Consider the following 57671-nt stretch of genomic DNA (forward strand, 5'->3'; position numbering starts at 1 on the left):
ACCCTGACCGCCCACCGCATCGCCATCGCCCGCCGCATGGTCAACCAGTACCCGTGGCTCTACGAGCGCGCAGGTCCCTTCGCCTGGAGGGAGCGCCAGCCGGCCCGCGGCTGAAACCGGTTTGGCAGGCTGACTCCCCGACATAGGATCGGGAAAGAGCTGGCCTGCCGAATGATGTATAGCCGAAATAATTCATCCGTCGGAGCCTATGCCCACGACGTGCTCGGGCGCCGCTTCCCTGAAGGGAAGTCGGCGCCCTTTTTATTTTTTAACCACACGATGTCTTAGGTCGAGAGGTTTTCCATGGAATTCTTCCGAAAGTCAGAGAAAAACCATCTGGTGGGATGCATCGTGCTCTGACATACTATGGAAATTATCGAAATTTGAAGAACAGGCACCACGAACGCCGGCTTGGCCGGCGGCGCGGGGGCGTGCCGTGGCGGGCGCATCGCGCCGGCCCGCCGGCGCGTCCGTAACGGCATCCGCCAAGGAGAAGGCATGAGCATGGCAGCGGGCAAGACGGCCGTTTCCCGGCCGCGTCGGTTCTGGAGCATCGGGCGCAAGGTGACGGCTGCCTTCGTCGCGGCCATCGTCGGTGGCTTCATCGCCATCATGGGGCTCCAGGCCAAGATGCAGTACGACGACGCGGTGCGCCTGGCCACCCACGACGCACGCGTCAAGACCGACATGCTGGCGAACGCCACCCGCACCAGCTTCGTGGCCGGCGACGGCGCCTCCATCGAGACGGAATACATGCCGCTGGCCGACAGCGCGGAGGTGCAGCTCACCTCGCTGCGGGCGGTGAGCGCGTCCGACCGGCTGGCGGATTTCGCCAACCCGCGCTTCGCCAAGTACGACCTCGGCGCCGACGCCGACCTGATCGAGGCGGTGCTGGCCGGCAAGGGGGCGCAGACCCGGTCGGCCAAGGGGCATATCGTGGTGACGGTGCCGGTGGTGACCGGCAAGAGCAACCGGCTGGTCGGCGCGCTTCAGGTCGCCTGGAGCCTGGAGCAGCAGATCGACGCCATAGCCGCGCAGATGCGCAACCAGATCGCCATCTGCCTGGTCGCGCTGCTCGTGCAGATCGTGATGCTGAACGCCATGCTGGGACGGATCGTCGTGCGGCCGCTGCGCGCCATGTCCGGCGCGATGGCCCGGCTGGCCGGCGGCGACACCGCGGTCGAGGTTCCCGGCAGCGGGCGGCGGGACGAGATCGGCGACATGGCCGGTTCGGTCACCGTCTTCCGCGACAACGCCCGCGCCATCGAGCGGATGCACGCCGCCCAGGCGGAGGCCGACGCCAAGGCCGAGCAGGCCAAGCGGGTTGCCCTGCTCGAACTCGCCGACCGGTTCCAGCGCACGGTGATGCAGATGGTGGACGGGATCGCCGCGTCCGCCTCCGGCATGGCCGACAGCGCCGACCGCATGGCCGCGGTGGTGGGCGAGGCGTCGAGCCAGACCCGCAGCGTCGCCCGCGAATCCGACGACATCCAGGCCAACGTCCGCTCCGCGGCGGCGGCGGCGACCGAACTCGCCGGCTCGATCGGCGGCATCTCCGACCAGGTCGCCCACTCCGCCCGCATCGCCGGCGAGGCGGTGTCGCACACCGACCGCACCAACGCCACCGTCCAGGGGCTGATCGCCAACGCCGAGCGCATCGGCCAGGTGGTGGGGCTGATCCACGCCATCGCCAAGCAGACCAACCTCCTGGCGCTGAACGCGACCATCGAGGCGGCGCGCGCCGGCGAGGCCGGCAAGGGCTTCGCCGTGGTGGCGACCGAGGTGAAGGGGCTGGCCGACCAGACGGCCAAGGCGACCGACGAGATCGCCTCCCAGGTCGCCGCCATGCAGTCCGTCACCCGCGAGGCGGCCTCGGCCATCGGCGCCATCGGCAGCACCATCACCGAGATCGACGGCATCTCCGGCACCATCACCCACTCGGTGCAGGAGCAGAACGCCGCCACCCGCGAGATCGCGCGGGCGGTGGAGATGGCGGCGCAGGGGACCCAGGGCGTGTCGGCGACCATCGCCACCCTGGCCCACACCGCCGAGAGCGCCGGCGCCACCGCGTCCGGCGTGCAGGATGCCGCCCGCGGCCTGTCCGGCCAGACCCGCGCGCTGGCGGCCGAGGTGGACCGCTTCCTCGGCGAGGTGCGGCGGCAGGCGACGGGGGATGTGAAGGCGGCGTAGGTTCCCTGACGGCGGGGCTCACCCCAGCAGCAAAAATCCCGCTCCGGTGCCGATCAGGGCACCCGCCCACAGCAGGTCGAAATTCACCCAGCCGCGGCGCAGGATGCCGAGCCCGACGGTTTCGAACACCGCCAGCCCGATGGCGGCGATCACCGCCATCATCGCCGCCATATGCACGAGGACCACCGCCAGCCCGGCCGCCGCCGATCCCAGTGCCGCGACCGGGCCTGTCATCCCCGCTCCCGGTCCGCACAGCGACAGGGCCATCACCTGCGCCGGCGCCAGCATGCCCAGCAGCAGGGGCAGGATCATCAGCCCGGCCCCGTGGGCCGAGGCCATCAGGAAGGACCAGAGCGTCAGCCCGGCAAAGCCGGTGCGCATGCCGACCCGCAGCCGGTGGCGGTATCCACGCACCAGCCTGTAAAGGCCGAAGCCGATCAGGAGGGCGGGCGTGACCAGCTTCAGCGGGGCCGTCGTGACGACGAACTGGAGGATGGCGAAGCCCGCCACCACGACCAGCACCGAAAGGGCATGGCCGAGCGCGATGGGGGGCAGAGCCCTGATGACGGCGCCCCGCCGCCCCTCCTGCAGGCCGAGAGCCACGGCGAAGAGCCATCCCATCGCCGGGTTCACTCCATGGAAGGCGCCGAGCCCGGCCAGCGCCAGCCATTGCCAAGGGTCATCCATGGAGAGGCGTCCCCGGATGGCGGTCAGGGGTAGCAGTAGGAATCCGAAGAGGCGTCGCCCCCCTCCAGGCGGATCTGGTGGCCGCGGAACCCGTCGTCGAAGCGCAGGAAGAACCGCTCGTCGATGGCCAGGCCGCCATCCGGTCCGGCATCGAGCTTGACCATCCAGCTCTTGATGCCGTCCGGGTAGAACTGGTCGTCCCAGCTCCGGTAGAGCGAGTTGGTGAAATAGACCCGCTTTCCGTCGCGGCTGACCTCGACCATCTGCGGGCCGCCGTTGAGGGCGGCGCCGTCGGCGGGATGGCGGTCACGGCCGACGATCCCGCCGAGCCGCACCGATGCGGTCAGCCGGGGGTGGAAGGGATCGGACACGTCGTACCGCCGCATCTCCCCGGTTCCCCAGCACGACACGTAGAGCCAGCGGTCGTCCAGCGACAGGTCGATGTCGGTGACGAGCGGCGGCACCGCCTTGAAGCCCTTGAGCATCGGCGGCAGCAGGTCCGGGTCGGCCGGCTCGGCCGGGATGTCGATCACCTTCCGCATCGCCCATTGCCCGGCCCCGCTCCCGCCAGCCTCGCGATACCAAAGCCAGATCGACGAGGACAGGTCCGTCAGGTTGACCACGGCGTTCATGAAGCCGTGCGCCCTGGTCGGATCGTGGGCCGGCCGCAGTTCCAGTGCGAGCTGGTATTCCGCGCCGAGGTCGATGGTCTGCCGGTGCCGGCGGCTCCGCAGATCCCAGAAATGGACCTGATGGCCGTATTTCGCGCCGAGCAGCAGGTCCGGGTTCAGCCCGTCCTCGATCATGTCGGGCGTTCCCCATTCGCTGGTGATCAGCGTGTCCTGGCCGAGATGCCACCACACGTCATAGGCCAGGACCTGCGGTCCGCGGTCGATCTCCCACTGGCCGAGCACCTCGAACGTCTCGTGGTCCATCAGGAAGACGCCGCCCGGCCCGCCGCCATCGCCCTTCCCGTTGCCGAGCGCGCTGACATAGATGCCTTCGGGGCCGCAATGCAGCGTGTGCGGCCGCGAGTAGCCGGCGCGCGCCGCGAGGTCGTCCGGCTCGATGACCTTGACGATCCTGGGATTGGCCGGGTCCGGTCTGGTGTCCAGGATGTGGATGCGCGACGACCGCAGGCCGGGCACGATCAGGTAGCGCCGTTCGACATGCGGGTGCGGGGCGTAGGGACAGAGGGCGGAGCTGCAGGCGTTCCAGCCGAAGTGATGCAGCTCGTCGCCGGCGTTGGGCATGTCGACCCGGCGCAGGAGCCGGCCGTAGTCGGCCGAGGAGGGATCGACGTCGACCACCCCCAGCGCATCCGGCCCGGTGCCGACATTGAGCATCGCCACATAGGCCAGCCGTTCCGGCGGAGCCTGCATCGCCATGCGTGGCGACGGATAGAAACTGGGATCAGGAGTCCAGGTTGCCATGGAAAGTCCCCCCAACTCGGCGCGTGCCGAATGTGGAAGGATACCTCAGCCTGGACCGGCTCCCACGGCGGCAATCGGGGTGTATTGTCTATCTGGAGAGGCGACAATCATCCCAATTCCGGGTTCAATCCAATTCCAACCGGGCACCCGGAGGCACCGGGATGGCGGTCCACCACGGAAATGAAAAGTGAAATGGAAAAATCCCGCCTCGGAACGGAGGGCGCCGGCGTCGGTGGGGGACGGGCCTGGTCCTGGGAATCCGCAACCACACCGATTCCAGGATCCTCCCACCCGTCCGTCGCGCCACGGCGGCTCCCTCCTTCTCCCCGGCCCCGGGCGGATTTGCGATCCGTCCGGGGCCGCCGGCACGCATGCGCGGGCACGGGAGGCGGGAAAGGGGATGGACTTCCGCAGGCCGGGCTTTACGAGAACGCCTGCAGGCCGGTCTGCGCCCGCCCCAGGATCAGGGCGTGGACATCGTGGGTGCCCTCGTAGGTGTTCACCGTCTCCAGGTTCACCATGTGGCGGATGACCTGGAATTCCTCGGAGATGCCGTTGCCGCCGTGCATGTCGCGGGCGACGCGGGCGATGTCGAGCGCCTTGCCGCAGTTGTTGCGCTTGATCAGCGAGACGGCCTCCGGCGACCAGCTCCCCTCGTCCATCATGCGGCCGACCCGCAGGGCGGCCTGCAGGCCCAGCGTGATCTCCGTCATCATGTCGGCCAGCTTCTTCTGGACGAGCTGGGTCTGGGCCAGCGGACGGCCGAACTGCTTGCGGTCCAGCGTGTACTGGCGGGCGGCGTGCCAGCAGAACTCGGCCGATCCCATCACGCCCCAGGCGATGCCGTAGCGCGCCTTGTTCAGGCAGCCGAAGGGGCCGCCGAGACCCGACGCTTCCGGCAGCAGGTTCTCCTCGGGCACGAAGGCTTCGTCCAGCACGATCTCGCCGGTGATCGACGACCGCAGCGACAGCTTGCCCTCGATCTTCGGGGTGGTGAAGCCCTTGGTCCCGCGCTCCACCACGAAGCCCTTGATCTTGTTGCCGTGGGCCTCCGACTTCGCCCAGACCACCGCCAGGTCGGCGATGGGGGAGTTGGTGATCCACATCTTGGAGCCCGACAGCAGGTAGCCGCCGTCGACCTTGGTGGCGCGGGTCTTCATGCCGTTGGGGTCGGAGCCGTGGTCGGGCTCGGTCAGGCCGAAGCAGCCGATCAGCTCACCGGTCGCCAGCCGCGGCAGCCACCGCTTCTTCTGCTCCTCGCTGCCGTAGGAGTAGATCGGGTGCATCACCAGCGAGGACTGCACCGACATCGCCGAGCGGTAGCCGCTGTCCACCCGCTCCACCTCGCGGGCGACCAGGCCGTAGGCGACGTGGCTGACGCCCGGTCCGCCATACTCCTCCGGGATGGTCGGGCCCAGCAGGCCCAGCTCGCCCATCTCGTTCATGATCTCGCGGTCGAAGCGCTCCTCGCGGAAGGCCGAGATCACGCGGGGCTGGAGCCGGTCCTGGCAGTAGGCACGGGCGCTGTCGCGCACCAGCTTCTCGTCCTCGGTCAACTGGTCTTCAAGGAGGAAGGGGTCGTCCCACTGCATGCTCTTCACGGGTGCGTCTCCTGGTCGGGTCTGGTGGCCGGGGGCCGTTCCGGGCGCGCGGGCCGCGGGGCTTCCTGTGCCGGTCCACCGATTGAAGCGCACTGTGCCGCGCCGCCGCCATAGCTGCAAACACATATTTTAGATCAGACCCATATGGAAACGATATGGGGTGGTCCAAACTGTCCGGAAATCTTTCGGTTCCACAAAAGTTTTAACGTGAAGGTTACCATTTCCTATGCAATTTTGCCTGTGGCCCAGTGCCGTCACCTACACCAACGGACAGACCGCCCGTGTTTGCTGCATTGCAACCAATAACCGCGTTCGCCGGTTTTCCCCTGTTGTTTGGCCTCGCCATTTTGACGCTGCTGCACGAAGACGTCGCGATTGCGGCGGGTGCCAGCCTGGTCAGCGTCGGTACGGTCAGCATCGGTGTGACGGCTCTGGCGCTGCTTGGTGGAATTATTGCCGGCGACGTTTTCATTTATGTCCTGGGAATGCTGTCATTGCGGATTTCCTGGATAAGGCGGCGGACCGAAGGGCCGCTTCTTGAGCGCTGCCGTACGGCTCTTCAGAACAACTTGCTGCCGACACTGGTGACTTGCCGGATTGTTCCCGGTGTCCTGTTCCCGACCTACTTCGCCTGCGGGGCGATGCGGGTGCCCTTCCTGCGCTTCACCGCCATCACCCTGGTGACCGCCGGGCTGCATGTCGGGCTGCTGCTGACGCTGATGACCTCGTCGCTGGAATCGGCGGCGGTCCAGGTGCAGGTGATCGGGATCGCGGCGGCGGCGGCGCTGATGCTGTCGCGCACCCGGCGGGCGCGGTCGCTGCTGAAGGCCCTGGCGGCACGGGTCGCCGCCGTCGCCGGGCCGCACCTGCCGGACTCCCTGCGCGAGGCGCTGCGCCGCAACCCGACGCCGCGGCCCATCGCCCTGCCCGGCCTGCCGGTGGTTCCGGCCGGCGCTCCCACCATCGGCTGGGCCGAGCGCATCCCGCCGCTGCTGTTCTACATTCCGCTGGTGGTGCAATGGGCGGCGCTGGGCCTGCGCTACCGCAGCCTCAGCCTGCCGACCGCCGCCAACCCTTCGATCGAGGCGGGCGGCCTCCTCGGCGAGTCGAAGATCGCCTGCATGGATCTCATCGGGCCGCAGGCGCGGCAGTGGGCGGCGCGCTCGATGGCGCTGGCCAACCGCCCGTCCCTGACGGCGGAGCGTCTGGCAGCGCTGGCGGAGGGGGCCGGCCTGTCCTTCCCGCTGGTGGCCAAGCCCGACATCGGCTGGCGCGGCATCGGCGTGCGGCTGGTGCGCGACGCCGCGGACCTGCTGTCCTACCTGCGCGACTTCCCGGCCGAGGCGCGGGTGATCCTGCAGGAGCATGTGCCCCACGCCGGCGAAGCCGGGATCTTCTATGTCCGCAAGCCGGGCGAGCGGCACGGGCGCATCTTCTCGATGACCTTCCGCTACTACCCGCATGTGGTGGGCGACGGGCGGTCGAGCCTGCGCGACCTGATCGCCGCCGACCCGCGCGCCTCCTGGAAGGCCGACCTGCACCATGCGGCCCTCGCCGGGCGGCTCGACCAGGTGCCGGCGGCCGGCGAGACGGTGCGTCTGTCGCTGGTCGGCAGCAGCCGGGTCGGCGGTCTCTACAAGGACGCCTGCCCCCACGTCACCGCCACCCTGACCGCCCGCTTCGACGAGATCGCCGACGCCATGCCCGGCTTCCACTTCGGCCGTTTCGACGTGCGGTTCGAGTCGGTCGAGCGGCTGGCGCTGGGCGAGGGCTTCCGCATCATCGAGGTGAACGGCGCCGGGGCCGAGGCCATCCACATGTGGGACCCCGACTTCCGACTGGCCGACGCCTACGCCACCCTGTTCCACCAGCAGGCGCTGATGTTCGAGGTGGCCGACGCCAACCGGGCACGTGGCGCCAAGCCGCTGACCGCCTGGGAGCTGGTGCGCTACCAGCGCCGCCAGCAGAGCCTGCTGCCGCTCTACCCCGCCTCCAACTGATCCGTCCCGTTTCCGGCCGGCCCGGCTTGCTCCGCGGGCTGGCGCCGCTCGTCGCGCACGCCGGCGGTGCAGCCGAAGGCGGCGGCCGGGTTCAGTCGGACGTCCGCGGGAGTGGCCGATCGGGCGCCTGCGTGGACGGCTCCGCGGGCAGGCTGTAGCGGAAGTCGCAGTGGCTGGCGCCCTGCATGATGGTTCGGGTGCGGGTGAAGCTGGCGTCCGGCCGGTAGCCGCACATGAACTCGCCGTCGCGGTTGCAGGACAGGATGTCGCCGATCTCCTCGACGCCCATGGCGCGGTAGGTCTCGGCGTAGCGGCAGCGCGTGACGTTGAAGCCGAGGCGCTCCGGCGTGCTTTCGATCACCTCCAGCCGCAGCGCGTCGCCGGCGGTCCACAGCGCCAGCCGCTCATGGAAGGTGGCGAGGTCCGCCGTCCCGCGGGCGGCGCGGTCCTCCGCGGCCATGGCGGCGCCGGCCTCCCGCGCCATCGTCTCGATGGCGCGGGCCAGCACGGCGCGGGCCCGCTCCCGGCCGATCTCGGGCACCATCTGGTCATAGAGCGCCTTGGCGAAGGCTGCCTCGACGCGCCGGCGCTCCAGGATGGGCATGCTGTGGAGCGATGCGGCGGCAGGCGGGCTGTCGTCGGTTTCGGTCATCGGTCGGCTCCTTGTTCCGGCCGCCGTTGCTGATCTTGCCCGGCGGCGCCCTCCGCCAGCCTAAACCGCCTCGCCGTCCCGGCACATGCGGGACTTTCATGTCAGAGCGGCGTGCCGCCATCGAGGAACGCCTCGATCGCGGCCTCGTGGCCGGCGGTGTCGAAGCCGGCCTGCCGCATCCAGGCGTCGTCGTGGTAGGTGTTGCGGTAGCGCTCGCCGGAATCGCAGATCAGCGTCACCAGGGAGCCGCCGCGGCCCGCCTCGCGCATGCGCCCGGCAAGCCAGCAGAGGCCGAAGAAGTTGGTGCCGGTGGAGCCGCCGACCTTGCGGCCGAGCCGCCGCGACAGCACCCTCATCGCCGCCAGCGAGGCGGCGTCCGGCACCTTGATCATCTGGTCGACGACCTCGGGGATGAAGGACGGCTCGACGCGCGGGCGCCCGATCCCCTCGATCCGCGAGCCGCGCCCGCTGGTGAGGGCGGCGTCGCGCCGGACGAAGCTGTCGTAGAAGACGGAATGCTCGGCGTCCGGCACGCACAGCCGGGTGGGAAGGCCGCGGTAGCGGATGTGCCGCCCGATGGTGGCGGCGGTGCCGCCGGTGCCCGCGCTCATGACGATCCACTCCGGGACGGGATGGCGTTCGCCGCGCATCCGGTCGAAGATCGCCTCGGCGATGTTGCCGGCGCGCCAGTCGGTCGCCCGCTCCGCATAGGTGAACTGGTCGAGATAGACGCCGCCCAGCCGGGAGGCCAGGCCCGCCGCCTCGGCGTAGATGGCCTGCGGCCCGTCGACGAAGTGGCAGCGTCCGCCGTGGAATTCGATCGAGGCGACCTTCTCCGCCGAGGTCCCGCGCGGCATCACCGCGTGGAAGGGCAGGCCGAGCAGCCGGGCGAAATAGGCTTCCGACACCGCGGTCGAGCCCGAAGACGCCTCGATCACCGGCGTTCCCTCGCCGATGCGGCCGTTGCAGATGGCGAACAGCAGCAGCGAGCGTGCGACGCGGTGCTTCAGGCTGCCGGTGGGGTGGGCGGATTCGTCCTTGAGATAGACGTCGATGCCGTCCAGCGCCGGAAGGTCCAGCTTCAGCAGCGGCGTGTCCGGCGCCTGCTCCGCCTCGGCCTGCAGCAGGCCGACCGCCCGCCGCGCCCAGCCGCAGCGGGCGGCGTCGGGCAGCGGGGTCGCGTCGATGCCGGCCGGGACAGCGCAGCCGGCCATGGGCGGGGGCTGCTTGGTCGCGACAGGACCGGTTTCCGCCGGACTGGTCATCATGCTGCTCATCTCCCTGGGCATCCTCGTCCTTCCCCTTTCCGAGAACGGCGGGGGCATATGTGGAAAAAACTTTCCCGGCCGGGGCCGGACAGGCAAAAATCCTCCGCGTCATCCGCCAAGCCCCCGGACCCCCCTGACCATCGACGCCCCATGACCATCGACGCCACCGACCGCAAGATCCTCGCCGCGCTGCAGGCAGACGCCACCCTGTCGCTCGCCGACCTCGGCAGGCAGGTCGGCCTGTCGGCCACCCCCTGCTGGCGCCGTGTCCAGCGCCTCGAACAGGAGGGCTACATCCGGCGGCGGGTCGCCCTGCTGGACCGCGAGAAGCTTAATGTCGACGTGACGGTCTTCGTCGCGGTGCGGACCAGCAACCATTCCGCCGAGTGGCTGGAGGAATTCCGCCGGGTCGTCGCCGATATACCCGAGGTGGTCGACCTCTACCGCCTGAGCGGCGAGATCGACTATCTGCTCCGGGTGGTCATCCCCGACATCAAGGCCTACGACGCCTTCTACCGGAAGCTGATCGGGCGCATCGAGCTTCAGGACGTGTCGTCGATGTTCGCGATGGAGGAAATGAAATCGACAACGGAGGTTCCCCTCTCCTACGTGAAGACGTGATCCGGGGCGCTGTCCGCCGCCGTCCGAAGGTTCGATACTGTCGCACGGCCGCCCTGGGATTTTTTCGCTTTTTCAGCGGAAGCCGCGGCATCGGTCTGGAATGAATTTCCAAATGATCTCCATTCCGAGCGAAAATATTCTTCTCCCGGGTGCCGGCCTCGGCGCCGGCCTCCGGCCCCGCATTTTTCTTCCGACGAATTTCCCGGCCGCCTGCGTATCAGGAGGGTCAAGGTCGGCCGCATGCCGCCGACCGGTATGGACAGGATGTGGGTCGAGGGATGAGCGTTCGTTGGAAGCCGGTGGTGACCGGCGTGGTTCTCGCGGGGCTGATCGGCGGCATCGGCTATGCCGTCCATGACAGGCTGAACGCCCCGGCGGCGACCGCCGGAAGGCCGCCCGGCGCCCCTCCCGGGCCGGGAGCCGCCCGCAGCGCCGTGGTGGCGGTGCAGGCCGGCACGGTGGCGCGCGAGGACGTGCCGGTCTGGTTCGACGGCATCGGCACCGTCCAGGCCTTCAACACCGTCACCGTGCGCGCCCGCGTCGACGGCGAGCTCCAGCGCGTCTCGCTGCAGGAGGGGCAGATCGTCAAGGCCGGCGACGTGCTGGCCATCATCGATTCCCGCGCGCTCCAGGCCCAGCTCGCCCAGGCCGAGGCCAAGAAGGCGCAGGACGAGGCGCAGCTCGCCAACGCCCGCCGCGACCTCGACCGCAACATGAACCTCAAGGAATTCGCGTCGCGCCAGACCGTGGACACCCAGCGCGCCCTGGTCGCCCAGTACGAGGCGCAGATCCGCGCCGACGAGGCGGCGATCGAGGCGGTGCAGGTCCAGCTTACCTACACCACCATCACGGCACCCATCGGCGGCCGCATCGGCCTGCGCAGCGTCGACCAGGGCAATTTCGTGCGGGCCAGCGACCAGACCGGCATCGCCACCATCACCCAGATCCAGCCGATCGCCGTCCTGTTCACCCTGCCGGAGAAGCAGTTGCCGGCCATCCTCGCCGCGCAGGCCAGGGGGTCGGTGACGGTCGAGGCGCAGGACCGCCAGGGCCGCCGCGTGATCGACACCGGCACGCTGTCGGTGGTCGACAACCTGATCGACAGCGGCACCGGCACCATCCGCCTGAAGGCGGAGATGCCCAACGACCCGCAGAAGCTGTGGCCCGGCCAGTTCGTCAATGTCCGGCTGCTCTCCGACATCCGCCGTGACGCCGTCACCGTCCCGGCCACGGTGGTGCAGCGCGGCCCTCAGGGCACCTACGCCTACGTCGTCAAGGACGACCTGACGGTGGAGCAGCGCCCGGTCGCCGTGGCGCTGCAGGAGGAGAACCGCGCCGTCATCGAGCAGGGGCTGACCCCCGGCGAGCGCGTGGTGGTCGACGGGCAGTACCGCCTGCAACCCGGCTCCAAGGTCCGCATCGTCGAGCCGGTGGCCTCCGCCGCCCCGGTCGGCGCCGATCCGGCCGCCTCTCCAGCCGCCATCCCGCCAGCGACCCAACCCGCCGCCCCGCCCGCCGCCCCGCACCGACGCCCGCCCGGCGCCCAGGGCGTGCCGGCCGACGCCGCGCCGGCCGACGCCGCGCGGCAGGGACGGCAGCCCTCATGAACATCTCCGCCCCCTTCATCCTGCGGCCGGTCGCCACCGGCCTGCTGATGCTGGCGATCGTGCTGCTCGGCCTGCTCGGCTATCGGGCGCTGCCGATCTCCTCGCTGCCGTCGGTCGACTTCCCGACGCTGCGCGTCACCACCCAGCTTCCCGGTGCGGCCCCCGACGTCATGGCCTCCTCGGTCACCGCGCCGCTGGAACGGCAGCTCGGGCAGATCGCCGGCATCTCCTCGATGATCTCGACCAGCTCCTTCGGGCTGTCGGTCATCACCATCCAGTTCGACCTCAGCCGCGACATCGACGCGGCCAGCCAGGACGTCCAGTCGGCGATCAGCGCCGCCTCCGGCACCCTGCCGAAGGGGCTGCCGAACCCGCCGGTCTACGACAAGGTCAACCCGGCCGACACCCCGGTCATGGTGCTGGCGCTGAGTTCCGACAGCCTGCGGCTGGAGACCGTCAGCGACGCCGCCGACACGCTGCTGGCCCAGAAGCTGAGCCAGGTCGAGGGCGTCGGCTATGTCGGGATCGAGGGCGGCCTGCGCCCGGCCGTGCGGGTGCAGGTCAACCCGGCCGCGGTGGCCGGGCTGGGGCTGACGCTGGAGGATGTGCGGACCACCATCACCCAGGCCAACGTCAATGCCCCCAAGGGCAGCTTCGACGGTCCCCGCCAGTCCTGGTCGATCGGCGTCAACGACCAGATCTCGACGGCCGCCGCCTACCGCCCGATCATCGTCGCCTACAAGAACGGCGGGCCGGTGCGGCTGTCCGACATCGGCACCGTCGTCGATTCGGTGGAGAACAGCCGCCTCGCCGCCTGGCATGACGGCAAGCCGGCGGTGCTGCTGAACGTGCTGCGCCAGCCCGGCGCCAACATCATCGACACGGTCGACCGCATCCGCCGGCTGCTGCCGTCGCTGGAATCGACGCTGCCGCCGCAGATCCACATGGCGGTGCTGACTGACCGCACCGAGACGATCCGCGCCTCGGTGCTCGACGTGCAGAAGACGCTGGTGCTCACCGCCGGGCTGGTGGTGATGGTGATCTTCCTGTTCCTGCGCAAGGCGTGGGCCACGGTGATCCCGGCGGCGGCGCTGCCGCTGTCGCTGATCGGCACCTTCGGCATCATGTCGCTGTGCGGCTTCAGCCTGGACAACCTGTCGCTGATGGCGCTGACCATCGCCTCCGGCTTCGTCGTCGACGACGCCATCGTGATGATCGAGAACATCGTCCGCTACATCGAGAAGGGCGAGAAGCCGCTGGCGGCGGCGCTGAAGGGGGCGCGGCAGATCGGCTTCACCGTCATCTCGCTGACGCTGTCGCTGATCGCCGTCTTCATCCCGCTGCTGTTCATGGGCGGCGTGGTCGGCCGGCTGTTCCGCGAGTTCGCCATCACGCTGTCGATCGCCGTCCTGGTGTCGGCGGTGATCTCGCTGACGCTGACGCCGATGATGTGCGCCCGCCTGCTGAAGCCGGAGGCGGAGAGCCGGCCGAACGGCCTCTTCCGCTGGACCGAGCGCGGCTTCGACGCGCTGCTGAACAGCTATGCCGCCTCGCTGCGCGTCGTGCTGCGCCACCAGCCGGCGACCCTGATGGTCACCGTCGCCACCCTGGCCGCCACCCTCTACCTCTACGACGTGGTGCCGAAGGGCTTCCTGCCGCAGCAGGACACCGGCGTCATCATCGGCGTGACCGACGCCGCCCCCTCCATCTCGGTCAAGGCGATGGCGGAGCGCCAGCGCGAGGTGGCGGAGATCGTGCGCCGCGACCCCGACGTCGCCGGGGTGGCGAGCTTCGTCGGCACCGGCACGGTGAACCCGACCAACAACGCCGGCAGCCTGACCATCGCGCTCAAGCCGCGCGACCGGCGGAGCTCCTCGGCGGAGGAGATCATCGCCCGCCTGCGCGAGGCCACCTCCGGGCTGAAGGGGGTGTCGCTGTTCATGCAGGCGGTGCAGGACGTCCAGATCGACAGCCGGGTCAGCCGCACCCAGTACCAGTACGTCCTCCAGGACGCCGACCCGCAGGAGCTGGAGGCCTGGACGCCGCGCCTGCTGGCGGCGCTGCGCGCCCGCCCGGAGCTGACCGACGTCGCCACCGACCAGCAGCCGGACGGGCTGCAGGTCTACCTGACCATCGACCGCGACGCGGCGTCCCGCCTGCACGTGCTGCCGCAGGCGATCGACGACACCCTCTACGACGCCTTCGGCCAGCGCCAGGTCTCGACCATCTACACCCAGACCAACCAGTACCGGGTGATCCTGGAGGTCGAGCCGTCCTTCCAGATGGACCCGGAGTCGCTGTCGAAGATCTACGTGAAGAGCAGCGCCGGCGGCGTGGTGCCGCTGGACGCGCTGGTGACGGTGGAGCGCAAGACCGCCCCGCTGGTCATCACCCACCAGGGCCAGTTCCCGTCGGTCACCCTGTCCTTCAACGTCGCCCAGGGCGTGTCGCTCGGCCATGCGGTGGCGGCGATCGGCGAGGCGCGCGAGAGCATCGGCATGCCCGCCACCGCGACCGCCCGCTTCGCCGGGACGGCGGCGGAGTTCCGCTCGTCGCTGGAGACCCAGCCCTGGCTGATCCTGGCTGCGGTGGTGGCCGTCTACATCGTGCTCGGCGTGCTGTACGAGAGCACGATCCACCCCGTCACCATCCTGTCGACCCTGCCGTCGGCCGGCATCGGCGCCCTGCTGGCGCTGATGGCCACCGGGCACGACCTGTCGCTGATCGCGCTGGTCGGCATCGTGCTGCTGATCGGCATCGTCAAGAAGAACGCCATCATGATGATCGACTTCGCCCTGGAGGCGGAGCGGCACCAGGGCATGGCGCCCGAGCGCTCGATCTACGAGGCGTCGCTGCTGCGCTTCCGGCCGATCATGATGACCACCATGGCGGCCCTGCTCGGCGCCCTGCCGCTGGCGCTGGAGCACGGCACGGGGTCGGAGCTGCGCCGGCCGATGGGCATCGCCATCGTCGGCGGCCTGCTGCTGAGCCAGGTGCTGACGCTCTACACCACGCCGGTGGTCTATCTCTACATGGACCGGCTGGGGCGGTTCCTGCGCCCGCAGCGGCGGCGGTCGGCGCCGCTGCCGGACAATGGACTGCCGGACAATGGACTGCCGGACAACGGCCGGTCCCCCGGCCGGGCGGCGGCGGAGTAGCCGGCGATGGCGCTGCCCCTCCCCTCGCTGTCCAACCCCTTCATCCGGCGGCCGGTCGGCACCTCGCTGCTGATGCTCGGCCTGATGATCCTCGGCCTGGTGGCCTACCGCTTCCTTCCGGTGGCGCCGCTGCCGCAGGTCGAGTTCCCGACCATCGTCGTCACCGCCTCCCTGCCCGGCGCCAGCCCGGACACCATGGCGGCGTCGGTGGCCACGCCGCTGGAGCGGCGGTTGTCGCGCATCGCCGGCATCTCGGAGATGACGTCGAACAGCAAGCTCGGCAGCACGTCCGTCGTGGTGCAGTTCGACCTCGACCGCGACGTCGAGACGGCGGCGCGCGATGTCCAGGCCGCGATCAACGCCGCCGGCGGCGACCTGCCGGCCGACCTGCCGAACCCGCCGACCCTGAGGCGCATCAACCCGGCCGACGCGCCGGTGATGACGCTGGCCATGACCTCGACCACGCTCGATCCGGCGGAGCTCTACACGCTGGCCGACACCATCATCGGCCAGCGGCTGAGCCAGATCGAGGGGGTGGCCCAGGTTTCGATCAACGGGGCGGAGAAGACCGCCGTCCGCGTGCGGGTGAACGCCGCGGCGGCCGCCAACATGGGCGTCAGCCTGGAAACCATCCGCAGCGCCATCTCCCAGGCCAACGCCAACGGTCCCAAGGGCAGCTTCGACGGCGCCGCGCAGTCCTGGTCGATCGGCGCCAGCGACCAGCTCTTCGGCGCCGACGCCTACCGCCGGCTGATCGTCACCGAGAAGAACGGCGCCACCATCCGGCTCGGCGACGTCGCCGAGGTGGTGGAGGCCCCGGAGAACAGCCGCACCGCCGCCTGGCAGGACGGCCAGCGCGCCGTCCTCATCAACATCCAGAAGCAGCCCGGCTCCAACGTGGTGGAGACGGTGGACCGCATCCGCGCCGAGCTGCCGACGCTGCGCGGCTGGATGCCGCCGGGGGTGCAGCTCTCCGTGCGCACCGACCGCACCCCGACCATCCGCGCCTCCATCGACGACGTGCAGAAGACGCTCGCCATCACCGTGGCACTGGTCGTGATGGTGATGGCGCTGTTCCTGCGCCGGCTGTGGGCCACCCTGATCCCGGCGGCCTCGGTGCCACTGTCGCTGGCCGGCACCTTCGCCGTGATGTGGACGGTCGGCTACAGCCTGGACAACTTCTCGCTGATGGCCCTGACCATCTCGGTCGGCTTCGTGGTCGACGACGCCATCGTCGTCATCGAGAACATCGTCCGCCACATCGAGCGCGGGGCGACGCCGTTCGAGGCGGCGGTGAAGGGGACGCGGCAGGTCGCCTTCACCGTGGTGTCGATCAGCCTGTCGCTGGTCGCCGTCTTCATCCCGATCCTGTTCATGGGCGGCATCCAGGGCCGGCTGTTCCGCGAGTTCGCGGTGGTGCTGGCGGTGGCCATCGCCGTCTCGGCCGCGGTGTCGCTGACGCTGACGCCGATGATGTGCGCCCACCTGCTGGAGCCGGAGGGGGAGCGCAAGCTCCCCGGCCGGGCCGCCCGGGCGCTGCAGTGGCTCGGCGACCGGCTGTTCGGGCTCTATGCCGACGGGCTGGACTGGGTGCTGGCCCACCGCCGGACCATGCTGGCGGTGACCGTGGCGATCGCCGGCGGCACCGTCTGGCTCTACGGGCAGGTGCCGAAGGGCTTCGTGCCGCAGCAGGACACCGGGCTGCTGATGGGGTTCAGCGACCCGCCGCCCGACATCTCCTTCCGGGCGATGGTGACGCGCCAGCGTGCGCTGCAGGACGCGGTCGCCGGCGACCCGTCGGTGGAGAGCGTCGGCGGCACCATCGGCGGCGGCGGGCCGGGCGGCAGCTATTCCGGCCAGATCTACATCGCGCTGAAGCCGCGGTCGGAGCGGCCGGACCTGCAGACCGTCACCCAGCAGCTCCGCCAGCGCGCCGCCCGCGTGCCGGGGGTGCAGCTCTACCTGATGCCGGTGCAGGACATCCGCTCCGGCGGCTTCCAGGGCCGCAGCCAGTACCGCTACTCGCTCCAGGACAGCGACATCGGCGCGCTCAACGAGTGGGCGCCGAAGCTGGTCGACAAGATGCGCACCCTGCCGGAGCTGGTCGACGTCGCCAACGACCGCCAGAACGGCGGCATCCAGGCCAACGTGATCGTCGACCGCGACGCCGCCTCGCGCCTGGGGGTGTCGCTGAGCGGGCTGGAATCGACGCTGTACGACGCCTTCGGCCAGCGGCAGGTCTCGACCATGTACCTGATGCAGAACCAGCACAAGGTGGTGCTGGAGGTCGACCCGAAGGAGGCGCTCGGCCCCGACGACCTCAAGCGCATCCATGTGCCGGGGCGCGACGGCATGGTGCCGCTGTCGGCGGTGTCCCAGGTCGTCATCGGCAACCAGGCATCCAGCATCCAGCACCAGAGCGGCTTTCCGGTCGCCAACCTGACCTTCGACCTCGCCCCCGGCGTCTCGCTGTCGCAGGCGACCGAGGTGATCCAGCGGGCGTCCGAGGACATCGGCATGCCGGCCAGCATCCGCGCCGGCTTCCAGGGCGACGCGAAGGCCTTCCAGGACTCCTCGTCCAGCCAGCCGCTGCTGATCCTGGCGGCGCTGATCACCATCTACATCGTGCTCGGCGTGCTGTACGAGAGCCTGATCCACCCGCTGACCATCCTGTCGACCCTGCCGTCGGCCGGGCTCGGCGCGCTGATCGCGCTGGTCGTCACCGGCTACGACCTGTCGGTCGTGGCGCTGATCGGCATCATCCTGCTGATCGGCATCGTCAAGAAGAACGCCATCATGATGATCGACTTCGCCCTGGAGGCGGAGCGGACGCGCGGCCTGCCGCCGCTGGAGGCGATCCGCGAGGCCGGGCTGGTGCGCTTCCGCCCGATCATGATGACGACGATGGCGGCGGTGCTGGGAGCGGTGCCGCTGGCCGTCGACTATGGCACCGGCGGCGAGATCCGCCGGCCCCTCGGCATCGCCATCATCGGCGGCCTGCTGGTCAGCCAGATGCTGACGCTCTACACCACGCCGGTGGTCTACCTGACGCTGGAGCGGCTGGCCGTGCGGCGCCGGCGGCGCCACGCCCTGACCGCCCCCGGCACCGCCCCCGGCAGCGCCCCCGGCGCCACTCCGGCGGAATAGCGGGAGGCGGCGATGGACGGCGGAACCCTCGCGGCCGGGCGGCTGTGGCACCGGTGGCACTGGCGGCCCCGGGGGCTGTTGGGCATAGTTCTGGTCCACGGCGGGCATGGGGCGTTTTTGAGCGGGGACGGCGACAGCGACGGCGAGCTGATGGCGCGGGTGGCCGGCGGCGACGCCGCCGCCTTCGACCGGCTGGCCGCCCGCCACATGCGGCGCGCCGTGGCGCTGGCGCAGCGGATGACCGGCAACCCCTCCGACGCCGACGAGATCGCGCAGGAGGCGTTCCTCAGGGTCTGGCAGCATGCCGGCCGCTGGGACGCGGCGCGGGCGGCCTTCACCACCTGGCTCTACCGCATCGTGATGAACCTTGCCATCGACCGCGGCCGCCGGCCGGGCTGGTCGCCGCTGGAGGCGGCCGGCGACCCGGTGGACGAGAGCGCCGACCCGCTCGCCCGCATCGCCGAGCGCGAGACCGCCGCGCGGGTCAACCAGGCGCTCGCCGCCCTGCCCGACCGCCAGCGCGCCGCCGTGGTGCTGTTCCACCAGGAGGGGCTGAGCCTGCGCCAGGCCTCCGAGATCCTGGCGATGAGCGAGAGCGCCTTCGCCTCGCTGCTGGCGCGGGCGCGGGGGGCGCTGAAGACGGCGCTGGCCGCCGAGAAGACCGCGTGAGGGGGGGATCATGACCGACGAGGACTTCCTTCGTCACCTTGACGAGCATGGCGCGGAGCCGGAACGCTGGCCGCCGGAGCTGCGGGCCGCCGCGGATGCGGTGCTGGCCCGCTCCCCCGCCCTGCGGGCGGCGCGGGAGGAGGCGCTGTCCTTCGACCGGCTGCTCGCCGGCCCCCCCCCGCCGACGGTGGAGGAGGCGCGCGTCGCCCGGCTTCTGGCGGCGGTGGGGACCGCCGCCCGCCGCACGCCGCAGGACACGCTGGTGATGCTTCTTCTCGGGCGGATGCCGCGGCGGCTGGCGGCCGGGCTGGGTGCCGCGCTGCTGGCGCTGGGCTGGCTCGCCGGCAGCATGGCGGTTCCGGCACCCGCGCCGCGCGGCCAGGAGGTGGCGCTGCTGGGCGACGAGGTCGCCACCCTGTTCGACGGAGAGTCCCGATGAGCGGCCTCACCCTGCAGGGCCTGATGGCGCGTCCGGGGCTGCGCACGCTGGCGCTGGCCTCGCTGGCGCTCAACCTGTTCCTGGCGGCGATGCTGGTCGGCATGGTCCGCCATCCGCCGCCGCCACCCTACCAGCCGATGCCCGACCGCTTCGTCGAGCGGGTGGCCGCCGACCTGTCGGAAGCCGACGCGCAGCGGCTGCGCGCCGCCTTCGAGCCGTTGCGCCCGCGCTATGCCGAGCTGAGCCGGGAGTACCGCGAGGCCGGGCAGCGGGTCCGTGAGCTGCTGCAGTCCGACCGCTACGCGCCCGAAGCGCTGCGTGACGCGACCGACTCAGCCCGCGCCAAGCGCCGCCAGATCGGCGACCTGACCGAGGAAACCGTCCTGTCGGTCCTTCCCGGCCTCTCCCCCGCCGGCCGCCTGCGGCTGGTCGGCGGCCGCGGCCCGTGAGACTTGTCCTTTATGCCTAAAAAATAGGCAAACCTACTCATCCACAGGCCGGATGCGCCATCCGGAAGGGTGTCGGCGACTCTGTTCGGGGATTGCGCACAAATCTATCCACAGATTCTGTGGAGAAGAAAACCGGACGGATTTTTATCCACACAAATTCACATTCTATCATCCCCAGCTTTTATAGCTCCGCCGCCCGAGGATCCTTGTATCCACCGCCGTTCCGGCATATCCAAATCACATGGATCGGCAAGATTGGTGGGGAGATCGTCATGATCGGAGATCCGTTTCATCCCAAAAAGGCGACGATCTCTTTGCGCGTTGATCGCAGAATCAAAGACGTCGCCAAGAATTACGCTCGCCAGCGGCAGACGCCCCTGGCAGAAGTCATGCGCGAGCTCTTGGCCCGCTATGTCGCCGAGTGCGCGCGGGAGAATGCACAGGCGTCGCCGGACCTGTTCAAGGACCGCCCGGCGCAATATGTGGATTTCGCAAAGCTGGAGAACCTGATCGGCCGCCGGGACTGACGAGCAGGCGGCTTGAGCAGCGGGTGGTGGCCCCATACATCGCTTGTGGGTCCGGTTTGCGGATCCGCATTGCCAGGGGAAGTCCCGATGCCGACAGCCGCCCACTCATCCACAGCAGCGTCCTCCACAGGTGCCGACAGCCTGCATGTCGCCTGTCCGCACTGCGACACCCTGAACCGCGTGCCCGTGGCGCGGCTGGGCGGCGGCAAGTGCGGGCGTTGCGGCCAGCCGCTGTTCGAAGGCAAGCCGGTGGCGCTCGACGGCCGCCGCTTTGCCGCCCACGCCGAGCGCGGCGACCTGCCGCTGCTGATCGATTTCTGGGCCGAATGGTGCGGCCCCTGCCGCATGATGGCGCCGGTCTTCACCCAGGCCGCCGGCCAGCTCGAACCGCAGGTCCGCCTCGCCAAGGTCGACACCGAGGCCGCCCCCGACCTCGCCGCCCGCTTCGGCATCCGCAGCATCCCGTCCCTGGTCCTCGTCCACCACGGCCGTGAGATCGCCCGCACCGCCGGTGCCATGCCGTTGCCGGCGCTGGTGGGATGGGTGCGGCAGTCGCTGGGGCGCTGACGCTCCCCAACTCCTCGCTTTGCCCCCTCCCCCGCCCATCGGGGGAGGGTTGGGGGGTGGGCAACCCCCGCGCCCGCCTCGCGTCAGGCTGCCCGCACCGTCGCGATGAAGGTGCCGACCTCGCGGCGCAGGCGCTCGGCCTCGGCGGCCAACTCCTCGGACGTGCCGTGGACCTTGCCGGCGGCGTCGCCGGTTTCGTGCACGGCGGTGCTGACGCCGGCGATGTTGCTCGACACCTCCTCCGTCCCCTGGGCTGCCTGGGTCACGCTGGCGGCGATGTCGCGGGTGGCGGCGGCCTGTTCCTCGATGGCGGCGGCGATGGCGGTGGCGATCTCGCTCATGCGCGCGATGGTCTGGCCGATGCTGCCGATGGCCTGCTGGGCGCCGCCGGTGGCCTGCTGGATCTCCTGGACCTTGGCCTGGATGTCGCCGGTGGCCTTGGCGGTCTGGGTGGCCAGCGCCTTCACCTCGCTCGCCACCACGGCGAAGCCCTTGCCGGCCTCGCCGGCACGGGCCGCCTCGATGGTGGCATTCAGCGCCAGCAGGTTGGTCTGGGCGGCGATGCCGCTGATCAGCTCCACCACCTGGCCGATCTGTTCGGCGGCGGTGACGAGGTCGCGCATGGTGCGGTCGGCATCCCCGGCATTGGCCACCGCCTCGGTGGCGATGCGGGTCGAGTTTTCCACCTGGTGCCCGATCTCGGCGATCGAGGCCGACAGCTCCTCGGTCGCCGTGGCGACCGTCTGCACGTTGGCCGAGGCCTGTTCGGACGCCGAGGCGACCAGCAGCGACCGCTCGCTGGCCTCCTGGGCGGTGGCGGTGAGCGCGGTCGCGGCGTCGCGCATGCCGGTGGCGGCGCTGGCGACGGACTCGACGATGCCCTTCACCGTGCTCTCGAAGGTGTCGGCCATCCTTATCATGGTTTCCCGGCGCTGCTCGGCCGCCTTGCGCTCGGTCTCCTCCTGCACCCGGCGCAGGCGCTCCATCTCCAGCGCGTTGGTCTTGAAGATCTGGAGCGCGCGGGCCAGCGCGCCGATCTCGTCCCGGCGCAGGTCGTGGCTGACCGCCACCGTCAGGTCGCCCTGGGCCAGTTGCCCCATCGCCCGCGTGATGGTGTCCAGGGGCCGGGTGATGGCGCGGGAGATCGCCCAGGCCAGCAGCAGGCCGAGCAGCAGCGCCACCGCGGCCACCGCGGCACCGCGGCGTTCGGCGTCCTTCGCCGCGTCGGCGGCGACCCGCTCCATCCGCATCAGGAAGTCGGCGGAGTTGTCGGCGATCAGGCCGATCTTGTCGCTGATCTCCTTGCCGGCCTTGCCCAGCGTCTGCTGGTTCAGCGATTTCAGCTCGTCGCCCAGCGTCGCGATGCGGTCGATGCCGGCGCCGTAGCCGGGCAGCTTGGCGATCGCGCCGTCCAGCCTGTCCTTGACCGGGCCGTCCTCCAGGCTGTCGCGCAGGGAGGCCGCCTTGGCCTGGACGTCGGCCAGATCCTTGCGGATGCGCACCAGATCCTCGGCCTTGGTCTCGGCCACGAAGCGGGCGACCAGGACGCGCACCAGCAGGAACCGCTCGCTGATGTCGGCGGCCTGCACCGTGCGGTCCAGGTTGCCGCTCTTGCGCTCCGCCTGGACGTTTTCGCTCAGCGTGCGCCGGATGTCGGCGCCCAGCGTATTGACCACCGCGGCGACGGTCGCGTCGCGTTCGGTGCGGGCGGCGACCAGGCGGTCGAAGCCGCCGGTCAGCGTCTGCTGCAGGCCGCGGATCTCCTCGGCCGCCTGGCGGTCGGCGGTGCCGGTCATGCGCGCGACCGCGGCATCCAGCTTCTGCCGGAAATCGTCGATGTCACTGCGGAAGCGGTCCGCGATCTGCGGCGCGCCGCTGGCGAGGAACTCCTCCGCCGCCGCCAGCGCGTCCGCCATCCGGGTGTCGGCCTCCGCCACCGCCATCGCCACCGTCGCCTGTCCCGAATAGCGGCGCATGGCATCGTCGCTCGATCGCAGGCCGGTCCAGGACACCGCCCCCAGCCCGACCAGCAGCGCCAGCGTGACGCCGAACCCGGTATAGACCTTGGTGGCCGTCCGCAAATCCGCGAAGGTACCGATCCGGGCGGGCTGCTTCTGCTGGTGGCGTGTCATGGCTGGGGTTCCCGACGGCTGGGCGAAATGACGGCTGGACGAAATGGCCGATCATCCTATCGATCGTGCCGGGTCGTTCATTGTTGAAAAATGGTGGCATACGGCAAGTTGCCGCCCATTGTTTTTCTACCCTACGAAATCGCCAGTCAATCGGGGGTGACCCCCGCCCCGGTGTTCCCTTCTGCAAAAGCTGTTGATTCCGTTTTTGGTTTTGCGATGTGCGATGCATTTTGACGCACCGCACATCGCCGTCAGCCATAGAACTGTCCGCCATTCACCTCGATGACCTGCCCGGTGACATAGCCGGCCAGCCGGCCGGAGGCGAGGAACAGGTAGGCGCCGACGCAGTCGCCGGCCGTGCCCAGCCGCTTCAGCGGGATGCGCGCCGCGGTCTGCGCCAGCTTCTCCGGCGTCGAATAGCGCTCGTGGAAGTCGGTGGCGACCGTTCCGGGGGAGACGGCGTTGACCCGGATGCCGTGCGGCGCCAGCTCGGTGGCCAGCGAGCGGGCGAGGCTGGCCTGGAAGGCCTTGGCGGCGCTGTAGAGCGACGATCCGGGGCTGCCGCCGGTCCGGCCGGAAATGGAGCCGGTGTTGATGATCGACCCCTTCGTGGCGGTCAGCGCCGGAAGTGCTGCGCGGCTCGCCACCACCGACGATGCGGCGTTCAGGTCGAACTGGCGCTGGAGGAAGTCGTCGTCGATGTCGGCCAGCGTCACCCGGCCCAGCATGGTGCCGGCATTGTTGATCAGCACGTCCAGCCCGCCGAGCCGCTCCACCGCCTGCTCCACCACGGCGCGGACCTGCGCCCGGTCGGCGAAGTCGCCGGCCAGAGGAACGACGCCCACGGCCGTCCCCCGGCCCGTCCCTTGGCCCGCCCCCTGCTCCATCGCCGCCGCGGCCGCCTCCACCGCCGCCGGGTCGCGGCCGTGGATGGCGACGCGGGCGCCGAGCTGTGCGAAGGCCGCCGCCACCGCAGCACCGATCCCGCGGCTGCTGCCGGTCACCAGCACCCGCTTGCCGGCGAACTCGCGCCCGAGCAGGTCGGCCGGCCAGTCCGGCGTTTGGCTGGAGGGGGCGCCGCTTCCGGCCGTTGCGAGGGTATCGGTCATGGCGTTCTCCCTGGTCCCGGTGCCTTGGATCTTCGGAATCGAAAACCCGGCTGACTGTTCGTGTTCCGATCCGATGATAGGACCGCGGCTTTCGAGCCGTCAACGCGGGGGCGCCGCCCGCGAGGCCGGTCCCCCGCCGCCGCCTTCGGGCAGCGCCCTTGACGCCGCGCGCCCGTGGGGGTCATGTGCCGGCGCGGTTTTCTTCGGGAGGGCAACGGTTCGATGAGCAAGGCGCTTCCCATCCTCGAACGCGCCGTCGCGGCCCATCAGGCCGGCCGCCTGGGCCAAGCGCGCACGCTGTACCAGCAGGCGCTGAAGCTGGACCCGCGCCATTACGACGGGCGCTATCTGCTGGCGATGCTGGAGTGCCAGGACGGGCGCGCCGCTGCCGTGCTGTCCACCCTACGGCGGCTGGCCGCCGAGCAGCCGGGGCGGATGGACGTGCTCTACACCTACGGCCGCGCCCTGCACGAGGCCGGGGACCACGGAGCGGCGCTGGGCGCCTACGGTGCGGTGATGGCGCGCTATCCCTCGAATGCCGATGCCTTCCTGGAGGCTGCGCGCTCCTGCATGGCCCTGCGCGACTGGGGCCGTGCCGCGGCAGTCTGCGACTGGGGAGTGGCGGTACATCCCGCTCATCCCCTGCTGTGGGCGGCGTCCGCCGCCGCCGCCGGGGCGGCGAAGCGCGACGCCGACGCGGTGGCGGCGATGGAGCGTGCGGACCGGCTGCAACCCGGCGATGCGGACATCCTCTACGGGCTCGGCCGGGCGCTGCGGCTGGTCAACCGCACCGGCGACGCCGCGGGGGCGTTGGGCCGGGCGCTGGCGCTCCGGCCCGGCATGGAGAAGGCGCGCATGCTGCTGGCCAGGCTGCTGCCCGTGATCTACGACAGCGCGGGGGAGGTGGCGCTCTGGCGCGGGCGCATCGAAGAGGCGCTGCGCGCCCTTCCGGCCGGGCCGCCGCCCGAACCCGCCGCCGCCTTCGACGCCGTGGCCGACACCGCGAACTTCTACCTCGCCTACCAGGGGCTCGACGACCGGGAACCGGCCTGCCTCTGGGGTGCCTTCGTCCAGCGCGTCGTCGCCGCCCGCTTTCCCGACCTCGTGCAACCGCCCCGCCGCGGCGGCCGGAAGGGCGTGCCGCCGGGGCGGCGCATCCGCGTCGGCTTCCGTTCCGCCTTCCTGCGCGACCACACGGTGCTTCACCTGTTCCGCGGCTGGATGACCGGGCTCGACCGCGCCCGTTTCGAGGTCTTCGCCTATGGCGAGGGCGAAGGGGATGCCGAAACCGGCCGCCTCGCCGCGGCGGTGGAGCATTTCCGCAGCCTGCCGCCGGACATCGAAAAGGCGGCGCGGCGGATCCGCGCCGACGGGCTCGACGTGCTGGTCCATCTCGACGTCGGCATGGAGCCGCTCGGCCAGATCTACGGCTCGATGCGGCTGGCGCCGGTCCAGGCGGCCGCCTGGGGCCACCCGGTCACCACCGGGCTCGGCCAGATCGACTGGTTCCTGTCCGCCGACTCCATGGAACCGGCCGGGGCCGACGCGCACTATGGCGAGAGGCTGCTGCGCCTGCCCGGCCTGTCGGTGTCTTTCGATCCGCCGGAGCTGCCGGCGCGGCCGGCCGACCGCTCCACGCTGGGGGGCGGCAGCGGCCTGTCGCCCGAGCATGTCCTGTTCTTCTGCGGCCAGTCCCTGTTCAAGCTGCTGCCGCAGCACGACCATGTCTGGGCGGAGATAGCGGCACGGGCGCCGGCGGCGCGCTTCCTGTTCCTGGAGACCTCGGCGCCGGAGGTGGTGGCGGTGCTGCGCCGCCGGTTCGACCGCGCCTTCGCGGCGTACGGCCTGACGGCCGCCGACCATGTCGTCTGGGTGCCGCCGGTCGACCGCTCCGGCTATCTGGCGCTGAACATGGCGAGCGACCTGTTCCTCGACAGCCTGGACTGGTCGGGTGGCCGGACGGCCCTGGAGGCCGTTGCCTGCGGCTTGCTGCCGCTCACCTGCCCCGGCCCCTTCATGCGCGCTCGCCACACCGCCGGCATCCTGGCGGAACTCGGCCTGCCGGAGCTGGTCGCCGCCGACAAGCCGGCGCTGGTGGAACTGGCGGTGTCCCTGGCCGGCGACCGCGCCCGGCGGGAGGCGCTGCGGCAGCGCATGATCGCCAACCGCGCCGCCCTCTTCGCCGACCGGCGCTGGCAGGCGGCGCTGGAGGCGTGGATCACGGCGGAGGCGGCCCGCGCCGCCTGACTCACCCGGCCGTCTCGCTATTCGCCGGGCATCAGGGCGGAGACCGGCGGCCAATCCAGCGCCGGGTGGCCGGCCAACCGGTCGAGCAGGCGGTCGAGCAGGTCCCAGATCGCCGCGTCGTGGACGCGGTGGTGGGTCAGCAGGCCGATGGGTTCGGTCCCGTCCCGCGGCCCCTCGCGCCGCTGCCGCAGCTCGCGGGCGAGGGCGGCCAGCAGATCCTCCAGCGGGACGGCGGAGCGGCTGCCGCGCCAGTCGATCAGGTCGAGATGGGTGTTGATCCAGGCGATGCCGCCCCCCCCGGACGGCGGCGCGCCGAAGGCGGAGACGGCGCGGTAGCCGGCGCCGGCCAGCAGCTCCGGCATGTCGGGGGCCATGCGGTTCCACGGCGGCACGAACAGGGGAAGCAGCCGGCCGCCGAACAGCGCCCGCAGCCGGTCGAGGCCGCGCGCCGCCTCGGCCTGCCGCACGGCGCCGGGCCGCTGCGGGCCGAATTCGCACTTCTTGCCGGCAGGGCCGGCATGATCGGCGTGCGCCCAGCCATGGACCAGGGGAAACGCATGCGCCTGCCCGGCCAGCGCGTCGGCGAGCGAGGAGGCGGCATCGGCCGGGATGACGGCGAGGCCCAGCGGCACGTCCGCCCCGGCGCAGCGCCGCAGCAGCCGTTCCAGCTCCGGGCTTGCCGCCACCGCGTCGTCGTCGCGCAGCCACATCCGGCAGCGGCGGCCCTCGGCGCTCCAGCGCGCCAACTCCTCCTCCACCGCGGTCCACCCGGTCATGATCGGCGCTCCGCCAGCATGTCCTCGACGATTTCGACGCTGCGTGCAGCACCCGCCAGCGACGACGGGGCGAGCGGGGCCACCCGTGTCCCAAGGACGGCGCCCAGCGACCGGGCGAGGCTGTCCGGCGTCAGGTCGGCCTCGCGCAGCATGGCGATGCCGGGGCGGCGGGCCAGGAGGGTGGCGCGGATGGTCTGCTCGACCTCCCGGCCGTCCTCGAAGGGGCAGAAGACGCTGGGGACGCCCGCGGTCAGGCAGTCCAGCGCCGTGTTGTAGCCGCAGCGCCCGACCGCGGCGGCGGCGCGTCCCAGCAGGGCACGGAAGTCGGGGCGGACCGGCTCGACCAGCAGCCGCTCCGGCGGGGCCAGCGCCCGCAGCCGGTCGGCCAGCGCCTCATCCCCCCTGGCGACCAGCAGGCGCCAGCGCAGCGGCGGCAGGGAGCCGGGTTCCAAATCGCCGGCGGCCCAGAGGGCGGCGCAGAGGGCGGCGCAGCGGGCGGCGGCCTCGAAGACCGCACGGCCGACCGGTCCACCGCCGGCGGTCACCAGGATCTCGCCCTGCCCGTCGGTTCCGGCGGCGGCCGCTGGCGGCGGCGGCACCACGAAGCCGGTGTAGCGCAGCAGCGGCATCATCGCCGCCGTCAGCGGCCAGCTCTCCTCCAGCGGCACCACGGCGGGATCGGAATGGACCAGTACCCCGTCGTAGAGGCGGAGCAGCCGCCGTTCCGTCTCCGCCACCCGCGCCGGCTTGGACGGCGGCGCCAGGATGTCGCGGACCGAGGCGAGCACCAGCGGCGGCCGGCCGGCGGCGCGTGCGCGCTCCAGCAGCGCGTCGAACTCGGCGGTCAGCGCCCGGCGGCCGAAGGGGAACAGCTCGGTCACCAGCACGTCGGGGCGCAGCGCGTCGAACAGGGCGCCGAGCATCGCCGCCCGCGCCGCGAACAGCCCGGCGGTGGCCGGGGCGCCGTCGGCGGCCAGCAGCGTCGAGAAATCGGCGCCGTCGCTGGCGAGCGGCGGCAACTGGTGCAGGGTCGTCCCGCCCGTTCCCTGGCCATCGCCCAGATGCGGGGCGGGGCGGCCGCCGCTGACGACATCCACCGCCCAGCCGGCACCGGCGAAGGAGTCCGCCAGCGCCAGGGCGCGGCTGAGATGGCCGGTGCCCAGCAGGTGGGTGACGACGATCATCAGGCGCTTCGGCCTCAGCGGCACGGCAGGCGCTCCCCGTCCGGGCCGCCGGCCGGGCGCAGGGTCCCGTCGTCGGCGAGCGTCATGGCGTAGAGCCGGTCCCGCTTGACCAGGAGCGGCGGCGGGCCGCGGAAGTCCCAGCCCCAGGCCAGCGCCAGCGCCACCCGGATCACGCCGATGTGGGTGACCACCAGATGCGCGGGCGCGCCCTCCCCCGCCCGCTCCGCCAGCCAGCCGCCCAGCCGGCCGCGCACGTCGGCCGGGCTCTCGCCGCCGGGCGGGCGGAAGTCCCAGCCCCACTCCTCCAAATCGCGGTAGCCGCTGGCCGGGTCGGCCCGCAGGTCGACGCCGCGCCGGCCCTCCCAGTCGCCCCAGTCCATCTCGACCAGCCGTGCGTCGGTGCGGATTGGGCGCCCGGCGGCCAGAAGCCCTGCGGTTTCCACCGCGCGCGACAGCGGGCTGGCATGCAGAACGGCGTCGCGCCAGCCGTCGGGCAGGACGCGCCGGCCGACACGCTCGCGACCCTCCTCGTCCAGCGGGATGTCCGTGCGGCCCTGGATGCGTCCCTCGCGGTTCCACACCGTGACGCCGTGCCGGAGGAAGGCCAGCCGGATCATGCCGCCGCCCGTCCGCACAGGTCGCCGAGCAGGCCCGCCAGCCGCCCGGCCGCCGCATCCAGCCCGTGATGCGCCTCGACATGGGCACGGGCGCCGCGGCCGAGCGCCGCCAGCGCCGCCGGGTCGTCCAGCAGCCCGGCCAGCCCCGCGGCGAAATCCGCCGCCGCCGGCCCGGTCAGCCGCCCGCCGATGCCGTCGCGCACCACCGTGCCGGTCCCGGCATTGTCGACCGCGACCACCGGGACGGCATGGGCCTGCGCCTCCAGATAGACCATCCCGAAGGCCTCGTTCAGGCCGGGCCATGCCAGGAGGTCGGCCTCGCGGTAGCGGGCGGCCAGCGCCTCCGGCGCGCAGGCGCCATGACGCCGCACCCGGTCGCCGAAGCGGGCGAACAACGCTTCCACCTCCGCCGCCGCCGCACCGTCGCCGACGATGTCGAGCCGCCAGGGCCGGCCGGCCACCAGCGCCAGCGCGTCGGCCAGCAGCCGGTAGGAGGCCAGCTTGTCGCCCGGCCGCATCATGGCGACGGTCAGCAGGCGCGGCGGCGCGCCGGGAGGCGGCCGAAGCCCCGGCGGCGGTGCCGGCGGCAGGTCGAGGAAGGGGGGCAGCATCGCCACCCGCTGGCCGGGCGGTCCGTAGGCCTCCACCGCCTCGCGGTCGCGCGCGCTGACGCAGAGCACGAGGTCGGCCGCCGCCACCGCCTCCTCCGCCGCCGCGGCGAAGCCGGCCCACGGGCCGGACAGGCGCTTGCGGGCCCGCGTCGCCTCGGCCACCACATAGGGAATGCCGAGGCTGCGCGCCACCGCCGGGCCGATCAGGTCGGGCGCCTTGTAATAGACATGGTAGCTCAGCCACAGGTCCGGCCGCCGCCGCGGCTCGGCATGGTAGAGCGCCAGCAGCCGCTCCCGCTCCGCCGCCGCCGCCGCGCGCAGGCGTGCCTGCGCCCCGGCGTCGCCGGCCCCGTCATAGACGCGCAGGCCGCTCGCCACCTCCGCCTGCCGGCCCCCCCGCTCCAGGGCGCGCAGGATCAGCCGCGCCATCTGCCGGTCGCCGGAGGGAACGGGATGGTCGACCGGCTTCAATGGCGCATAGAAGGCCACCCGCATCCCATCTGCTGGGCCACCTGCCTGTCCGGTGCTCTGCCCGGTCACGCCACCTCCTCCTCCAGCCGGCGGACCAGGCGGTCGATGCCGGCGGTCATGCCGAACTCGGCGCACAGGCGGCGGCGGGCCGCTTCGCCCAGTTGCAGGCGCAGCGCCGGGTCGGCGATCAGGCGGGACAGCGCGTCGGCGATGCCGGGTGGCGTGCCGTCGGCGAGCAGGCCGTGGACGCCGTCGTCGATGAATTCGGGGATCGCCGACACCGGGGTCGACAGGATCGCCAGCTCCTGGCTCGCCGCCTCCATCAGCACGTTGGGCAGGCCGTCGCGGTCGCCGTCGCCGGCCACCACGCTGGTCAGCGCGAACAGGTCGGCCTGCCGCAGCGCCCCGATCACCGTTGCCTGGTCCTGCGCGCCGCGCCAGTCGATCCGGCCGGCCAGCCCCAGCCGTTCGGCCTGCGCCCGCAGCGCCGGCTTCAGGTCGCCGGACCCGATATGCACCAGCCGCCAATGGAGGCCGGGCGGCAGCAGCGCCAGGGCGTCCAGCAGCCGGTCGTATCCCTTCTTCTCCACCAGCCGGCCCACCGACAGGATCTCCACCGCCCGGTCGGGCGCGGAGCCGTCGCGCGCCGCGCCGCCGGCCCGGTCCGGCGGCGGCGGGAAGCGGGAGAGGTCGAGGCCGTGATAGACCAGGTCGATCCGGCCCGGCTCCGCGGCCAGCCCCCGCAGGTGGGCGGCCCCCACCGCGGTGCAGGTGGCGCCGAACCGCGCCTCGGCCAGCTTCTCGCGCTTCTCCCAGTCCGGGGTGGTCCAGATGTCCTTGGCGTGGGCGGAGAAGCCCCAGCCGATGCCGCGGATGGCGGCGGCGTAGCGGGCGACCGAGGCCGGGGTGTGCAGGAAATGGGCGTAGAGGAAGGGGACGTCGCGTGGCAGCTCCGCCGCCAGCACCAGCGCCTGCCCGAACCGGCGCCCGCGGTTGGCCGTCGGATCGCGGGCCAAATCGCGCAGCCACGCCGCGACCGCCCGCGCCAGCCGCAGCGGACGGCGGGCGGCCAGGGTCCCCAGCGCCCGCAGGACCCGCCCCGGCTCGTCGTGCAGATATTCCGGCAGGTAGTGGACCGGGGCGGTGATGCGCTCGTGCAGCGCGTGGCGGCGCGTGTCGGTGGGGTGGCGCAGCGACCAGATCGCCAGATCGATCCCGCGCTCCTGGAAGGCCAGCAGCTCCTGGGCGATGAAGGTTTCCGACAGGCGCGGATACCCCTTCACCACCACGGCGACCCGCGGCCTTCCGCCGGCCGCCGCCGGACCGGAGGTGGGAGACGGCCGGGCGCCGGAGCGTGCCGCGGAACTGGACAAAACGGCTTCGGGCAAGGCGGCTTCGGGCAAAACGACTTCGGACAAGGCGGATGGCGGCAATGCGGATTGGGACGGGGTGGGCTCGGGTGGAACCGTCATCACGCCCGCTTGCCCATCGCCGCCCGTGACAGGCGCGCGGCGGCGCGGCGGAGCGGCGTGACCGCCCGTCGCTGTCCGGGAGGCTGCCCGGCGCATTGGCCGTCGGACTGTTCGCTGGACTGTTCGCCGGACCGCTCCCAGTCGAGCAGCTCGCAGGTCAGTTCGGCGATGCGCTCCAGCCCGTCGAGCAGTCCGGGCAGCGGGCTCGCCGACGGCGGCGCCTGGCTGGCCAGCGCGTGGATCGCCTCCCCCATCACCCGCGGGTCGCCGCCGTCGCGGTCGTGGTCGAGGGTGCGCAGCAGGCCCAGCGCCTCCGCCGCCTCGGCGCGGATGCGCTGCTCCAGCCGTGGACGGGTGCGCGGGGCCAGCACCGACGGCTTGTCGAAGGACAGGATCTCGCAGAAGGTGTTGTAGCCGCCCATCGCCACCACCCCGACCGCGCCGGCATAGAGCTCCTCCATGCGGGAATGGAAGTCGAGAGCCTCCACCCGGCCCTTCAGGCGGCGGATGCGCCGCGCGAACTCGCGCTTGCGGACATCGTCGAGGAAGGGGCCGTAGACGATCAGGGCGCGCGGGGCCAGGGTGGGGTCGGCCTCGTAGGCGGCGATGGTCCAGTCCACCAGCGCCGCGCCGTCGCCGCCGCCGCCGGGCGTCACCAGCACATAGGGCCCGGCCTGCCGCCGCCCGCCGCCTTCGGCGCCCTCGCGCCGGAGATAGCCGGTGTAGCGCACCCGTGCGGCGATGTCCTCCGGCAGGTCCAGCCCGTCGAGCGGACGGTAGACCTCCGACAGGCCGTAGACCCAAAGCTGGTCGTAATAGCGGGCGACGGCGGCCAGCGCCTCCTTGCGCTCCCACTCCGGCTGCAGCACCTCGGGCGCGTCGAGCACGTCGCGCAGCCCGAGGACGACACGGGTGCCGCCGGCGGCCCTCATCTCCTCAAGGGCCGGCAGGAACTCGCCATGCAGGCCGGTCGGCTCCTTGTCGACGATGGCCAGAGTCGGGCGGAAGGCGCGCGCGGTCGCCCGGATGATCTCCGCCCGGATCGCCGTGGTCTCCTCGATCGGCAGGCCGAGGTTGCGGGCGGTGTAGCCGCCGTCCTGCAGCTTCACCACGCCGGGCAGCCGGACATGGTCGACCCGCTCCGGAAAATCGAAGCGCCCGGCCACCGGGGACCCGGTGATGATCAGCGCCGAGGCGCCGGGGAAGGTCGACACCAGTGCCTGGGCGATCGTGCGCGACCGCCGCAGGTGGCCCAGCCCGAAGGTGTCGTGGCTGTAGAGGAGGATTCGCGGCGGTGTCCGGTCGCGATTGGGGGACCGAAGGCCGGCCAGGGGCTGGTGCATGCTCGGACACTCCGCTTCAGCAAGGAGTCGGAACCGAAAAGCCTTCGCAGATCAAATTGCTGTGCTCTTTGTCGGTGCTTGGTGGAGGACCGGACCGGTCCCGGTGGTTGCGCGTCGTGGTCCAGGCGCCCGCGGTGGCGCTTCAGCCTGGATAACACGCCTCACATGGATCGCGCCATACATCACGCCGAAGGCCGGCCGGGTCAAGGCAACCCACCTATGTGCCGCCGCACCTGCACCGGCACTTGCGCCGGCATGGCCGGCGCGCGGCGGTCCGCCCTGCGGCGCGTCAGTCGTCATGGTAGGGGTCGAGCGCGTCACGCAGGCCGTCGCCGAGGAAATTGAAGGACAAGACTACCAGGATCACCGGCACCATCGGCAATGACACCCAAGGATAGGTTTCCACCGCCATCAGGTTCTGGGCGTCGTTCAGCATCACCCCCCAGCTCGTCGCCGGCGGCCGCAGGCCGAGGCCGAGGAAGGACAGCGCCGTCTCGCCCAGGATCATCGAGGGGATCGACAGGGTGGCGCTGGCCAGCAGGTGGCTGGCGAAGTTGGGCAGCAGGTGGCGGCGGATGATCCGCGCCGGCGACGCGCCCATCAGCTCCGCCGCCATGACGAAATCCTCCTCGCGCAGCGCCAGGAAACGGGAGCGCACGGCGCGGGCCAGCGACGGCCAGTCGAGCAGGCCGAGGATGACGGAGATGCACAGGAACACCGTCACCGGGCTCCATTGCGCCGGCACGGCCGCCGACAGGGCCAGCCACAGCGGCAGCTCCGGCAGCGACTTCAGGATCTCCGACAGGCGCTGCACGCCGGCGTCGATCCAGCCGCCGAAATAGCCGGCCATTCCGCCCAGCGTGATGCCGATGGCGAAGGACACGGCGATGCCGAGCAGACCGACGGTCAGCGAAAGCTGCGCCCCGATGGCAAGCCTGGAGAGCATGTCGCGGCCCAGCCGGTCGGTGCCCAGCAGGTGCAGCGAGGCTCCCGGCGGCGGGCAGACCAGCCGGACCTCCGCGTCCACCAGCCCCAGAAAGCGGTAGGGCGCGCCGGGGCACAGGAAGCGCAGCGGCATCGGCCGGCTCTCGTCCACCTCGTAGCGCCAGCGATAGTCCTTCAGGTCGGGGTGCCCGCTGGTCGGATAGACGAAGGGGCCGACGAAGCTTCCCTCGTGGAACAGGTGGACGGCCTGCGGCGGGGCGTAGAGATGCTCGACGTCGCGCTGGTTGGCGCCGTAGGGAACCAGGAAGTCGACGAAGGGCAGGCTGAGGTAGGACAGCCCCAGGAACAGCGCCGACAGCACCGCCAGCCGGTGGCGCAGGAAACGCCGCAGCATCAGCCGCCGGTTCGAGGCCACGGGGTCGAAGCGGGTCGCCGCGCCGGCGCCCTCCGGGTCGGGATAGGGCCTGGTGTCGACGTAATGCTCGGGACTCTCGCTCACGACCGCCTCCCCTTGCCGAGCCGGATGCGCGGGTCCAGAAGCGCGAGCGCGATGTCGGAGATCAGCATGCCGACCAGCACCAGCAGCGAGATGAACATCAGGATGAAGCCCGACAGGAAGATGTCCTGCGCCCGCAGCGCCTCCAGCAGCGCCGGGCCGATGGTCGGCAGGCTGAGCACGACCGAGATCAGCACCGATCCCGACACCAGCGAGGGCAGCAGCGAGCCGATGTCCGAGACGAAGGGGTTGAGCGCCATGCGCAGCGGATAGCGGACGACCCGGCGGACCGGCGGCACGCCCTTGGCCTTGGCGGTGACGACGTAGGGCTTGCCCAGCTCGTCCAGCAGGTTGGCCCGCAGCCGCCGCACCATCGCCGCCGTGCCCGACAGGCCGATGACGATGGTCGGCACGATCAGGTGCTGCAGCACCGAGCCGACCTTGGCCCAGCTCAGCGGCTGGTCCTCGTATCGGGCGTCGACCAGCCCGCCGATCGGCAGGCCCAGCCATTTCTGGCCATAATAGAGCAGGATCAGCGCCAGCAGGAAGTTGGGCGTCGCCAGCCCGATGTAGCCGATGGCGGCGGCCAGGTAGTCGACCCAGCTATTGGCGCGGATCGCCGCCAGCGCCCCCAGCGGAAAGGACATCAGGTAGACGAACAGGACGGCGGCGACGTTGAGGATGACGGTGAACCACAGCGTCTCGCCGATCACCTCGGAGACCGGCTTGTTGAACTCGAAGGACCAGCCGAGGTCGCCCTGCAGCAGGCCGTTGAAGCCGTTCGGCCCGGGCCAGACGCCGATCCAGATCAGGTACTGCTCGGCGATCGGCCGGTCGAGCGCATATTCGTGGCGCAGGAACTCCGCCTTCGCCAAGCCGGCCTCCTGCCCGGTGGCCCGCAGCTCGGCGATCTGGTTGGACAGGTAGTCGCCGGGCGGCAGGTTGATGACGACGAAGATCAGCATCGAGACCACGGCCAGCGTCGGGATCATCACCAGCAGGCGGCGAAGGATGAATCGCAGCATGGGGGCGTCAATCCTCCCGGCGGTGGATGCCGACGGGGTCCGGATCGGCCGGCCGGGCATCGGCGAAGAAGAACTCGTCGGGCCGGTAGACGCCGAGATAGGCGCCGGGATCCCACAGCCACAGACCCTTTTCCGGAACGTTCCGCAGCCGGTTCGACACGGCGATCGGCTGCGGCGTCTCCGACACCACGCCGATGGCGAAGACCTGGTCGGCCTGGATGTCCAGCATCCGCGTCCACAGGGCGCGGCGCTCCGCCTTGTCGGTGGTCAGGCGCCAGCGATGGGCCAGATCCATCAGCTCCGCCGCCACGGGCAGGTCGACCGCTTCGCCGGCACCGCCGGAGGTCTGGTAGTACTGGCCCCATTTCGGCCAACTGAAATTCTCCTGGGTCATCGGCGCCAGTTCCTCCGGGCTGCTGTCGGCGTCCGGAACGCCGTTGTCCCAGCCGCCCCACACCGCCATCATCGTCTGCCCGGCATAGACGCGGTTGCGCAGCACGTCGCGGTCGACGGTGCGCACCAGCAGCCTGACCCCGATGTCGCGCCAGGTCTCGGCGATGATCTGCAGGGCGTCGGTGATCTCGGGCTTCTCGCCGGACGTCTCGACGATCACCTCCAGCGGCCGCCCGTCGGGCAGTTGCCGGTAGAGCGCGCCGCGCGGCCGTTCCAGCCCGATCTCGTCCAGCAGTGCGGCCGCCCGCTGCGGGTCGTAGCCCGTCCATTCGCCGGTGCGCTGCGGGTCGTAGAGCGGGCTGTCCGGCAGGACGCCGACGCCGCTCTCGCGTGCCAGCCCGAAGAACAGCGAGCGGTTGATGATCCGCCGGTCGACGGTCAGCGACAGGGCGCGGCGGAAGCGGACGTCGCGCAGCAGCGCGCGCCAGACCGGGTCGTTGTAGTTCAGGTTGGGATAGAGCGCGATCTCCGCCCCCTTGCCCTCCGGCCACAGCAGGGTGCGGTAGTTGCCGCCCCTCTCCCCCGCCACCAGCACCGGCACCTGGGAGAAGGTCAGCCCCTCGGCCTGGAGGTCGGCCTTGCCGGTGGCGACCTGCGCCGGGATCAGCCCGGCCCCCATCACCGAGACGTCCAGCCCGTCGGTGTAGGGAAGCTGCATGCCGTGGCTGTCGAAGCGGTGATAGTAGGGGTTGCGCTGGAACAGCAGGTGGTTGCCGGTTCCCTTGGACAGCACCATCCAGGGCTGCAGCGTCGGCTCGTCCGGATTCTCCATCCGGAACATGTCGTCGAGCAGGTTGTGCAGCGCCGCCCAGTTCCGCACCTTGTACCTGGCCAGCAGCGGCGCCAGCGTCGTCTCCGGGGTGTAGCGGGCGTGGAACTGCTTCAGGTAATGGGCCGGGCGGTAGATGAAGGGCGGCCGGGCGGCGGCCAGCGTCGGCAGGAAATAGGGGTTCGGCTCCTCCCAGCGGAAGCGGGCGGTGACCGCGTCGGGGAAGCTGACCTCCGGCGGCTTGCCGTTCACCAGCATGAAGCGCGGCGGGCCGGACGGCGACAGCATCGGGTTGTTGGCGATGTCCTCCCACCAGTAGCGGATGTCGTCGCTGGTGAAGGGGGCGCCGTCGGACCAGCGGTGGCCGGCGCGCAGCGTCAGCGTGAAGTCGCGCCCCTCCTCGACCGCCACCGACTTTGCGATGTCGGGCACCAGCTCGCGCTTGTCGTTGTAGCCGACCAGGCGGGCATAGCCGTAGAGCACGGCGATCCGGCTGTTGCGCCGCTGGGTGATGAAGGTGCGGATCCAGCCGCCGGACCGTCCGGCCTCGCGCTCCTTGGCTTCGAGGTCGACGACCAGCGGTTCATCCGGCATGCGCTGGCGGACCGGCGGCAGCAGGCCGTAGGTCACCTCGTCGCGCAGCAGCGCCGGCTCCTGTGGCGTGAAGGCGGCGGCCGGGCCTGCCGGGACCGACAATAGGAGCAGCGCCGCGAGGAGGGCTTTGGGATGGCTCATGCCGCCCGCCTTTCGGCGTGCCGCCGGACGAAATGGCCGGGGGACCATTCGACCAGCGACGGTGGCCTGCCGTCGGCGTCCGGGCGGAAGGGCTCGGGCCACAGGTCGGGTTTGCCGGCGCCGAGCGCCACGGTGGCGACGTCGATCGGCCGGTGGACGTCGGGCTCCGGCGAGGCGGCGATCAGCGCGCGGGTATAGGGATGCAGCGGGGCGGAGAACAGGGCGGCCGGCGGCGCCTCCTCCACGATGCGTCCGGCCCGCATCACCGCGACACGGTCGGCCAGCCGCGCCACCACCGCGAGGTTGTGCGAGATGAACATCAGGCTGAGGCCGAGCCTCTCCTTGATCGCCTCCAGCAGGTCCAGCACCTGCGCCTGGACCGACACGTCGAGTGCCGAGGTCGGTTCGTCGCAGATCAGCAGCCGGGGATCGAGCGCCAGGGCGCGGGCGATGCCGATGCGCTGGCGCTGGCCGCCGGAGAAGGCGTGCGGGTAGCGGCTGGTCCAGGACGGGTCCAGCCCGACCTGCGCCATCAGCGCCCGCACCCGGGCGCGCCGCTCGGCCCGGTCGCAGACGTCATGGATCGCCAGCGGCTCGGCGATGATCTCGCCGACGCTCATCCGCGGGCTCAGCGAGGCGTAGGGGTCCTGGAACACCATCTGCGCCAGGCGGCGATAGGCGGTGAGTTCCGGGCCGGACGCCGCGAGCAGGTCGAGCGGCGGGGTGCCCGCCTGCGGCCGGAACAGCAGGGTGCCGCCGGGATCGGGGCGGTCGGCCAGCATGGCCAGCCGCGCCAGCGTCGTCTTGCCGGATCCGGACTCGCCGACGATGGCCAGCGTCTCGCCGCGGCGGATCGACAGGTCGACGCCGTCGAGCGCCCGCACCCGCGTCGACCCCCGCTCGAAGGTCTTGCTGACGCCGCGGAATTGGAGGATGGCGTCCTCCTCCTCCGCCGCTGCCGCTTCCGCCGCCGCTGCCGCCGCTTCGGGAGCGGCGGCGAAGGCCGCGGGGATGCCGGGGGCGGCGGCGATCAGCTTGCGGGTGTAGCCGTGCAGCGGCCGGCCCAGCACATCGGCGGTGCAGCCCGATTCCATCACGCGTCCGGCGCGCATCACCACCACGGCGTCGGCCATGTTGGCGACGACGCCGAGGTCATGGGTGACCAGCAGCACCGCCATGCCGGTTTCGCCCTGCAATTCCTTGATCAGCGCCAGGACCTGCGCCTGGAGGGTGACGTCGAGCGCGGTCGTCGGTTCGTCGGCGATCAGCAGGCGCGGGCGTGCGACCATCGCCATGGCGATCATCGCACGCTGGCGGAGGCCGCCCGAAAGCTGGAAGGGATAGGAGCGGAAGGCGCGCACCGGATCGGGGAAGCCCACCCGCTCGAACATCGCCAGGCAGCGGGTGCGGGCGACGGTGCGGTCGCAGTGGCCGTGCAGCCGCAGGACCTCCATGGTCTGGTCGCCGATGGTGTGGAGCGGCGACAGCGCGCTCATCGGCTCCTGGAAGATCATCGAGATCCGGCTGCCGCGGATGGCGCGCAACCCGGCCCGCGACAGCCGCAGCAGGTCGACGGGGCCGCCGTCGCCGCCGTTCCCGTCCCGGTCCCCGAACAGGATGGAGCCGCCGCACACCTCGGCACCGCGGGGCAGGATGCCGAGGATGCTGCGGCAGGTCAGCGTCTTGCCCGAGCCGGACTCTCCGACCAGCGCGACGCTCTGGCCCGCGCGCACGCCGAACCCGACGCCGTCCACCACCGGCCGCGGCATGGTCGAGCGGCGGAACCGGATCGACAGGTTCTCCACCTTCAGCATCGTGCGTCGCCCCGCCCCATCGCCCTTCCTCTCTCGCCGGTTCCCGTGACCGCATGCCCGGTGGCGGGGTGAGCCGCGGCCGGATAATGGCCGGTCTTCATGACGTTTCGATGTGCTTGCGCCCCGCCCCCGGCCCGGCCGTGCCGGTGCGCCTCATGGCGGCGCCTCGCTGGTCAGCCGCTTGCCGACCTGCTGGATGACCCGCATCGGCAGGTCGGGGACGGACGGCATCAGGTGCTGGATCGTCGCGCCGTCGATCCGCAGCAGGCGGAGATGCGTCCGCGCCCGGATGGTTGAGAAGCGGCGCACGCCGGCCAGCAGTTCCAGCTCGCCGAACACCTCGGGCGGCTTGATGAAGGCGATGTGCAGCGGCGGCTGGCCGTCCGGCATCAGCCGCACCTGCTCCGCCTCGCCGTCGGCCAGGACGAAGACGAATTCCGACGGCTCGCCGCTGCGGTAGATGAAGTCGCCTTCGGCGACGTTGCGCCAGTCCGCACCCGCCAGCAGGCGGCGCAGCACCCTCTCCGGCAGGTCGGAGAAGACCGACGAGCGCGACAGCAGGCGCAGCGCCGGCTCGTCGGTGTCTCCGGCCTCGCCCGCCACGGTGTCCTCGTCGGGTGCGGCGCCCTGCTGGCCGCGGCGCACCAGACGGCCCTCCTCCAGGTCGTAGATCGCATCGTAGGCGGGATTGTCGCCGATCCGCTCTTCCAGGACGATCAGGGTCATCGTCGGCAACAGCTCCTTCATCCGCAGGAAGATGCGCATCCGCTCCTCCGGATCGTAACTGTTCAGCGCCTGATAGATCACGAAAATGTCCGGCTTCTTCATCAGCCCGCGGATGAGCTGGATCCGCTGGCGGACGCTGATCGGCAGCAGCGAGCCGCCGATGCCGACCTCGCCCAGCGCCACCAGGATCAGCACGAAGGCGCGGGCGTCGGTGCGCTCCAGCGCCTCGTCCACCAGGGCGCGCAGTTGGGTGATTGCGCGGGGATCCTCGCTGGTGATGCGGCCGAACAGCAGGTTGTCCATCACGTTCAGCCGCGGATGGTACAGGTCCGGCTCGAACACCGCGACCTTGTCGCGCAGCTCCTGCGGCAGTTCGTCGAGCAGCCGGCGGCGGATCGTCATGATCGCCTCGCGCTCGGCCGGCTGGACGAAATCGGCACCGTCGCGCTTGGGCACGATCATCAGGAACATGGTGGCGAACAGCAGCGTGTCGGCCTCCTGGTGCCGGCGCTGCGGCCGTTCGCTGCGGCGCTTCAGGCGGGTCACCGCTTCCACCAGTTCCTCGAACAGGGCGTCGTCCATGTGCGGATAGCGCATGATCATGACGTCGCCGTCGGCGCTGCCGCGGTAGACCGACACCACCCGCATGGCGAAGCGCCGCCCGATGCGCACGGCGGCGTCCCACAGGCCGTGCGCCTCCATCAGCGCCCGGATGGCCGGGTCGGTGACCATGCGGGCGACCGTCAGCCGCTTGCCGTCCGGCAGCCCGAACAGCATGTTCTCGGCCAGGCTGGCGTAGGGGTTGAAGCGGTCGCGGTCGAAGCGGGCCAGCAGGTGTTCCAGCCCGCGTTCCGCGATCGCGTCCCGCAGCCAGTGGCGGGCGCGCAGCAGCGGCTCGGCGACGAAGGGGTAGTCGTCGGGGTCGAAGACCTCGCGCAGGCCGCGCTGGTAGACCTGCGCCTCGCCGCCGGTGGCGGCGAGGCACTGCATGAACCAGGGGCGCAGGCTCTTCCAGTCGGATGCGCCGATCATGGCGAAATCGGTCCAGATCCCGTCCATGCTGTCGGTGGAGTTGCCCGATGCCTCGGCCTCGATGATCTCGCGGCGGCGGGCCGGCGACATGGTGGCGGGATCGTCGGGCGGCGGGCGGTGACGCAGCCCGTAGGTTATGTTCTGCATCATGCTGCCGTTGAACATGCGCGGCTCCGGGCTGGCATAGGCCATCCGCTTGCCCAGCAGTTCCAGCGGCACCTCGTCGAGCGGCAGGCTGCCGATCTGGATGCGGCCGGAGGTCGGCGGCGACAGTCGCACCAGCAGTTCGGCCAGACGGCGCAACGCCAGGGCGTTGGTGCCGGCGATGCCGACCATGGCGCCCGCCGGCACCTCCAGCGACAGGCGGTTCAGCATGCGGTCGCCGTACTCGTTGGCCCAGGACACCGCCTCCAGCCGCAGGGGAGCGCGCAGGTCGGTCGGCGTCTGCGGTGTCGCCGGGTGCCAGTCGAACAGGAAGGGCGGCGAGAACTGGTCGGAAATCTGTTCGTACTTGATCTGCGCGTCGATCATGTTCTGGTAGTAGTCGAGCAGCTCCTTCCAGGGTGCCGTCAGATCCTTGAAAGCGGACAGCGCCGCCACCAGGGCGCCGATCGTCAGATCACCCTGCAGCACCAGGTATCCGCCGATCGAGAACAGGAAGAACGGTGTGATCTGGTTGATGAAGTTATTGAGGAACTTTACGAAATACTTTCTCTTGTAGATCTCCAGGCGAATCCAGTAGATGCTGCCGAGGAACTGTGTAAACTCCGCCATCGAATAGCGGACAGTGCCGTTGACGCGGATTTCGCGGACGTTCTCCACGCTTTCGCCGATGCGCTCCGAAAGCTGCCGGACCTTCTTGACCCGCTCCTTGCCGAGCTGCTTCACCTTGATCTGGAGTTTCGGGATGATGTAGGCCTGGACCGGGATCAGCGCGACCGAAACCAGGCCGATGGTCGGCTGCTGGATGAACAGGAACAGCAGGATCGTCAGCATCGTGCCGCCCTGGTAGAGCGGTTGCGCGAAGGAGTCGCCGATGAAGCCGGCCAAAGGCTCGGTCTCGGCGGTGATGGTGGAGATCAGCTCGCCCTGGCTGACCTTGGAGAAGTGGGGCAGCGGGAAGCGCAGCATGCGCTCCAGCAGGATGTAGCGCAGGCGCCGCACCTGCCGTTCGCCGACCACCCCCTTGTAGGTGTTGATGCGCATCTTGAAGGCGCCGTTGGCCAGCACCAGAGCCAGAAAGCCGACGCACAGGACCAGGAGATACGACACCGGCCCCAGGCTGAAGCCGAGGATGTCGCGTTCCGGCTGCGGGTCGGAGATCGCCCGGTTGATGATGATCTTCGGCAGTTCCAGCGAGGCGTAGAGCACGGGGAAGGAGGCGATGGTCAGCAGGGCCAGCACGATCTGCTGGCGGCCGCTATGCTCCCAGATGAAATGAAAGATGTTCCGGTTCATCAACGGCCTTCAGCGTCGCGGCGCCTGTGGCCGCTTCGGTTGCGCGCATCCCCCGCGCCGGCCGGCGCGGGCCGGCCCTTGCGGGCTGGAGGAAGATTGGCTTGAGCGGCACTTTTTCCAGTCGGCAATCCGGCCGTCCCCCATCCCGCTGTCCCTATCGCGCTGCCCCTCTCCCGCCAACCTCAGCCGTCCACCCGCCAGGCATGGTAGGTCCACCGCCCGCGGACCGGCAGGTCGACGGCCGTCCAGCCGGGCTGGTCCAGCGGCCGGTCGGACAGGACGATGCCGCCCGGACGCATCATCGCGCCGATCAGCGGGGCCAGCCAGGCGGCCTGGCGCGCGTCGTGGCCGCCGTCGGTGCTGCCGAAATCGGCATGGGCCAGCCGGGCGCAGCGGCCGAAACGGCCGGCAGCCGCCGGCAGGGTCTGCTGGAAGTCGCCGACGAACAGGCGGTCCTCCTCGGGCGTCAGCTCCGGCGGCACCCGCACCCACATGTCGAAGACCAGGATGTCCCACGGCGGGAACAGCCGGCGCAGGTGATCGAAGGTGCGCCCCTTGCCCAGCCCGATCTCCAGCACCATCCCCTCCTGCCCGGAGACGGCACCCTCCGCCCAGCCCAACGCATCGCGCTGCATGGTCAGCCGGTCGATCATGCGCTCCAGTAGCGAACGCCCGTCCAGCGGCGCGCCAGCGGTGGTCATCGGCCCCTCCCCTCCCGTTCTCGCAAACTCCAGCCCCAGTTTGGAATCTGCCGCCGCCGCCGTCGAGACGAATCACGGCATGCGGCCAGGGCGATCGCATATGGCGATAATCGCCCTCTCCCGCCTCTCGCACAAACTTCGTTTGTGCCGACGGCGTCAGGCGGATCAAGGATCCGCTGAGAGCCCGGGGAGAGGGAGCCATATGCGATAGCCGTGGGGCATGGGCTTGGGCGGGCGCTCAGTTGATCGCCGGCGCCGGCACGTCGAGCAGGAAGTCGCCGCCCTCGTCATAGCCGGCGGCCTTGATCACGCCATATTGCGGGGTTTGCGGCGCCTCGGCCGTCACGTCGTCGCGGACCTGTCCATAGAGGGAGAAGCCGTTGCTGTCCCGGGGCAGCATGCTCACCCGCTTGACCAGCGCCGAGGCGAAGGGGGAGTTCACGTCGCCGTCGGCCACCGGCTCGTCGCCGCCCGACGAGAGTGCCATCACGGACCGCCGCTGCCGGATATCCTCCTGGCTGCCCAGCCGGCCGGCGTCGATCTTCTGCTCCTTGGTGAAGGCGCCCGAGTAGCAACTGTCGGACACCACCATCACATGCTTGGCCGGCATGCGGCTGAGGAAGCGGCCGAGGTCGTTGTTCGACACCCAGTTGCGGGCGCTGGTCGTTTCCGCATCGGCCGGCAGCCAGTAGCCGGTGCCGGTCTCCGCCAGCTCATAGCCGTGGCCGGCATAATAGACCATCACCTGGTCCTGCTCCTTCACTTCGCGGCCGAGCCGGCGCAGCGCGTCGCCGATCTCCGCCTTGGTCGGATTGCGCAGCACGCGGGTCTCGTACCCCAGGCGTTGCGCCAGCGCCTGCCCCACCGCGCGGGTGTCGGCGTCCGGCGTCGCGAGCGCCGGGATGGCGCTGTCGCGGTAGCTGTCCACCGCGATCATCAGCGCGATCTTGCGCGGCTTGGCGGGTGCCGACGGCTCGGCGGCGGCGTCGGGATCGACCTTGATGAGCTTCTCGGTGGTCTTGCCCTCCTCGTCGGTCAGGGTCAGCCTGGCCTCGGTCGCTCCGGGCTCGACCGGAATGCTGGTGCGGAACTGCCCCTGGTCGTCGATGAAGACCCAACGCCCGTTCACCCGCGCTTCCGCGAGGTTGGAGCTGTCGGCGACGATGCCGCGCAGCGTCATGGTGCCGCCGCGGGTGCGCGCGCCTTGTGCCTGGCGCAGGCTGGGCACCGACGGCATGGCCCCCGGCCGGCCGAACATGTCCGCCGCCGCCGGGTCGGCGACGAGCTGGCGGATCGCCGGCGCCAGGGTGCGGGTCCGGACCTCGCGCTCCACCCGCTGGACCATGGCGAGATAGGTGCGCGCGACCGATGGCGGCAGCGTCGCCTGGACCACCGTGGCGCGCACCTCGGCATAGCCGCCGGGCTGGCCGGCAGCGGTGTTCTGCAGGATGCCGCCGACGCGGGCCGCGACCGGATCGCTGCTGGAGGTCAACCCGGCGATCAGCGTCGGGACCGGAACGCCAACCAGCACGGCGCGCTGTTCGGCCAGCGACAGGCCACCGGTCGCCAGCGCCGTCACCGCCTGCGCCATGCCGCCGTTGCCGGCGGCTTGGATCAGCGAGCCGGCGGCGGCCTGCACCTGGGGCGAGGCGAGGAGCTGCGGTCCCGGCTGCCACAGGGTGGCGCCCGTGGCATGGGCTTCGGCCGCCGCGCCGCTGTAGCTGACAGAACGGCCGGACGGCAGCGCCACCGTCACCGGTCCCGGAGATGGTGGTCCCGGAGATGGCGGCGGAGATGGCGGCGGCGAGGGCGGCGCCCCGGGTGGCCTGCGGTCGCCCTGTTCCAACCCGGCCAGGAAGGCGGAAGCCGATCGCCCATCGCCTGCCGTGCCGTCGACCGGCCTAGCCGGCCTGGCCGGCCCGCTCGCCGAATCCACCCCCATACCCGGCACGGATGCGGCGGGACCAGCGGCCGTGACCTGCGCCACCGTCTGCAGGGCCGCCTGGACGGTCCGGTTGTCGGCGATGCCGGTGACCGGACTGCCGGTACCGGTCTGCGACGGGCTTGAAGGCACCGTCGTGCCCGTGCCGCCCGTGCCGCCGGTGTCGCCGACGACCGGCGGAGGCGGGGGCGGCGGTGGAGATGGTGGCACGGGAGGAGACGGCGGTGCCGGCGGCGGGGTGGGAGGAGACGGTGGCGGTGGCGGCGAAACGGGAGGTGACACCGGTGGCGACACCGGCGTGGTGATGACCGGCGGCGTTACCGGCGGGGATGGCTGCGGCGCTGGAGGTGGCGGCGGGGCGCTGGCGACGGTCACGGTGCCGACCCGGCGCGTGCCGACGGCATTCGGGCCGGTGCCGGCCTCGCCCCGCAGGATCACCGGGCCGGCACTGGCATCGAACGTGATCGCGCCATCGGCGTCGAGGCCGATGCCGGCGACCTCTTTGGCACTGGTCGAATGCCCCGCCCTGCCGAAGAGGGAGATCCCGCCGACTCCCCTGAACGAGGCGCTGCCGAGGATGTGGAGACCCCAGGCTTCGTCGGCATCGGCGCTGCCGGCATCGCCCTCGATCCTGATGGCGTCGGCAGCGCCGGAGCGCGCCACGATGGACGGCGCACCCGCCCCCGTCGCCTCGATCAGGACGCCCGCGGTGACGCCGGCCCGGGCAACCGACCTGCCGCGGATCGCCACCCGGCCGTCCCCGGCATCGATGCCGGTGAGGCCGCTGAGCGAAACCCCGTATGCCTGCCCGCCATACAGGGTCCGCGCCGCCATCCGGGCGCCGAACCCTCCATGCTCTTCATACTCCACCCCTTCGCCGGTGATGGCGATGGCGCCGCCTCCCGAAGACAGGCCGCTGTCCTCCAGGGTCACGCCGGCCGTCAGGATGTCGCCGCCCTTGGCCGGCATGGCCAGCGGATCGGTCCCGCCACCCAGCGTGATGGCCCCGCCGCCGGTTTCGATCCCGCTCCCGGCCATCAGGATGGCGCCGCCCTTCTCCCCGCCGTTGCTGTTGCTGTTGAGCAGGACGGACGCGCCGGTCGTGGTCACTTGGCTGGCCTGAAGCTCGATGTCCTCCCTGGCCCGGAGCGTCACCGCCCCGGCGGCGGCGATGGCCGCATCGCTGATCGACAGGCTGCGCCTCGCGTCGATGGCAAGGCCGCCGGTGCCGGCGCCCAGGTCCGTGGACGAGACGACGATGTCGGATTCGTCGTTCGCCTGTCCGGCCAGCCGGATCGAGGCGGTGCCGCGGCCGGTGATCGCCGAACGGATGAACACGTCGTCGAGGAACATGCCGTCGACCCGGATCGCCTCCCCGCCGCCGAAGCTGCCGAAGCCGAAGCCGCGTCCGGCGCCGGTGAGCGTCACCGCGCCGTCGGTGGAGTCGATCGTCGATCCCTCCACCACGATGCCGCCGGCGGCACCGACCTCCCTGGGGTTGCCGCCCCGCCCGCTCAGCGTGATCGGTCCACCGGTTGTCTTCAGCGTGCTGTGGGTCAGGACGATGCCGTGATTGCCGTCGCCGAAGTTCTCGCCGCCCTTGCCGTTGATGGTGATGGCGCCGGCCCCGCTGTCGAGGGTTGCATGCCTGATCTCCACGCCGGCCCTGTCCGCCTGGACGGCGGCGCCGTCATAGCTGCCGACCGCCGCCATCGTCTCGGGCGCGCTGCCGCCGCCGACGATGATCCGGCCGCCGTTGGTGTCGATCTCGGTCTTGCGGCCGGGCGAGCCGGTGATCCGCACGAACCCGTCGACGATGAAGTCCGGGTTGATGGGGGCAGCCGCCGCATCCAGCGTCAGGTCGAGCGCACCCGCGGTCGAGATGATGCTGTTGTTGACATAGATGCTGTGGTCGGCCGTCAGCGTCAGTGACGCCCCGCCACCGGCCGTCTTGTGGATGGCCTCGCTGACGATGATGTCGCCGCTGCCCTCGTCGGCCGAGACGGTCTGGATGGTGACGTTGGTCCCGAGGTTCAGCGCCGACTCGATCGTCGCCGGGGCGATGAAGGTGGGCGACGGGGGGGAGGGACCGGACTCTCCGCCGCCGGGATCCTCTTCTCCGGGACCCGTGCCGATGATGACCTCGGACGGGTCGAGCAGCCAGGACCCCGCCTTCCCCGCCGGGGCGCCGGCATCGACCCTTCCCCGCACCTGCAGCGACAGCTTGCCCGAGGTTTCGACGAAGCCGCCGTCTCCTCCCGCCGTGGCCCCGCGGGCCGAGATGGTGCCGTCGAAGCGCGTCCGCTCGTCCGCCCACACCACCACCTTGCCGCCCTTGCCGCTGCCGGTGGCGTCGGCCTTGATGGCGGCACCGTCGGCCACCACCGTCACCGCCGAGGGCGGCACCGGCTTGCGGGCCGGGCGGATGCCGTAGCCCGCCAGCGCCGCCGCCGCCGCCCTGCCCCCCTGCACGTCGCCGCCGACCAGCACCTCGCCGCCCCCGGCCATCCCCGAGGCGTTGATCCTGGCGGTGGCGGCCAGCGCCGTGCGGGCGCCGGACACGGTCACCGATCCGCCGGTCTGTCCCGGCCCGCTCCCGGCGGCATCGAGCGTGCCGGAGACCTCCACCTCGCCGCCGTCGCCCAGCAGCACGATGTCGCCGCCCTGCTGTTCGACACGTCGGGCCTGGACGGTGCCGGACATGTTGACGACACGGTCGACGAGGCCCTTGGCCGCCGCCGCCGTCACCTGCACCCGGCCGCCGTCGGCGAAGATCCTGCCCTTGTTCTCGACCAGCGCCTTGACGCGCTTGCCGTCGGCCCCGACCGGTGTCGCGTCGGTCTTGGCGTCGACGGCGAGATTGATCTTCTGGTCGCCGAACAGGTCGACGACGAAACGCCGCCCGGAGGCGAGCGACACCTCGCCCAGGCGGGCGGTGATGGTGCCGCGGTTGGACACGCCGGGGGCCACCAGCGCCGCCAGCCCGGCCTGCGCGACGGTGATGGCACCTTCGTTCTCCACCGTGGCGGTGGCACCCGCCTTCCCTTCGAAGCGGTAGCGGCCGGCCATGAAGTCGTCGTTGCGGATGTCGTGCGTGGTGGCGATCAGCCCGCCGACGTCGACCCGTGCGTTCGGGCCGAACAGGATGCCGTTCGGGTTGACCAGCCACACCTGGCCGTTGGCGGTCAGCCGTCCCAGGATGGCCGAGGGATCGGGGCCGACGACGCGGTTGAGGGTGACGGCACCGGCATCCGGCTGCCGGAAGTCGGTGTGCTCGCCCTCGCCGATGCCGAAGCTCCGCCAGTCGATCACCGCCTTCGACGTCGTCTGGATGATGTCGAGCCTGCCGGGCGCCCCCGGCCGGATGGTGGCGCTGCCCTCGGTGACCGATCCGCCCGCCGGGTTGGCCAGGGCCGGAGCGGAAGGGCCGGCGACGAGGATGAACAGTCCGGCGGCTCCGGCCAGTGCCGTGCTGCGACGCAACCCGATCCGGTGCCGCGCCGCCGACCGGTCCGGCGGCAGCCTGCAAGGTTCACCCGACTTCCCCATTCCCCCACCGACCTCTGCGAACGTCCCCGGCGCTGTGCGGCATCGCCCATCGGCAATGCCCATGCATACTAAACATTCTAGCGGCCAGCCTTCCGGCCGCAAATCCGAAAGTGGTGTCGGCCTGTTTCGGTTTGGTCATGGTGCTGAAACGCGGGCGGCGGACGCCGGAAGCGTTACCGGTAACGCCTGGGCGGGATTTGCGTTACCGGTAACGCTTCTTCCGGTACAGAAATTCGTGTATTTCCATCGTTCAGGTGCCGCCTTTGCCCTTTCGAGCGGCCCGCCGATCCGCTAATAAGGGGGCGTTACGCGATGCAGGGGGAACAGATGGCCGATCCGACCGCCGTCGCCACCAGGAAATCCAAAGCCAAGCCTTCTGGTAAACCAGCCGGTGCCGGCTCCGGCCAGAAGGCCGGCGCGCCGGTAAAGGAAGTGCTGCGCAAGCCGGCCCGCTGGGTCGTCTACAGCGCGCCGAAGGGCGGCACCGGCAAGACCACGAGCTGCAAGAACACGGCGGTCGCCGCGGCCAAGGACGGCATGCGCGTCGCCACCCTCGACTTCGATCCGCAGCGCACGCTCGGCCAGTGGCACGAGCTGCGCCGGCCGCACGACGTCGCCAACATCGATCATTACGAGGGGACGCTGGAGGCCATCGACGAGGCGCTGGCCCAGATCGATCCCGACCGTTACGACGTCGTCTTCATCGACACGCCCCCGTCGGTCGAGCTCTACCCGGAGGCCACGAAGATCCTTCTGCGCCGCGCCGATCTGGTGCTGGTGCCGACCGGCGTCGGCCGCTTCGACAAGATGAGCGTCATCCCCTGGATGGAGTTCCTGCGCGACTACGGCCGCCCGGCGGCCTTCCTGCTCAACCGAGTCAAGCGGCGCTCGGTCAGCCTGCGCGAGGCGAAGCTGGAGCTGGGGCGGGTCGGCCGCCTTGTCCCGCACGAGGTTCCCGACATCGAGGACATGCACCGGGTCGACGACATCGGCTGCTCGATCGTCGATGTCGGGTCGGTGAACGGCGCCGACGAATGCCTCGGTGCCTGGTACTTCATCCGGCACGAGCTGGGGATCTGAGCATGGTCAACGTCAAGTCCTTCATGAAGAAGGCCGCCGAGCAGGGCAAGGCCGCGCCGGCCGCCCCCCGCGGCCCGGCGGCCTCCCCCGCCTCGGCCATGGTGGCACCCTCCAAGGCCGACCGCCGGGCGTCGGACATCAGCGATGCCATCGTGCCCTGCCACACCAGGCAGGAGTTCGCCCAGGAGATCCGCTACCACTGGAACCGGAGCCGCAAGGAATTCCTGTCGATCGGCCGCTACCTGAACCGGGCGAAGGAAATCCTGCCGCATGGCGACTTCGAATCGATGATCCAGAGCGACATGCCCTTCTCCGTCGAGACCGCCTTCCGATTCCGCGCGGTGGCCGAGGCGGTCGACACCGGCCGGCTGTCGCTGGAGGTGCTGCCGGGGGCGGAGAGCGTCGCCTACCAGATCGTGACCATGTCGCCGGAAGAGCTGGAGCGCGCGAAGGCCGAGGGACTCATCCGGCCCGACGTGACGCGCCGCCAGTTGATCGAGTTCAAGCGCTCGCTGCGTCCGCCGAAGGACGTCACGCCGAACGACCGCCGCCGCCAGCTTCTGGACGAATATGCCAGGCTGGCGTCGCGGATCGCCGCCATCCGCGAGGAACTGCGGCGTGACCACGGCCTCGATCCGGAGCGTGCAGGCGGGCAGGGCGGCATCACCATCGACGTCGAGGCGGAGGACATCCCCGCCGGGACGGACGGTGACGCCCTGGCGGGCCGGTAACGCTAAGCAGATTTTCCGAACTCCGCCCACACATGGGTGGGCTCGGAAAACCTGCAAAACCATGGAGTCCACAGGTTTCTTCAGGCCGGGCCTGCGGCCCGATCTGGAGAAACCTGCTTGGTCAGTGGCCGTGCGACAGGTGGGAGCCCGGAACGATCCCGCTGTTGTTGCGCGGTGGCGGGGCGCCGCTGCCGATCAGGTCGGTCAGGGCGTTGAAGTCGCGCCGCAGGTTGGCGAAGAAGTCGAAGTCACCGTTGCCGCCGCCAGCGCGCGCCGCCGAACTGCGGGTGACATGGGATTCGCTGCGGCTGGAGGCGCGAAGGTGGCGTGCCGGCGGGCGTGGCTTGCGGGCAGGGGTCGCAGCCGGGCCGGGCAGGGCGGCCGGTGCGGCGAGGGCGGCGGTTTCCGGCGAGGCGGCAAACGCGTCGGCACACAGGCCGCGGTCGGTCGCCCTCTCCAACCGTTCGGGTGCCAGCAGCCAGCAATCCACCGCGCCCGGCTGCGGCGCTGTCTGTGATGGCGGCGCTGGCAAGGCGGCGGTCGCGGTGGCCGGTGTGGTGGCAGGCGCCGTGACAGGCGCCGTGACAGGCGCCGTCGTGGGGGCGGAAGACGCCGCGGCCGGCGGCGTGTCGGGCGCCGAGGGGAGGGGCTCCGCCGTGGCCGGGCGGCTGAGGGCAAGGCAGAGGATCGCCGCTGCCGCCGTCATCGTTGCGATCGACGCGGCAGCCCTGCCTCCGGTCCCTGCCACCCCGATCCGTAATCCGATCCGGCCGTTCCCCGGCATCGCCCATCCCTATCGTTGCCGTCCTGAAACACGTTCAACAGATAAACGCTCCAGGCGGCGGCTTCGTCCACGCGAATTGGGGAAAGCCGGCCTTAAGGTGCGGTACCCCGTCGGGATGGGAAAGCGGTTGCCACCGCCATGGAGCGGGACCGGCCGCGGCGATCTGCCTATGCCGACACGAACGACATCCGTGCGAGCGGCGGGGGAGGGCGATGATATCGCCTGGCCGATGCCCCTGCGCGCAGGCTCGCGGCCTTGCCAGACGGGCGGCTTGATGGGACAGTTCGGCACCCCGGTTTGACCACACCACGAGCGGACGGCGACAGCCGGAGGATATGGCGGACTTCAACTGGAACGACCTGCGCTTCTTCCTGGCCGTGGCCCGCGCCGGCACCCTGACCACCGCCGCGCAGCGGCTGCGCGCCGACCACAGCACGGTCAGCCGCCGCATCACCGCGCTGGAGGACGCGCTGCGCGTCACCCTGTTCGAGCGCCGCCCGAGCGGCTTCACCCTGACCGCCCAGGGCGAGCGGCTGAAGCAGACGGCCGAGGTGATGGAGAGTGCCGCCTTCCTGGCCCAGGGCATGGTGGCCGACGGTGACCTGTCCTTGGCCGGCGCCGTGCGGATCGGCGCGCCGGACGGGTTCGGAAGCTGCTTCCTGGCGCCGCGCATCGGCACGCTGTGCGAGCGCCATCCGGAACTGGAGGTGCAGCTCGTCGCCATGCCGCGCGTCTTCAGCCTGTCCAAGCGCGAGGCCGACATCGCCATCAGCCTGTCCTGCCCGCAGGAAGGACGGCTCTATGCCCGCAAGCTGACCGACTACCGGCTGGGGCTTTACGCCGCCGCGGCCTACCTGGAGGGCCACCCGCCGATCCGCTCGCGAGCCGACCTCGGCGGCCATTCCTTCATCGGCTACATCGACGACCTGATCTTCGCCCCCGAACTCGACTATGTCGAAACCATCGGCGAGGCGGCGCCGCGCATCAAGAGCAGCAGCCTGGTCGCGCAGCTCAAGGCGACGCTGGCCGGGGCCGGCCTGTGCATGCTGCCGGCCTTCATCGCCGCCGGGGAACCCGACCTCGTCCCGGTGCTGGCGCACGAGGTCGCGATCACCCGGTCCTTCTGGCTGATCGTGCACGAGGATCTGCGGCCGCTGGCCCGCATCTCGATGACCGCCGACTTCATCGCCGAGGCGGTGCGGCGGGAGCAGTCGCTGTTCCTGCCCCCACCGCCGGTTCCCTCGGCCTGAGCCACGGCCCCGGCGCTCCCGCCGAGGCCGTGCAGTTCATCAGCCGGCCGCTCGGGCCGCAGGCCGCACGGCGTCGGCAAGGATACCGGTGGCCATCATCTCGCGCGCCTGCGGCAAGAGCTTGCAACAGAGCCGCACGCCCGGTTCGCAAGCGTTCCTCCCCGAACAGGGTTGCTACACCACGCTCGGGGGCACGGCGACGATGGAGCGCATCACTTGGGCGCTTCGATGTGGATGGTGGGATCGAAGCGGTAGCGCATCATGCTGGTGGAGATCAGGCGACCGGTTTCCAAGGCAGTCTGGCCGGCGACCGGCAGGCGCGACACCGGATCGAAATAGGCGGTGATCTGCGTCTTGTAGCTTTGCGTGTTCTGGACAAAGCGGAAGGTGAGGTAGGTCTTGTCGTCAAAGGATTGCAGCCCAAGACATTCGAAATCCGAGGCGTTGTCCGCATAGAAGAAGCCGCTTTCGGTCAGCCTGGCGCGCGATGCGGCAACGTCGGCGGCTGCCATCGGTACCCATTGGCCCTTGTCGTCGATCCATCCCGCCTCGCCGACAATGACGAAATCCGGCTGGGTGAGAAGATTGACTCCGGTCATCCGCACCGACCCGTGGCTGTCGAACTGCGTGACCACGCGGGATTTCCGCACGCGATCGGCCTTGCGGTCTTCAATGACGACGTCACCCGTTATTTCGTAGGCGCCAGCCCGGGTTTGCGCGGCATTCAGGTCTTCGAACTCCTCCTGGCATCCGGCACTGGCCGGTGACGTCGACAGCCCGATCATGCATAAGTTCAGGCCGACGGCCAGGACGGTTCCGATAACGGGTGTGGGAATTTGCATCAGGTCCTCGCAGGGATTGGTGAGTTGCACTGGTCGGGTTCTTGGTCGGCAGACGGTAAGACGCCGGGGATACAGGGCATCAGTGCCCGGACAGGATCGGCAGGATGGATGCTGCCAGCAGCACCGCCATGCCGATGTTGAACCTCCGCCGTTTGCGCGGATTCGTCAGAAAGCGGCGCAACGAGGTTCCTGCCGCTGCCCAGACGGCGACGCAGGGACCGTTGACGAGGGCAAACAACACCGTCAGGACGCCTATGTTGACTGCGTAGTCGGCCTGCGGTGCATAGGTGGCGACGGCGCCGATCGCCATGATCCAGGCTTTCGGATTCACCCATTGGAACGCGGCCGCCTGCATGACGCTGAGCGGCCGGGTGGTGCCGGCGGTGCCGTCGTCCGGTGCGCCCGTCCCGGCAATCCTCCACGCCAGATACAGAAGGTAGGCGGCCCCCAGAAAGCGCAGGATGCTGTGAAGCACCGGAACGATCTGGAACACCGCACCCAAGCCGAGGCCCACCGCCAGCACCATCAGGGTGAAGCCGAGGGTGATGCCCAGGATGTGCGGCAGGCTCGGCCGGAAGCCGAAGTTGACGCCGGAGGCCAGCAGCATGGTGTTGTTCGGGCCCGGTGTGATCGAGGTCACGAACGCGTAGCCTATGAAGGTGATGAGCAGGTCGGCCGTCATTGCGCCATCTCCACCCCATCCTCGTCCAAGGCGATCTCGACCCCTTCCCGATGCAGCTCCGCCATGACGGCTGACGGGCTCAGCACAGCCTCGCCCAGGTGGGGACCGGGCGACACGCCGCCAGCCAGCAGATTTTCGATCTGCAACAGGGCGCCCAGCGCGGTGAGGTGGGTTTGTCCGGCTGGATCTTTGACCAATGCCCGGCGGATCACACGCTTGCCGCTTGGATTCAGGCCGGCAATCGAGAGGCTCAGGCGGTGGGCGTCACCACCGCCGGGATTGTAAAGAACACTGCGGCGCCAACTGTCGAAACGGGGGCGCGCCATCGCCGCCCACAAACCGCTGCGGACCAGGCCATGCAACATGGCTGTTGCCGGACGGCTGTCGAAGCCGATGCGGGTGTCGACACGCCCGGCCCTGAGCAGAGACGGCAGCGACGCCTGGTCGGGCGTATCGATGCGGTAGACGCGGTGCCAGCCTGCGTCGCCGAAACTCACCAGCTTGCCGTCCGAAAAGGGCCGGCGGCGATGCCACTTGCCCCATTCATGCGTCCAGAAGGGCATTTCCAGGCGGTCGATATAGGCGGTGGAGTCGGGACCGGCTCGATCGGCCATGGCATAAAGGATGTTGAGTTCGACGCTCTCGACGGCGCGCAGAGGCGCTGCGGCCCAGCGCGCGATCAGCGCCGCCACCGACGCCATCCAGGAGGAGGCGAACACCATCGGGGTGGGGGGCCGTTCCCGGCCGGCGACCGCCACCAGCGTCTGTTTCAGCCGCTCGGTCCAGCGCGTGATGTCGAGATAGGCATATCCACCCCGCCACGCAGCCTCCAACAACTGGTCGTGGCTGTCATTGGTGAGACCGACAACCAGGCTGTGCGCCGGCATCGCCGGCAGCGACGGCTCATCGGCATCGAACGCGACCGCACTGGCCCCAAGCGGCATGGCGACTGCGCGAGCAGCCTCCAGCCGCCGCCCACCGATGACGATGTCGAGCTGTGGATTGCGCCGGCGCAGCAACTCGGCAACCTGCTGGCCGACGACGCCGCTGCCGCCGGCAAGGAATACGATGCGAGGGTGGGTCACGGACCACCTTTCATTTATTGGTCACGCGACCAACTAACATATCTTGGTCGCTTGAACAAGATGCTGCGCCGGCTTTAGGATGGCTGCCGAGAAAGGAGTCCCATGGCGACCAAACACGAGATCAGGCAAGCGCGGGTCCAAGCCATTCTTGAAGCCGGCGAGCAGGTCCTCCTGCACAAAGGGATGGCGGGTTTCGGCCTGCGGCCGGTGGCCGCGGCGGCGGGCCTTGGGCTGAGCCATGTGCAGTATTATTTCCGCACGCCCAGCGACCTCCTGCAGGCGCTGGTGGAGCATTACCTGACGGGCTGGGATGAGCGATTGTCCCAGTGCAGCGACGATCTGGACATGGTGGTGGATGCGATCGTCGCCGGCATCACCGACACCCCGTCCTGCAGCCTGATCGCGGAATTGTGGGCGGTGGCAGGCCGGGATCGGGTGGCCAACGCGGCACTGGGCACCTTCTATGACGGGTATGTCGCGCGCTTGGCCGTGGTGATGGGGAAAGCCGACCCGCGCCTGTCCCCATCACAAGCCCACACCCGCGCCCGCTTGGTCACGGCCATGCTGGAGGGCTTGTGGGTGTTGGGGCGCAGCGGCGGCGCCTCGGCCCTGCCGTCCCGGGATCACATCCTCCTGGCCGTACACGCGGTTGCGGCGGCTCCGATCGGGTGAGGCCGGCGCAAGGCAGCCGCTGAGCCGGAGCGCGCAGCACCGCTCCATCGCAAGAACGGCCTTGACCGGTTGTGCACGATTATGCACGATCTTGCGTAGTCAGGCATCCTGCGGAGAGCCCCCATGGACGACTGCGATGCGGCGTTCCGATTGCCGCAGCAACGTCAGAAGTTGATCCTCGACCGTCTCGCCCAGGAAGGACAGGTGCTCGCCGCCCGCCTTGCCGAGGAGTTCCAGACCTCCGAGGACACGATCCGCCGCGATTTGCGGGATTTGGCGGCGGCCGGCCTCTGCAAACGGGTTTATGGCGGCGCCATCCGGTTGTCGCCGGCCTCGACCTCGGCACGCGTCCGGCACGAGGCCATGACGTCCCGAACCCACCGGCTGGGAAGGCGGTTGGCCGGCCTGATCGTGCCCGGCCAGTTCGTGTTCATGGATGCGGGAACCACCGTGCTGGCCGCCGCCACGGCACTGCCCGACGGCTTGGCGATCACGGTGGCGACCCATGATCCACGGATTGCCACGGCTCTCCTGGGCCGGGAGGGTATCGACCTGATCCTCCTCGGTGGCAGGGTCGATCCTCTGTCGGGGGCGGCGCTTGGCCTGCACGCTCTGCGCACGGCCATGGAGATGCGTCCTGACCTGCTGCTCCTCGGCACATGCGCGCTCAATGCCGCGGTCGGCATCGGCTGCTTCGGCGTGGACGACGCCGAGATGAAGCGGACCCTCGTGCGCAGCGCCGGCGCGGTCGCGACCGCCGTCGCCAACGAAAAACTGGGCACGGCGGCGCCCTACCTCGTCGCCGCCTCGGACGCCCTGTCCGATCTGGTGGTGGAAGCCGACGCACCGCGGGCCGCACTGGCCGGACTGCAGGCGCTGGGCGTGCGCATCCACCCGGCCGACGACATCACAGAGGACGGAAAGCAATGAGCACCCCCCATGCTGTTCGTATCGCCCATGTCGCCCTGTGGACCAGGGATCTGGAGAGGGCCGCAGGATTTTGGCAGGCCCAGTTCGGCGCCGTGATCGGTCCGGTGTATGCCAGCGCCCGCCGGCCCGGCTTCACCTCCCGCTTCGCCACGCTGCCGGACGGACCCAGCCTTGAACTGATGTCCGCACCCTGGATCGGTCCCGGCGACGGACCGGCGGAGCGGTCCGGCTGGGCCCATGTCGCCCTGTCGCTCGGATCGGCGGACGCCGTGCGGAACGCCGCCAGCAGGCTGGGGGAGCTCGGACTTCTCGTCTCGGCCCCCCGGACGACAGGAGACGGCTTCTACGAGGCGGTGATCCAGGATCACGACGGCAACCTGATCGAGATCACCGCATGACGGGCGGGGGACGATAGGCGCCCTCCTACCGCCGGTGTGCCACATGCAGGCCCTTGCCCACGGGCACCAGTGTCGCGGCCACGCCTGGGATCGCTTCGGCCGCTGCGATGTAATTGGCGATCTCCCCCGGATGGGACAACGCGTTGTCGGCAAGGAGCAGGCAATCCTGCTCCAGCTTGGGCAGCAACAGCCGCAGTTGCTCCGGCGCGCTCAGGCGATCCGCATCGAAGAAGACGCAATCGAAAGGGCCGGGGAGGCTTGCCACGATGTCCGTCGCATCGCCCTGCACCAGGCGCACGCGGTCGGCAAGTCCGCCGCGTTGCAGATTGGCACGGGCTTGGTCGAGCTTGACGGGATCACGCTCGATGCTGGTCAACGGCTCCTCGGCACCGATGGCGGCCAAGGCGGCTGCCAACCAGAGCGTGCTGACGCCGTTCGACGTTCCGATTTCCAGCATCCGCCGCCGCCGCCCGCTGCGCACCAGCACATACAGCAGCTCTGCCGTCTCGCGGTCCAGGTTCAGCATCTTGCCGGCGCGTTCGCCCACGCGGGCGTCGTTTTCCCGTCCATGAGCCTCCAGCTCACGCAGCAGATC

Annotated in this window: 44 protein-coding genes (1 of these 44 running past the window's edge); 19 read left to right on the plus strand and 25 right to left on the minus strand. The window is 70.7% G+C overall.

The features are described from left to right. The first annotated feature begins 3 nt into the window (after nucleotides 1-3). Together J2850_RS32255 and J2850_RS24100 are read left to right on the plus strand one after the other, a co-directional pair. A complete protein-coding gene (locus J2850_RS32255; RefSeq protein ID WP_343206894.1) occupies nucleotides 4-114 on the plus strand; it encodes a DUF6867 family protein in 111 nt (36 codons plus the stop codon). Between the two features lie 384 nt (nucleotides 115-498). After that, nucleotides 499-2190: a methyl-accepting chemotaxis protein gene (locus tag J2850_RS24100; RefSeq protein WP_246513482.1), complete on the plus strand. Its 1692-nt coding sequence runs from the start codon at nucleotides 499-501 to the stop codon at nucleotides 2188-2190. Between the two features lie 18 nt (nucleotides 2191-2208). Here the strand turns inward: J2850_RS24100 and J2850_RS24105 are convergent, their stop codons facing one another. The 3 genes from J2850_RS24105 to J2850_RS24115 all read right to left on the minus strand — a co-directional run bounded on the left by J2850_RS24105 (nucleotide 2209) and on the right by J2850_RS24115 (nucleotide 5902). Beyond that, the gene (locus tag J2850_RS24105) at nucleotides 2209-2877 is read right to left on the minus strand and encodes a hypothetical protein (RefSeq protein WP_209987547.1); all 669 of its coding nucleotides are present in this window, start codon (nucleotides 2875-2877) and stop codon (nucleotides 2209-2211) included. Nucleotides 2878-2900: 23 nt separating this feature from the next. After that, nucleotides 2901-4310: a selenium-binding protein SBP56-related protein gene (locus J2850_RS24110; RefSeq protein WP_209987550.1), complete on the minus strand. Its 1410-nt coding sequence runs from the start codon at nucleotides 4308-4310 to the stop codon at nucleotides 2901-2903. A 422-nt stretch (nucleotides 4311-4732) separates the two neighbouring features. Next, nucleotides 4733-5902, minus strand: coding sequence for an acyl-CoA dehydrogenase (locus tag J2850_RS24115; protein WP_211114018.1), 1170 nt, complete (start codon nucleotides 5900-5902; stop codon nucleotides 4733-4735). A 338-nt stretch (nucleotides 5903-6240) separates the two neighbouring features. Here J2850_RS24115 and J2850_RS24120 point away from each other — a divergent pair, with 338 nt between their 5' ends. Next, nucleotides 6241-7911 (plus strand): VTT domain-containing protein, encoded by a 1671-nt coding sequence (locus tag J2850_RS24120; protein WP_246513484.1) that lies wholly within the window; start codon nucleotides 6241-6243, stop codon nucleotides 7909-7911. Nucleotides 7912-8002: 91 nt separating this feature from the next. On the opposite strand, the gene J2850_RS24125 is transcribed toward J2850_RS24120, so the two are convergent. Beyond that, the gene (locus J2850_RS24125) at nucleotides 8003-8563 is read right to left on the minus strand and encodes an L-2-amino-thiazoline-4-carboxylic acid hydrolase (protein WP_209987556.1); all 561 of its coding nucleotides are present in this window, start codon (nucleotides 8561-8563) and stop codon (nucleotides 8003-8005) included. 101 nt (nucleotides 8564-8664) lie between these two features. Next, nucleotides 8665-9840, minus strand: a complete 1176-nt coding sequence (locus J2850_RS24130; RefSeq protein ID WP_246513486.1) for a PLP-dependent cysteine synthase family protein — start codon at nucleotides 9838-9840, stop codon at nucleotides 8665-8667. A 141-nt stretch (nucleotides 9841-9981) separates the two neighbouring features. Between J2850_RS24130 and J2850_RS24135 the strand changes: the two genes are divergently transcribed. The 9 genes from J2850_RS24135 (at nucleotide 9982) to trxC (ending at nucleotide 21015) form a co-directional block, all read left to right on the plus strand. After that, the gene (locus J2850_RS24135; protein ID WP_209987559.1) at nucleotides 9982-10452 is read left to right on the plus strand and encodes an Lrp/AsnC family transcriptional regulator; all 471 of its coding nucleotides are present in this window, start codon (nucleotides 9982-9984) and stop codon (nucleotides 10450-10452) included. A gap of 278 nt (nucleotides 10453-10730) precedes the next feature. After that, nucleotides 10731-12059 (plus strand): efflux RND transporter periplasmic adaptor subunit, encoded by a 1329-nt coding sequence (locus J2850_RS24140; protein ID WP_209987562.1) that lies wholly within the window; start codon nucleotides 10731-10733, stop codon nucleotides 12057-12059. Next, nucleotides 12056-15217 carry a multidrug efflux RND transporter permease subunit gene (locus tag J2850_RS24145; protein WP_209987565.1) on the plus strand — a complete coding sequence of 1054 codons (3162 nt, stop codon included), beginning with the start codon at nucleotides 12056-12058 and terminating at the stop codon, nucleotides 15215-15217. Before J2850_RS24140 ends, J2850_RS24145 begins: the two co-directional genes overlap by 4 nt. 6 nt (nucleotides 15218-15223) lie before the next feature. Next, complete coding sequence (locus tag J2850_RS24150) at nucleotides 15224-18364, plus strand: efflux RND transporter permease subunit (RefSeq protein WP_209987569.1); 3141 nt, start codon at nucleotides 15224-15226, stop codon at nucleotides 18362-18364. Between the two features lie 12 nt (nucleotides 18365-18376). Continuing rightward, on the plus strand, nucleotides 18377-19033 hold the full coding sequence (locus tag J2850_RS24155) for an RNA polymerase sigma factor (protein ID WP_209987572.1): 657 nt from the start codon (nucleotides 18377-18379) through the stop codon (nucleotides 19031-19033). Nucleotides 19034-19043: 10 nt separating this feature from the next. Further along, nucleotides 19044-19472 (plus strand): hypothetical protein, encoded by a 429-nt coding sequence (locus J2850_RS24160; RefSeq protein WP_209987574.1) that lies wholly within the window; start codon nucleotides 19044-19046, stop codon nucleotides 19470-19472. Further along, entirely contained in the window at nucleotides 19469-19921 is a 453-nt protein-coding gene (locus J2850_RS24165) for a periplasmic heavy metal sensor (RefSeq protein WP_246513488.1), read from the plus strand. The genes J2850_RS24160 and J2850_RS24165 overlap by 4 nt, the downstream gene beginning before the upstream one ends. Nucleotides 19922-20193: 272 nt before the next feature. Further along, on the plus strand, nucleotides 20194-20448 hold the full coding sequence (locus tag J2850_RS24170; protein ID WP_209987856.1) for a hypothetical protein: 255 nt from the start codon (nucleotides 20194-20196) through the stop codon (nucleotides 20446-20448). 87 nt (nucleotides 20449-20535) lie between these two features. Beyond that, complete coding sequence (gene trxC / locus J2850_RS24175) at nucleotides 20536-21015, plus strand: thioredoxin TrxC (protein ID WP_209987576.1); 480 nt, start codon at nucleotides 20536-20538, stop codon at nucleotides 21013-21015. 83 nt (nucleotides 21016-21098) lie between these two features. Here trxC and J2850_RS24180 read toward each other — a convergent pair whose 3' ends face one another. Continuing rightward, nucleotides 21099-23147, minus strand: a complete 2049-nt coding sequence (locus J2850_RS24180) for a methyl-accepting chemotaxis protein (protein ID WP_209987580.1) — start codon at nucleotides 23145-23147, stop codon at nucleotides 21099-21101. A gap of 251 nt (nucleotides 23148-23398) precedes the next feature. Beyond that, complete coding sequence (locus J2850_RS24185; protein WP_209987583.1) at nucleotides 23399-24256, minus strand: SDR family NAD(P)-dependent oxidoreductase; 858 nt, start codon at nucleotides 24254-24256, stop codon at nucleotides 23399-23401. Between the two features lie 222 nt (nucleotides 24257-24478). Between J2850_RS24185 and J2850_RS24190 the strand changes: the two genes are divergently transcribed. Next, entirely contained in the window at nucleotides 24479-26503 is a 2025-nt protein-coding gene (locus tag J2850_RS24190) for an O-linked N-acetylglucosamine transferase, SPINDLY family protein (RefSeq protein WP_209987587.1), read from the plus strand. A 17-nt stretch (nucleotides 26504-26520) separates the two neighbouring features. Here the strand turns inward: J2850_RS24190 and J2850_RS24195 are convergent, their stop codons facing one another. The 13 genes from J2850_RS24195 to J2850_RS24255 form a co-directional block, all read right to left on the minus strand. Next, nucleotides 26521-27279 carry a polysaccharide deacetylase family protein gene (locus J2850_RS24195; RefSeq protein WP_209987590.1) on the minus strand — a complete coding sequence of 253 codons (759 nt, stop codon included), beginning with the start codon at nucleotides 27277-27279 and terminating at the stop codon, nucleotides 26521-26523. Beyond that, a complete protein-coding gene (locus J2850_RS24200) occupies nucleotides 27276-28487 on the minus strand; it encodes a glycosyltransferase family protein (RefSeq protein WP_307354519.1) in 1212 nt (403 codons plus the stop codon). The genes J2850_RS24195 and J2850_RS24200 overlap by 4 nt, the downstream gene beginning before the upstream one ends. Continuing rightward, nucleotides 28478-29080 (minus strand): histidine phosphatase family protein, encoded by a 603-nt coding sequence (locus tag J2850_RS24205; RefSeq protein WP_209987593.1) that lies wholly within the window; start codon nucleotides 29078-29080, stop codon nucleotides 28478-28480. The genes J2850_RS24200 and J2850_RS24205 overlap by 10 nt, the downstream gene beginning before the upstream one ends. Then, nucleotides 29077-30231, minus strand: coding sequence for a glycosyltransferase family 4 protein (locus tag J2850_RS24210; protein ID WP_307354520.1), 1155 nt, complete (start codon nucleotides 30229-30231; stop codon nucleotides 29077-29079). The genes J2850_RS24205 and J2850_RS24210 overlap by 4 nt, the downstream gene beginning before the upstream one ends. Continuing rightward, nucleotides 30228-31451: a glycosyltransferase gene (locus J2850_RS24215; protein ID WP_417281591.1), complete on the minus strand. Its 1224-nt coding sequence runs from the start codon at nucleotides 31449-31451 to the stop codon at nucleotides 30228-30230. Before J2850_RS24215 ends, J2850_RS24210 begins: the two co-directional genes overlap by 4 nt. Before the next feature lie 182 nt (nucleotides 31452-31633). After that, on the minus strand, nucleotides 31634-32977 hold the full coding sequence (locus tag J2850_RS24220) for a glycosyltransferase family protein (RefSeq protein WP_209987599.1): 1344 nt from the start codon (nucleotides 32975-32977) through the stop codon (nucleotides 31634-31636). A 289-nt stretch (nucleotides 32978-33266) separates the two neighbouring features. Further along, nucleotides 33267-34421, minus strand: coding sequence for an ABC transporter permease (locus J2850_RS32260; protein ID WP_209987602.1), 1155 nt, complete (start codon nucleotides 34419-34421; stop codon nucleotides 33267-33269). Next, entirely contained in the window at nucleotides 34418-35443 is a 1026-nt protein-coding gene (locus J2850_RS24230) for an ABC transporter permease (RefSeq protein ID WP_209987605.1), read from the minus strand. The genes J2850_RS32260 and J2850_RS24230 overlap by 4 nt, the downstream gene beginning before the upstream one ends. Nucleotides 35444-35450: 7 nt before the next feature. Continuing rightward, the gene (locus tag J2850_RS24235; RefSeq protein WP_246513491.1) at nucleotides 35451-37400 is read right to left on the minus strand and encodes an ABC transporter substrate-binding protein; all 1950 of its coding nucleotides are present in this window, start codon (nucleotides 37398-37400) and stop codon (nucleotides 35451-35453) included. Further along, on the minus strand, nucleotides 37397-39214 hold the full coding sequence (locus J2850_RS24240; RefSeq protein WP_209987609.1) for a dipeptide ABC transporter ATP-binding protein: 1818 nt from the start codon (nucleotides 39212-39214) through the stop codon (nucleotides 37397-37399). The genes J2850_RS24235 and J2850_RS24240 overlap by 4 nt, the downstream gene beginning before the upstream one ends. Nucleotides 39215-39367: 153 nt before the next feature. Next, a complete protein-coding gene (locus J2850_RS24245) occupies nucleotides 39368-42430 on the minus strand; it encodes an ABC transporter transmembrane domain-containing protein (RefSeq protein ID WP_209987611.1) in 3063 nt (1020 codons plus the stop codon). A gap of 182 nt (nucleotides 42431-42612) precedes the next feature. Then, the gene (locus tag J2850_RS24250) at nucleotides 42613-43131 is read right to left on the minus strand and encodes a class I SAM-dependent methyltransferase (RefSeq protein ID WP_209987612.1); all 519 of its coding nucleotides are present in this window, start codon (nucleotides 43129-43131) and stop codon (nucleotides 42613-42615) included. A 238-nt stretch (nucleotides 43132-43369) separates the two neighbouring features. After that, on the minus strand, nucleotides 43370-48556 hold the full coding sequence (locus J2850_RS24255; protein ID WP_246513493.1) for a two-partner secretion domain-containing protein: 5187 nt from the start codon (nucleotides 48554-48556) through the stop codon (nucleotides 43370-43372). Between the two features lie 393 nt (nucleotides 48557-48949). Between J2850_RS24255 and J2850_RS24260 the strand changes: the two genes are divergently transcribed. Both J2850_RS24260 and J2850_RS24265 read left to right on the plus strand, forming a co-directional pair. Continuing rightward, entirely contained in the window at nucleotides 48950-49702 is a 753-nt protein-coding gene (locus J2850_RS24260) for a ParA family protein (protein WP_246513495.1), read from the plus strand. A 2-nt stretch (nucleotides 49703-49704) separates the two neighbouring features. Next, nucleotides 49705-50433 carry a DUF3102 domain-containing protein gene (locus J2850_RS24265; protein WP_246513497.1) on the plus strand — a complete coding sequence of 243 codons (729 nt, stop codon included), beginning with the start codon at nucleotides 49705-49707 and terminating at the stop codon, nucleotides 50431-50433. A gap of 121 nt (nucleotides 50434-50554) precedes the next feature. Here the strand turns inward: J2850_RS24265 and J2850_RS24270 are convergent, their stop codons facing one another. Beyond that, complete coding sequence (locus tag J2850_RS24270; RefSeq protein ID WP_209987615.1) at nucleotides 50555-50923, minus strand: hypothetical protein; 369 nt, start codon at nucleotides 50921-50923, stop codon at nucleotides 50555-50557. 629 nt (nucleotides 50924-51552) lie between these two features. On the opposite strand from J2850_RS24270, the gene J2850_RS24275 reads away from it, so the two are divergent. Beyond that, nucleotides 51553-52467: a LysR family transcriptional regulator gene (locus J2850_RS24275; RefSeq protein ID WP_209987617.1), complete on the plus strand. Its 915-nt coding sequence runs from the start codon at nucleotides 51553-51555 to the stop codon at nucleotides 52465-52467. A gap of 212 nt (nucleotides 52468-52679) precedes the next feature. Here J2850_RS24275 and J2850_RS24280 read toward each other — a convergent pair whose 3' ends face one another. Genes J2850_RS24280 through J2850_RS24290 form a run of 3 tightly spaced genes read right to left on the minus strand, consistent with a single transcriptional unit; the run spans nucleotide 52680 to nucleotide 55076 of the window. Continuing rightward, nucleotides 52680-53339, minus strand: a complete 660-nt coding sequence (locus J2850_RS24280) for a hypothetical protein (RefSeq protein WP_209987620.1) — start codon at nucleotides 53337-53339, stop codon at nucleotides 52680-52682. Nucleotides 53340-53388: 49 nt separating this feature from the next. Next, the gene (locus J2850_RS24285; RefSeq protein ID WP_209987623.1) at nucleotides 53389-53991 is read right to left on the minus strand and encodes a LysE family translocator; all 603 of its coding nucleotides are present in this window, start codon (nucleotides 53989-53991) and stop codon (nucleotides 53389-53391) included. Further along, nucleotides 53988-55076, minus strand: coding sequence for a saccharopine dehydrogenase NADP-binding domain-containing protein (locus J2850_RS24290; protein WP_209987625.1), 1089 nt, complete (start codon nucleotides 55074-55076; stop codon nucleotides 53988-53990). Before J2850_RS24290 ends, J2850_RS24285 begins: the two co-directional genes overlap by 4 nt. 102 nt (nucleotides 55077-55178) lie before the next feature. Here J2850_RS24290 and J2850_RS24295 point away from each other — a divergent pair, with 102 nt between their 5' ends. The 3 genes from J2850_RS24295 (at nucleotide 55179) to J2850_RS24305 (ending at nucleotide 57076) form a co-directional block, all read left to right on the plus strand. Then, the gene (locus J2850_RS24295) at nucleotides 55179-55748 is read left to right on the plus strand and encodes a TetR/AcrR family transcriptional regulator (protein ID WP_209987628.1); all 570 of its coding nucleotides are present in this window, start codon (nucleotides 55179-55181) and stop codon (nucleotides 55746-55748) included. Nucleotides 55749-55871: 123 nt separating this feature from the next. Next, a complete protein-coding gene (locus J2850_RS24300; protein ID WP_209987631.1) occupies nucleotides 55872-56678 on the plus strand; it encodes a DeoR/GlpR family DNA-binding transcription regulator in 807 nt (268 codons plus the stop codon). Next, nucleotides 56675-57076 (plus strand): VOC family protein, encoded by a 402-nt coding sequence (locus J2850_RS24305; RefSeq protein WP_209987634.1) that lies wholly within the window; start codon nucleotides 56675-56677, stop codon nucleotides 57074-57076. Before J2850_RS24300 ends, J2850_RS24305 begins: the two co-directional genes overlap by 4 nt. 25 nt (nucleotides 57077-57101) lie before the next feature. Here the strand turns inward: J2850_RS24305 and J2850_RS24310 are convergent, their stop codons facing one another. Beyond that, nucleotides 57102-57671: the 3' portion of an O-methyltransferase gene (locus J2850_RS24310; protein WP_209987636.1), read on the minus strand. 24 nt of this gene lie beyond the right edge of the window; the window shows 570 of its 594 coding nt (coding positions 25-594); its start codon lies beyond the right edge, outside the window; it ends in the stop codon at nucleotides 57102-57104.

The organism is Azospirillum picis (assembly GCF_017876115.1).
Lineage (GTDB): Bacteria > Pseudomonadota > Alphaproteobacteria > Azospirillales > Azospirillaceae > Azospirillum > Azospirillum picis.

Coding starts and splice junctions, on each gene's coding strand:
- J2850_RS24100 (WP_246513482.1), top strand. CDS start 499: ATGAGCATGGCAGCGGGCAAGACGGCCGTTTCCCGGCCGCGTCGGTTC.
- J2850_RS24105 (WP_209987547.1), bottom strand. CDS start 2,877: ATGGATGACCCTTGGCAATGGCTGGCGCTGGCCGGGCTCGGCGCCTTC.
- J2850_RS24110 (WP_209987550.1), bottom strand. CDS start 4,310: ATGGCAACCTGGACTCCTGATCCCAGTTTCTATCCGTCGCCACGCATG.
- J2850_RS24115 (WP_211114018.1), bottom strand. CDS start 5,902: ATGCAGTGGGACGACCCCTTCCTCCTTGAAGACCAGTTGACCGAGGAC.
- J2850_RS24125 (WP_209987556.1), bottom strand. CDS start 8,563: ATGACCGAAACCGACGACAGCCCGCCTGCCGCCGCATCGCTCCACAGC.
- J2850_RS24130 (WP_246513486.1), bottom strand. CDS start 9,840: ATGAGCAGCATGATGACCAGTCCGGCGGAAACCGGTCCTGTCGCGACC.
- J2850_RS24135 (WP_209987559.1), top strand. CDS start 9,982: ATGACCATCGACGCCACCGACCGCAAGATCCTCGCCGCGCTGCAGGCA.
- J2850_RS24140 (WP_209987562.1), top strand. CDS start 10,731: ATGAGCGTTCGTTGGAAGCCGGTGGTGACCGGCGTGGTTCTCGCGGGG.
- J2850_RS24145 (WP_209987565.1), top strand. CDS start 12,056: ATGAACATCTCCGCCCCCTTCATCCTGCGGCCGGTCGCCACCGGCCTG.
- J2850_RS24150 (WP_209987569.1), top strand. CDS start 15,224: ATGGCGCTGCCCCTCCCCTCGCTGTCCAACCCCTTCATCCGGCGGCCG.
- J2850_RS24155 (WP_209987572.1), top strand. CDS start 18,377: ATGGACGGCGGAACCCTCGCGGCCGGGCGGCTGTGGCACCGGTGGCAC.
- J2850_RS24160 (WP_209987574.1), top strand. CDS start 19,044: ATGACCGACGAGGACTTCCTTCGTCACCTTGACGAGCATGGCGCGGAG.
- J2850_RS24165 (WP_246513488.1), top strand. CDS start 19,469: ATGAGCGGCCTCACCCTGCAGGGCCTGATGGCGCGTCCGGGGCTGCGC.
- J2850_RS24170 (WP_209987856.1), top strand. CDS start 20,194: ATGATCGGAGATCCGTTTCATCCCAAAAAGGCGACGATCTCTTTGCGC.
- trxC (WP_209987576.1), top strand. CDS start 20,536: ATGCCGACAGCCGCCCACTCATCCACAGCAGCGTCCTCCACAGGTGCC.
- J2850_RS24180 (WP_209987580.1), bottom strand. CDS start 23,147: ATGACACGCCACCAGCAGAAGCAGCCCGCCCGGATCGGTACCTTCGCG.
- J2850_RS24185 (WP_209987583.1), bottom strand. CDS start 24,256: ATGACCGATACCCTCGCAACGGCCGGAAGCGGCGCCCCCTCCAGCCAA.
- J2850_RS24190 (WP_209987587.1), top strand. CDS start 24,479: ATGAGCAAGGCGCTTCCCATCCTCGAACGCGCCGTCGCGGCCCATCAG.
- J2850_RS24195 (WP_209987590.1), bottom strand. CDS start 27,279: ATGACCGGGTGGACCGCGGTGGAGGAGGAGTTGGCGCGCTGGAGCGCC.
- J2850_RS24205 (WP_209987593.1), bottom strand. CDS start 29,080: ATGATCCGGCTGGCCTTCCTCCGGCACGGCGTCACGGTGTGGAACCGC.
- J2850_RS24220 (WP_209987599.1), bottom strand. CDS start 32,977: ATGCACCAGCCCCTGGCCGGCCTTCGGTCCCCCAATCGCGACCGGACA.
- J2850_RS24230 (WP_209987605.1), bottom strand. CDS start 35,443: ATGCTGCGATTCATCCTTCGCCGCCTGCTGGTGATGATCCCGACGCTG.
- J2850_RS24235 (WP_246513491.1), bottom strand. CDS start 37,400: ATGAGCCATCCCAAAGCCCTCCTCGCGGCGCTGCTCCTATTGTCGGTC.
- J2850_RS24240 (WP_209987609.1), bottom strand. CDS start 39,214: ATGCTGAAGGTGGAGAACCTGTCGATCCGGTTCCGCCGCTCGACCATG.
- J2850_RS24245 (WP_209987611.1), bottom strand. CDS start 42,430: ATGAACCGGAACATCTTTCATTTCATCTGGGAGCATAGCGGCCGCCAG.
- J2850_RS24250 (WP_209987612.1), bottom strand. CDS start 43,131: ATGACCACCGCTGGCGCGCCGCTGGACGGGCGTTCGCTACTGGAGCGC.
- J2850_RS24260 (WP_246513495.1), top strand. CDS start 48,950: ATGGCCGATCCGACCGCCGTCGCCACCAGGAAATCCAAAGCCAAGCCT.
- J2850_RS24265 (WP_246513497.1), top strand. CDS start 49,705: ATGGTCAACGTCAAGTCCTTCATGAAGAAGGCCGCCGAGCAGGGCAAG.
- J2850_RS24275 (WP_209987617.1), top strand. CDS start 51,553: ATGGCGGACTTCAACTGGAACGACCTGCGCTTCTTCCTGGCCGTGGCC.
- J2850_RS24285 (WP_209987623.1), bottom strand. CDS start 53,991: ATGACGGCCGACCTGCTCATCACCTTCATAGGCTACGCGTTCGTGACC.
- J2850_RS24295 (WP_209987628.1), top strand. CDS start 55,179: ATGGCGACCAAACACGAGATCAGGCAAGCGCGGGTCCAAGCCATTCTT.
- J2850_RS24300 (WP_209987631.1), top strand. CDS start 55,872: ATGGACGACTGCGATGCGGCGTTCCGATTGCCGCAGCAACGTCAGAAG.
- J2850_RS24305 (WP_209987634.1), top strand. CDS start 56,675: ATGAGCACCCCCCATGCTGTTCGTATCGCCCATGTCGCCCTGTGGACC.